This is a genomic window from Sphingobacterium sp. NPDC055431 (genome assembly GCF_053644255.1).
In genome coordinates this window covers 115,343-173,013 of the sequence record NZ_JBSHLH010000004.1, presented here as the reverse complement: position 1 = coordinate 173,013, position 57,671 = coordinate 115,343, and the positions used below count along the sequence as shown (strand labels likewise).

Annotated in this window: 55 protein-coding genes (2 of these 55 running past the window's edge); 29 read left to right on the top strand and 26 right to left on the bottom strand. The window is 37.9% G+C overall.

The features are described 5' to 3' along the window. Nucleotides 1–296, bottom strand: partial view of an ABC transporter ATP-binding protein gene (locus ACWIB3_RS06410; RefSeq protein WP_185212174.1) — the start only. Its footprint begins 610 nt before the window's first position; the window shows 296 of its 906 coding nt (coding positions 1–296); the start codon lies at nt 294–296; the stop codon falls past the left edge of the window. 104 nt (nt 297–400) lie between these two features. Between ACWIB3_RS06410 and yihA the strand changes: the two genes are divergently transcribed. The 5 genes from yihA to cmk all read left to right on the top strand — a co-directional run bounded on the left by yihA (nt 401) and on the right by cmk (nt 5,465). Further along, nucleotides 401–1,012, top strand: a complete 612-nt coding sequence (gene yihA / locus ACWIB3_RS06405) for a ribosome biogenesis GTP-binding protein YihA/YsxC (protein ID WP_454291205.1) — start codon at nt 401–403, stop codon at nt 1,010–1,012. Between the two features lie 3 nt (nt 1,013–1,015). Beyond that, nucleotides 1,016–1,867: a UbiA-like polyprenyltransferase gene (locus ACWIB3_RS06400; RefSeq protein ID WP_313259289.1), complete on the top strand. Its 852-nt coding sequence runs from the start codon at nt 1,016–1,018 to the stop codon at nt 1,865–1,867. 95 nt (nt 1,868–1,962) lie between these two features. Continuing rightward, complete coding sequence (gene topA, locus ACWIB3_RS06395; RefSeq protein WP_185212171.1) at nt 1,963–4,356, top strand: type I DNA topoisomerase; 2,394 nt, start codon at nt 1,963–1,965, stop codon at nt 4,354–4,356. A gap of 6 nt (nt 4,357–4,362) precedes the next feature. Next, the gene (locus ACWIB3_RS06390; RefSeq protein ID WP_185216352.1) at nt 4,363–4,776 is read left to right on the top strand and encodes a hypothetical protein; all 414 of its coding nucleotides are present in this window, start codon (nt 4,363–4,365) and stop codon (nt 4,774–4,776) included. Continuing rightward, on the top strand, nt 4,776–5,465 hold the full coding sequence (gene cmk / locus ACWIB3_RS06385) for a (d)CMP kinase (RefSeq protein WP_454291204.1): 690 nt from the start codon (nt 4,776–4,778) through the stop codon (nt 5,463–5,465). Before ACWIB3_RS06390 ends, cmk begins: the two co-directional genes overlap by 1 nt. Nucleotides 5,466–5,512: 47 nt before the next feature. On the opposite strand, the gene ACWIB3_RS06380 is transcribed toward cmk, so the two are convergent. The 4 genes from ACWIB3_RS06380 to ACWIB3_RS06365 form a co-directional block, all read right to left on the bottom strand. Next, the gene (locus ACWIB3_RS06380; protein ID WP_093096576.1) at nt 5,513–5,806 is read right to left on the bottom strand and encodes a hypothetical protein; all 294 of its coding nucleotides are present in this window, start codon (nt 5,804–5,806) and stop codon (nt 5,513–5,515) included. A gap of 189 nt (nt 5,807–5,995) precedes the next feature. After that, nucleotides 5,996–7,195 (bottom strand): pyridoxal phosphate-dependent aminotransferase, encoded by a 1,200-nt coding sequence (locus ACWIB3_RS06375; protein WP_454291203.1) that lies wholly within the window; start codon nt 7,193–7,195, stop codon nt 5,996–5,998. 145 nt (nt 7,196–7,340) lie between these two features. Then, nucleotides 7,341–7,715, bottom strand: coding sequence for a DUF1573 domain-containing protein (locus ACWIB3_RS06370; protein WP_093096571.1), 375 nt, complete (start codon nt 7,713–7,715; stop codon nt 7,341–7,343). A gap of 112 nt (nt 7,716–7,827) precedes the next feature. Further along, nucleotides 7,828–8,793 carry a KpsF/GutQ family sugar-phosphate isomerase gene (locus ACWIB3_RS06365; protein WP_454291202.1) on the bottom strand — a complete coding sequence of 322 codons (966 nt, stop codon included), beginning with the start codon at nt 8,791–8,793 and terminating at the stop codon, nt 7,828–7,830. A 109-nt stretch (nt 8,794–8,902) separates the two neighbouring features. On the opposite strand from ACWIB3_RS06365, the gene recQ reads away from it, so the two are divergent. Next, nucleotides 8,903–11,092: a DNA helicase RecQ gene (gene recQ / locus ACWIB3_RS06360; protein WP_185212166.1), complete on the top strand. Its 2,190-nt coding sequence runs from the start codon at nt 8,903–8,905 to the stop codon at nt 11,090–11,092. Nucleotides 11,093–11,098: 6 nt separating this feature from the next. Then, nucleotides 11,099–11,914, top strand: a complete 816-nt coding sequence (gene kdsA, locus ACWIB3_RS06355) for a 3-deoxy-8-phosphooctulonate synthase (RefSeq protein ID WP_454291201.1) — start codon at nt 11,099–11,101, stop codon at nt 11,912–11,914. Between the two features lie 128 nt (nt 11,915–12,042). Here the strand turns inward: kdsA and dnaJ are convergent, their stop codons facing one another. The 5 genes from dnaJ to ACWIB3_RS06330 all read right to left on the bottom strand — a co-directional run bounded on the left by dnaJ (nt 12,043) and on the right by ACWIB3_RS06330 (nt 15,830). After that, nucleotides 12,043–13,194: a molecular chaperone DnaJ gene (gene dnaJ / locus ACWIB3_RS06350; protein WP_093096560.1), complete on the bottom strand. Its 1,152-nt coding sequence runs from the start codon at nt 13,192–13,194 to the stop codon at nt 12,043–12,045. A gap of 9 nt (nt 13,195–13,203) precedes the next feature. After that, nucleotides 13,204–13,725, bottom strand: a complete 522-nt coding sequence (locus ACWIB3_RS06345; protein WP_185212164.1) for a nucleotide exchange factor GrpE — start codon at nt 13,723–13,725, stop codon at nt 13,204–13,206. A gap of 134 nt (nt 13,726–13,859) precedes the next feature. Next, nucleotides 13,860–14,543: a cell division ATP-binding protein FtsE gene (locus ACWIB3_RS06340; protein ID WP_185212163.1), complete on the bottom strand. Its 684-nt coding sequence runs from the start codon at nt 14,541–14,543 to the stop codon at nt 13,860–13,862. 6 nt (nt 14,544–14,549) lie between these two features. Continuing rightward, a complete protein-coding gene (locus tag ACWIB3_RS06335) occupies nt 14,550–14,753 on the bottom strand; it encodes a fructose-6-phosphate aldolase (RefSeq protein WP_185212162.1) in 204 nt (67 codons plus the stop codon). A 60-nt stretch (nt 14,754–14,813) separates the two neighbouring features. Continuing rightward, nucleotides 14,814–15,830 carry an acyl-CoA reductase gene (locus ACWIB3_RS06330; protein ID WP_454291200.1) on the bottom strand — a complete coding sequence of 339 codons (1,017 nt, stop codon included), beginning with the start codon at nt 15,828–15,830 and terminating at the stop codon, nt 14,814–14,816. Nucleotides 15,831–15,990: 160 nt separating this feature from the next. Between ACWIB3_RS06330 and ACWIB3_RS06325 the strand changes: the two genes are divergently transcribed. Continuing rightward, nucleotides 15,991–16,341: a 4Fe-4S dicluster domain-containing protein gene (locus ACWIB3_RS06325; RefSeq protein WP_093096554.1), complete on the top strand. Its 351-nt coding sequence runs from the start codon at nt 15,991–15,993 to the stop codon at nt 16,339–16,341. Nucleotides 16,342–16,649: 308 nt separating this feature from the next. Continuing rightward, nucleotides 16,650–18,146 carry a dicarboxylate/amino acid:cation symporter gene (locus tag ACWIB3_RS06320; protein ID WP_254527198.1) on the top strand — a complete coding sequence of 499 codons (1,497 nt, stop codon included), beginning with the start codon at nt 16,650–16,652 and terminating at the stop codon, nt 18,144–18,146. Between the two features lie 73 nt (nt 18,147–18,219). On the opposite strand, the gene ACWIB3_RS06315 is transcribed toward ACWIB3_RS06320, so the two are convergent. From ACWIB3_RS06315 to ACWIB3_RS06300, 4 genes are read right to left on the bottom strand one after another with little or no spacing between them, the layout of a single operon-like run. Beyond that, a complete protein-coding gene (locus ACWIB3_RS06315) occupies nt 18,220–19,029 on the bottom strand; it encodes a phosphate ABC transporter ATP-binding protein (protein ID WP_454291199.1) in 810 nt (269 codons plus the stop codon). Then, nucleotides 18,984–19,838: a PstA family ABC transporter permease gene (locus ACWIB3_RS06310; RefSeq protein ID WP_454291198.1), complete on the bottom strand. Its 855-nt coding sequence runs from the start codon at nt 19,836–19,838 to the stop codon at nt 18,984–18,986. The genes ACWIB3_RS06315 and ACWIB3_RS06310 overlap by 46 nt, the downstream gene beginning before the upstream one ends. Continuing rightward, complete coding sequence (gene pstC / locus ACWIB3_RS06305; protein ID WP_454291197.1) at nt 19,835–20,725, bottom strand: phosphate ABC transporter permease subunit PstC; 891 nt, start codon at nt 20,723–20,725, stop codon at nt 19,835–19,837. Before pstC ends, ACWIB3_RS06310 begins: the two co-directional genes overlap by 4 nt. Continuing rightward, a complete protein-coding gene (locus tag ACWIB3_RS06300; protein ID WP_454291196.1) occupies nt 20,700–21,713 on the bottom strand; it encodes a PstS family phosphate ABC transporter substrate-binding protein in 1,014 nt (337 codons plus the stop codon). The genes pstC and ACWIB3_RS06300 overlap by 26 nt, the downstream gene beginning before the upstream one ends. A 146-nt stretch (nt 21,714–21,859) precedes the next feature. Here ACWIB3_RS06300 and ACWIB3_RS06295 point away from each other — a divergent pair, with 146 nt between their 5' ends. From ACWIB3_RS06295 to ACWIB3_RS06260, 8 genes are all read left to right on the top strand, one after another. Next, the gene (locus ACWIB3_RS06295; RefSeq protein WP_185212155.1) at nt 21,860–23,965 is read left to right on the top strand and encodes a HEPN domain-containing protein; all 2,106 of its coding nucleotides are present in this window, start codon (nt 21,860–21,862) and stop codon (nt 23,963–23,965) included. 13 nt (nt 23,966–23,978) lie between these two features. Then, on the top strand, nt 23,979–24,746 hold the full coding sequence (cobA, locus tag ACWIB3_RS06290) for a uroporphyrinogen-III C-methyltransferase (RefSeq protein WP_254527188.1): 768 nt from the start codon (nt 23,979–23,981) through the stop codon (nt 24,744–24,746). Beyond that, nucleotides 24,746–25,339, top strand: coding sequence for a precorrin-2 dehydrogenase/sirohydrochlorin ferrochelatase family protein (locus ACWIB3_RS06285; RefSeq protein ID WP_454291195.1), 594 nt, complete (start codon nt 24,746–24,748; stop codon nt 25,337–25,339). Before cobA ends, ACWIB3_RS06285 begins: the two co-directional genes overlap by 1 nt. Beyond that, nucleotides 25,317–26,021: a phosphoadenylyl-sulfate reductase gene (locus ACWIB3_RS06280; protein ID WP_454291194.1), complete on the top strand. Its 705-nt coding sequence runs from the start codon at nt 25,317–25,319 to the stop codon at nt 26,019–26,021. Before ACWIB3_RS06285 ends, ACWIB3_RS06280 begins: the two co-directional genes overlap by 23 nt. Before the next feature lie 12 nt (nt 26,022–26,033). Beyond that, nucleotides 26,034–26,924 (top strand): sulfate adenylyltransferase subunit CysD, encoded by an 891-nt coding sequence (gene cysD / locus ACWIB3_RS06275; protein ID WP_185212151.1) that lies wholly within the window; start codon nt 26,034–26,036, stop codon nt 26,922–26,924. A gap of 19 nt (nt 26,925–26,943) precedes the next feature. Then, nucleotides 26,944–28,179, top strand: coding sequence for a sulfate adenylyltransferase subunit 1 (locus tag ACWIB3_RS06270; protein ID WP_454291193.1), 1,236 nt, complete (start codon nt 26,944–26,946; stop codon nt 28,177–28,179). A gap of 518 nt (nt 28,180–28,697) precedes the next feature. Continuing rightward, nucleotides 28,698–29,960 carry a hypothetical protein gene (locus ACWIB3_RS06265; RefSeq protein WP_454291192.1) on the top strand — a complete coding sequence of 421 codons (1,263 nt, stop codon included), beginning with the start codon at nt 28,698–28,700 and terminating at the stop codon, nt 29,958–29,960. Between the two features lie 18 nt (nt 29,961–29,978). After that, nucleotides 29,979–31,160, top strand: coding sequence for a hypothetical protein (locus tag ACWIB3_RS06260; RefSeq protein WP_454291191.1), 1,182 nt, complete (start codon nt 29,979–29,981; stop codon nt 31,158–31,160). A gap of 16 nt (nt 31,161–31,176) precedes the next feature. Here ACWIB3_RS06260 and ACWIB3_RS06255 read toward each other — a convergent pair whose 3' ends face one another. The 6 genes from ACWIB3_RS06255 to ACWIB3_RS06230 form a co-directional block, all read right to left on the bottom strand. Beyond that, nucleotides 31,177–31,578, bottom strand: coding sequence for a type II toxin-antitoxin system HicB family antitoxin (locus tag ACWIB3_RS06255; RefSeq protein WP_454291190.1), 402 nt, complete (start codon nt 31,576–31,578; stop codon nt 31,177–31,179). A gap of 45 nt (nt 31,579–31,623) precedes the next feature. Then, entirely contained in the window at nt 31,624–31,800 is a 177-nt protein-coding gene (locus ACWIB3_RS06250; protein WP_454291189.1) for a type II toxin-antitoxin system HicA family toxin, read from the bottom strand. Nucleotides 31,801–31,905: 105 nt separating this feature from the next. Further along, a complete protein-coding gene (locus ACWIB3_RS06245) occupies nt 31,906–32,589 on the bottom strand; it encodes a hypothetical protein (protein ID WP_454291188.1) in 684 nt (227 codons plus the stop codon). 16 nt (nt 32,590–32,605) lie between these two features. After that, nucleotides 32,606–34,144 (bottom strand): ATP-binding protein, encoded by a 1,539-nt coding sequence (locus tag ACWIB3_RS06240; protein ID WP_454291187.1) that lies wholly within the window; start codon nt 34,142–34,144, stop codon nt 32,606–32,608. A gap of 129 nt (nt 34,145–34,273) precedes the next feature. Next, complete coding sequence (locus tag ACWIB3_RS06235) at nt 34,274–35,041, bottom strand: methyltransferase domain-containing protein (protein ID WP_454291186.1); 768 nt, start codon at nt 35,039–35,041, stop codon at nt 34,274–34,276. A 9-nt stretch (nt 35,042–35,050) separates the two neighbouring features. Continuing rightward, nucleotides 35,051–35,686, bottom strand: a complete 636-nt coding sequence (locus ACWIB3_RS06230) for a LysE family translocator (protein WP_454291185.1) — start codon at nt 35,684–35,686, stop codon at nt 35,051–35,053. A gap of 135 nt (nt 35,687–35,821) precedes the next feature. Here ACWIB3_RS06230 and ACWIB3_RS06225 point away from each other — a divergent pair, with 135 nt between their 5' ends. Both ACWIB3_RS06225 and ACWIB3_RS06220 read left to right on the top strand, forming a co-directional pair. After that, complete coding sequence (locus ACWIB3_RS06225) at nt 35,822–36,535, top strand: DUF2711 family protein (protein WP_185216334.1); 714 nt, start codon at nt 35,822–35,824, stop codon at nt 36,533–36,535. A gap of 80 nt (nt 36,536–36,615) precedes the next feature. Continuing rightward, nucleotides 36,616–38,151, top strand: a complete 1,536-nt coding sequence (locus ACWIB3_RS06220) for a SulP family inorganic anion transporter (protein WP_454291184.1) — start codon at nt 36,616–36,618, stop codon at nt 38,149–38,151. Between the two features lie 68 nt (nt 38,152–38,219). On the opposite strand, the gene ACWIB3_RS06215 is transcribed toward ACWIB3_RS06220, so the two are convergent. Beyond that, nucleotides 38,220–39,824 (bottom strand): M60 family metallopeptidase, encoded by a 1,605-nt coding sequence (locus tag ACWIB3_RS06215; protein WP_454291183.1) that lies wholly within the window; start codon nt 39,822–39,824, stop codon nt 38,220–38,222. 200 nt (nt 39,825–40,024) lie between these two features. Here ACWIB3_RS06215 and bla point away from each other — a divergent pair, with 200 nt between their 5' ends. The 3 genes from bla (at nt 40,025) to ACWIB3_RS06200 (ending at nt 42,499) form a co-directional block, all read left to right on the top strand. Beyond that, the gene (bla, locus tag ACWIB3_RS06210) at nt 40,025–40,924 is read left to right on the top strand and encodes a class A beta-lactamase, subclass A2 (RefSeq protein WP_454291182.1); all 900 of its coding nucleotides are present in this window, start codon (nt 40,025–40,027) and stop codon (nt 40,922–40,924) included. A 237-nt stretch (nt 40,925–41,161) separates the two neighbouring features. After that, complete coding sequence (locus ACWIB3_RS06205) at nt 41,162–41,722, top strand: DUF4256 domain-containing protein (protein ID WP_454291181.1); 561 nt, start codon at nt 41,162–41,164, stop codon at nt 41,720–41,722. Nucleotides 41,723–42,004: 282 nt separating this feature from the next. Next, complete coding sequence (locus ACWIB3_RS06200; RefSeq protein ID WP_185212142.1) at nt 42,005–42,499, top strand: YfbM family protein; 495 nt, start codon at nt 42,005–42,007, stop codon at nt 42,497–42,499. Nucleotides 42,500–42,526: 27 nt separating this feature from the next. Here ACWIB3_RS06200 and ACWIB3_RS06195 read toward each other — a convergent pair whose 3' ends face one another. After that, nucleotides 42,527–43,429: a sugar phosphate isomerase/epimerase family protein gene (locus ACWIB3_RS06195; RefSeq protein WP_454291180.1), complete on the bottom strand. Its 903-nt coding sequence runs from the start codon at nt 43,427–43,429 to the stop codon at nt 42,527–42,529. Nucleotides 43,430–43,475: 46 nt separating this feature from the next. Next, nucleotides 43,476–44,495, bottom strand: coding sequence for a D-cysteine desulfhydrase family protein (locus tag ACWIB3_RS06190; protein WP_454291179.1), 1,020 nt, complete (start codon nt 44,493–44,495; stop codon nt 43,476–43,478). Between the two features lie 107 nt (nt 44,496–44,602). On the opposite strand from ACWIB3_RS06190, the gene gdhA reads away from it, so the two are divergent. Both gdhA and ACWIB3_RS06180 read left to right on the top strand, forming a co-directional pair. After that, nucleotides 44,603–45,937: an NADP-specific glutamate dehydrogenase gene (gene gdhA, locus ACWIB3_RS06185; protein ID WP_185212139.1), complete on the top strand. Its 1,335-nt coding sequence runs from the start codon at nt 44,603–44,605 to the stop codon at nt 45,935–45,937. Between the two features lie 78 nt (nt 45,938–46,015). Beyond that, nucleotides 46,016–46,261, top strand: a complete 246-nt coding sequence (locus ACWIB3_RS06180) for a hypothetical protein (protein WP_185212138.1) — start codon at nt 46,016–46,018, stop codon at nt 46,259–46,261. 186 nt (nt 46,262–46,447) lie between these two features. Here the strand turns inward: ACWIB3_RS06180 and ACWIB3_RS06175 are convergent, their stop codons facing one another. After that, entirely contained in the window at nt 46,448–47,131 is a 684-nt protein-coding gene (locus ACWIB3_RS06175; protein ID WP_185212137.1) for an SIR2 family NAD-dependent protein deacylase, read from the bottom strand. A gap of 67 nt (nt 47,132–47,198) precedes the next feature. Further along, nucleotides 47,199–47,492 (bottom strand): YgaP family membrane protein, encoded by a 294-nt coding sequence (locus tag ACWIB3_RS06170; protein ID WP_185212136.1) that lies wholly within the window; start codon nt 47,490–47,492, stop codon nt 47,199–47,201. Nucleotides 47,493–47,610: 118 nt separating this feature from the next. Here ACWIB3_RS06170 and ACWIB3_RS06165 point away from each other — a divergent pair, with 118 nt between their 5' ends. Both ACWIB3_RS06165 and ACWIB3_RS06160 read left to right on the top strand, forming a co-directional pair. After that, complete coding sequence (locus ACWIB3_RS06165) at nt 47,611–48,453, top strand: ATP cone domain-containing protein (RefSeq protein ID WP_454291178.1); 843 nt, start codon at nt 47,611–47,613, stop codon at nt 48,451–48,453. After that, a complete protein-coding gene (locus ACWIB3_RS06160; protein WP_254527152.1) occupies nt 48,446–49,180 on the top strand; it encodes an LOG family protein in 735 nt (244 codons plus the stop codon). Before ACWIB3_RS06165 ends, ACWIB3_RS06160 begins: the two co-directional genes overlap by 8 nt. A gap of 116 nt (nt 49,181–49,296) precedes the next feature. Here the strand turns inward: ACWIB3_RS06160 and ispE are convergent, their stop codons facing one another. Then, on the bottom strand, nt 49,297–50,103 hold the full coding sequence (ispE, locus tag ACWIB3_RS06155) for a 4-(cytidine 5'-diphospho)-2-C-methyl-D-erythritol kinase (protein WP_454291177.1): 807 nt from the start codon (nt 50,101–50,103) through the stop codon (nt 49,297–49,299). Between the two features lie 86 nt (nt 50,104–50,189). Here ispE and ACWIB3_RS06150 point away from each other — a divergent pair, with 86 nt between their 5' ends. The 3 genes from ACWIB3_RS06150 to ACWIB3_RS06140 form a co-directional block, all read left to right on the top strand. Continuing rightward, nucleotides 50,190–53,048 (top strand): triple tyrosine motif-containing protein, encoded by a 2,859-nt coding sequence (locus tag ACWIB3_RS06150; protein ID WP_454291176.1) that lies wholly within the window; start codon nt 50,190–50,192, stop codon nt 53,046–53,048. Between the two features lie 406 nt (nt 53,049–53,454). Continuing rightward, a complete protein-coding gene (locus tag ACWIB3_RS06145; protein ID WP_313259232.1) occupies nt 53,455–56,556 on the top strand; it encodes a SusC/RagA family TonB-linked outer membrane protein in 3,102 nt (1,033 codons plus the stop codon). A gap of 18 nt (nt 56,557–56,574) precedes the next feature. Beyond that, nucleotides 56,575–57,671, top strand: the 5' portion of a protein-coding gene (locus ACWIB3_RS06140; RefSeq protein ID WP_185212130.1) for a RagB/SusD family nutrient uptake outer membrane protein. 328 nt of this gene lie beyond the right edge of the window; 1,097 of the gene's 1,425 nt are visible here — the first part of the coding sequence; its start codon is at nt 56,575–56,577; its stop codon lies off the right edge, out of view.

Sequence of the window (57,671 nt, the reverse complement as noted above, 5' to 3'; positions counted from 1 at the left end):
TTCAGTTGGGCAAGGTAGATCATTTGGTCACCGATGAGCATTTTTTTATAGAGACCACGTTCTTCCGGTAGGTAGCCAATTCTACCGATATGGGAAGAGTTCAATGGCTGGCCATCGAAGAGGATCTGTCCTGCATCGGGTGCTGTAATTTGATTGATTATTCGGATCAGCGATGTTTTTCCTGCGCCATTGGGGCCTAATAGGCCAAATATTTTTCCGGAAGGTACATGTATGGAAACATCGTCTAATGCTTTATGATTGGCATATTGCTTAACAATATTTTTAATTTCGAGCATATATATGGATTTGTTGATGAAATTATGAATTTTTCTTGAATTGAATGCGGTCTAGGTATTATTCTGATAAGAAATAAAAGCGTTTTTAATCGTACCTTTGCCTTATGAATATCAATCGAGCAGAATTCTTAACCAGTAATACAGATGTCAATAAGCTTCCTGAGGCGAATAAAGCGGAGTACGCCTTTATTGGTCGGTCGAATGTAGGGAAGTCTTCTTTGATCAATGCAATCACCCGTAGGAAGGGCTTGGCTAAAACTTCACAGAAACCTGGTAAGACCCAATTGATCAATCATTTTATCATTAATGATGAGTGGTATTTGGTCGATCTACCGGGTTATGGATTTGCTCAGACTTCCAAAAAGAACCGTGCGACCTGGGAGAAATTCATCCGTGAATATTTGACGAAGCGTGAAAACTTGCAATGTGTATTTGTTTTGATTGACAGTAGACATGAGCCACAGAAGATAGATTTGGATTTTTGTTATTGGTTAGGGGAGCAGGGGATACCATTCTTTTTGTTGTTCACGAAAGCCGATAAGCATTCGGGGGTCAAAGCGGATCAAAATATCGCCAAGTTCAGAAAGGCATTGAAGGTTTGGTTTGAGGAAGTGCCGCCACATATCTTGACTTCTGCAGAGACAAAATTAGGTTGTGAGGATGTATTACAGACCATAAGTGAAATCAACAATAACTTTGTTTCTCCACTTAGCTAGTTTATGAAAAAATATATGTCCTTGGTGCTCTTTGCACATAGTATATTTGCTCTTCCTTTTGCTATCATCGGTTTTTTCTTGGCTATCCATACGACGGATTATCAATTTGAATGGAAATTGTTCCTTTTGATGTTGGTCTGTATGGTCACGGCAAGGAATGCGGCCATGGCATTTAATAGGTATTTGGATCGGGATATTGATGCTTTGAATCCACGAACGGCTGTTCGAGATATTCCCGCGGGGCGGATCAGTCCCAAGCAGGCCTTATTATTTACGGTAATAAACTGTATTGTTTTTATGGTTGCCTGTTATTTCATCAATTTCATGTGCTTAGTGCTGTCACCAATAGCTTTGTTCGTGATTTTGTTCTACTCCTATATGAAAAGAATATCTCCTTTATGTCATATTGTTCTAGGGGTAGGATTAGGTTTGGCGCCGGTTGGTGCATATTTAGCCGTTACAGGGGAGTTTAATATCGTACCGATTTTTTATGGATTGGCCGTATTGACATGGGTCAGTGGCTTTGACATAATTTATGCTTTGCAGGATGAAGAATTTGACAAGGCGAATGGGTTGAATTCGATTCCGGCAAATTTTGGAGGAAAGACGGCATTAAGGATCTCTGAAGTGCTTCATGTCCTGTCCTTTATATTTGTGCTTTTACCTGTTTTATATATGCCGGTCGGCACCTTATATTATATAGGTGTTGCCTTTTATGCGGCATTATTAATTTATCAGCATCGAATCGTAAGTCCGACAGATTTAAGTAAGGTAGACCGAGCATTTATGACCACCAATGGCATTGCTTCCGTGGTTTTTGCAGTGTTTTATTTACTGGATATTTGGATTAAATGATAAATGATTGTACTCACTTTTTTGCCATTGGGGATAAAAAAGAATTTGCATTCCATTTTGAAATCGTTTTCTTTGCATCAAATCAAAGAATTTAAATGGCAAAAAATTTATTGATAGTCGAGTCACCCGCAAAGGCTAAAACAATAGAAGGATATTTAGGCAAAGATTTTTTAGTAAAATCCAGTTATGGTCACATCCGTGATTTGGTGAAAACCGATGACGCGATTGACACGGAAGATAATTTCAAACAGAAATATGAGGTTCCGTCGGATAAAAAAGCTTTGGTCAGTGAGTTAAAGAAGTTAGCGAAATCTGCAGAGACAGTATGGTTAGCGTCCGATGAGGACCGTGAGGGGGAAGCTATTTCCTGGCACTTATTTGAGACCTTGGGATTAAAGGATGATAAAACCAAACGTATCGTTTTCCATGAGATTACCAAGCCAGCCATTTTAAAAGCGATAGAATCACCAAGAAAGATAGATTTTAACTTAGTCAATGCACAGCAAGCACGCCGTGTATTGGATAGGTTAGTTGGTTTTGAGCTATCTCCGGTTTTATGGAGAAAGGTTAAGCCTTCACTTTCTGCGGGAAGGGTTCAATCCGTAGCGGTTCGATTGATTGTTGAGCGCGAAAGGGATATCAATAAATTTAATGCAGAAGCTGCATTCAAGATCGTTGCCATATTTAATACTGGCAATGCCAAGGATCGTTTCAAAGCAGAATTGCCACAAAGGTTTGCCACAGTAGAGGAAGCTAATCAGTTTCTGAACGATTGTGCCAATGCTGTGTTCCAGATCAAGAGTTTAGAGACAAAACCATCAAAGCGTACTCCATCTGCACCTTTTACCACTTCGACCTTACAACAAGAGGCGAGCAGGAAATTAGGATTTTCAGTTGCTAGAACCATGCAGGTCGCTCAGCGTTTATATGAGGCTGGACGCATTACCTATATGCGTACTGACTCGGTAAACTTATCTGACACGGCATTACAGGGCGCACAAGCTGAGATTATCAATGCCTATGGGGAAAAGTACCATAAGTTACGTCAATACCGTACGAAGAGTGCAGGGGCCCAAGAGGCTCACGAAGCAATTCGTCCGACTTACTTCAACGATCATACGATTGATGGGGATAATTCGGAGAAGCGATTATATGAACTGATCTGGAAGCGTTCGATTGCTTCGCAGATGAGTGAAGCAGAGTTTGAAAAAACGACGGCTAAGATTTCTATTTCCAGCAGAACTGAAGATCTAGTAGCAACAGGAGAAGTCATGAAATTTGATGGTTTCCTGAAGGTTTACTTTGAATCTTCCGATGATGATAACGATGAAATTGATTTGGACAATTCAGATAATGCCATCCTTCCACCGTTAAGTAAGGGACAGGATCTGAAATTAGAGATCATGCATGCCACTGAAAGGTTCTCTAGACCTCCGGCAAGATTTACGGAAGCTTCATTGGTTAAGAAATTGGAAGAATTAGGTATTGGTCGTCCTTCGACTTATGCACCTACCATTTCGACGATTCAAAACCGAGGCTATGTGGTAAAGGAAGACCGTGATGGGAAGGAAAGAGCCTACAGGATCCTTACCTTAAATGGCGGCCAGGTAAGTTCACAGACCAAAACTGAAATTACCGGGGCTGAGCGTAATAAGATGTTCCCAACGGATATTGGTGTTTTGGTGAACGATTTCTTGGTTCAACATTTCAAAGGAATCGTTGATTACCATTTTACGGCGAAAGTAGAGAAGGAATTTGATGAGATTGCACAAGGATTCAAGGAGTGGACCGATATGCTGTCCAATTTCTATGGTCCATTCCATTCGGAAGTACAGAATACATTAGATAATGCCGATCGTGCTACCCATGAACGTGAACTTGGTGTTGATCCCGTATCGGGCAAACCGATTTCGGTTCGTGTAGGACGTTTTGGACCATTGGTTCAGATTGGAACGGCGGACGATGAAGAAAAACCAGTTTTTGCTTCATTACGTAAAGGTCAAATGATCGAAACCATTACTTTAGAAGAAGCCTTGGAATTGTTCAAGCTTCCTAAAAAAGTGGGGGAATTTGAAGGGAAAGAAATGACAGTTGCTATTGGTCGTTTTGGGCCATATATCCGTCACAACAGCAGTTTCTATTCCTTGCCAAAAGGGCTGGACCCATTGGATGTAGAGCAAGATCAGGCAATCCAGATCATCGAGGAAAAACGTCAGAAAGATAAGGATAAAGTCATCAAGATTTTTGATGAAAACCCAGAGGCTAAGATAGAAAATGGACGCTGGGGACCATTCGTTCGTTTTGGTAAGCAGAACCTAAAAATCCCTAAAGGTACAGAAGTTGAGAAGATCACTTATGCGGACGTACTGAAATGGGCTGAGGAAGACAGTAAATCGCCATCGGCGAGAAAAGCTGCCAAAGCAACGAAAGCGACTAAAACAACAGCAAAAAAGACAACGACTAAGAAAGCTACTGCTAAAAAGAAATAGGATAAAATGAAGAAGGATCTACCTTTAAATAAAGTTGAAGATATCTCGGTTGCCGTTGTTCTGGAAACTGAGTCTCCGACTACAAAGGTTTGGAATGTTTATTTGATCAATGAAAAAAAAGCTGCCATCCAGAATGTACTTGTTTCCTCAAAAGGGTATGGTATAAAGGATGGAAAGGAAGTGAAAACAACCATTTTGAGACATTTCATTGGTGATATGGAAGCCAAGACTTCTCAAAAAATTGAAGCGATCGATCCTCAGGTTTTCGGTTTGACCAATGAATATTGGTTGAGTTATTATATAAACGGTACTATTTATGACAAGAAATATGTTTTCTTACCAGAAAGTATCGTTGATGAGAATCTGATCAAGATTCCTTTGGTAAATAAACCCGGTGTAATGATTGGAGGAACCAACTAATGGTTATGAAGAATTTTGTAATTGCTATTGATGGTTTCTCATCATGCGGAAAGAGTACAGTTGCAAAAGCATTGGCGAAAGAATTGAACTTTGTTTTTATCGACAGTGGTGCAATGTACAGGGCAGTAACCCTATATATTCAACAGAACCAAATCGATATCAATGATGAGGAGGCTGTGTCTACAGCTTTGGAAAACATCCATATAGATTTTACTCCGAATCCTGAAAAGACCCAAATCTTACTGAACGGTAATGACGTTTCAGACGCAATCAGAACGATGGAAGTTTCTGAATATGTTTCTGAAGTGAGTGCATTGAAGGCTGTTCGTAAGGCTATGGTCAAACAACAGCAGGATTTGGGAAAGAAAAGGAATATCGTGATGGACGGTAGGGATATCGGGACAACGGTATTTCCGCAGGCAGACCTAAAGATCTTTATGACGGCAAGCCCACAGGTTCGCGCGGAAAGAAGATTTGCGGAACTGTCAGCAAAAGGGGAGGTTTTGACGATGGAGGAGGTGAAAGAAAACCTTTCACATCGCGATCATATTGACAGTACCAGGGAAGAAAGTCCGTTAAGACAGGCTGAAGATGCCATCGTACTGGATAATTCGGAACTGAACCAGGTTGAGCAGTTGAATTTTGTGATTCAATTGGTAAAGGATAAAATAGAATTGCCCCAATCCTAGGGAAAAGATATATAAAGAAAAAGGCCTCAAATTGAGGCCTTTTTCTATTATTTCATATTATCGATTTCCTGTTGTTGTTTCAACTGATCGATATTATTTTTACTTCCAAAGTCATCTGTTTTTTCCTGGAAGGAATTGAGGATCTCCAGAATAGCTTCAGAGTTGTCTGCAGTTCGCTGATAGATATCAGGGATTTTGCTTTCGATAGTTTTATCACCTAACTCTATATTGTCAATTTCAACTTTTGCGATTTTTTCTAAAACAGCCTGCTGGCTATTTCTAATGTCCTCTAATTCTCTGGATATTTTCTCCATTAATTCGAATTTCTTTAATTTATCCATATATATTATTCATTAGTTTCTACTATTATAAACGCCAAAGATTGCAAATTGTTGTATATTTTTTATAAATAGTTGAAATGCAGTGTTTTAATAAGTGTTGTTTATGTAATTATTAAGATAAGTATGTGCGGAAAAATAAAAAGGTCGCTAGTTTAACTAGCGACCTTCGAAATTGATTTAGGTATAAACTTAAATTGTTCTACCCGGATATTCTTCTAGACCTTTTTTTAAGCAAACCAATGCTTTTTTAAGATCATCTTGGTTTAAGACGTAAGCTAAACGCACTTCATTCGATCCTGCTCCAGGAGTGGAGTAGAAGCCAGTTGCAGGAGCCATCATCACTGTTTCATTGTTGTATGAAAATTTCTCCAACATCCATTGACAGAATTTATCTGCATTATCGATTGGCAGTTTTGCAATGACATAGAACGCACCGCCTGGGTTAGGGCAGAAGACACCATCAATTTTATTAAGACCATTGACCAATGTATCTCTTCTTGCAGTGTATTCCTTGGATACCGCTTCAAAATAACTATCAGGAGTATCTACTGCAGCCTCTCCAGCGATCTGACCTTCCAATGAAGGACTAAGTCTAGCTTGAGCAAATTTCAATGCCGTTAAGTAAAGTTCTCTGTTTTTGGTGATGATACATCCGATCCTTGCTCCACAAGCGGAATAGCGTTTAGAAACAGTATCAAATACCACTACATTTTGTTCAAGACCTTCTAATTGCATTGGGGAAATGAATTCGCGGCCATCATAACAAAATTCCCTATAAGCTTCATCAGAGAATAGGTAAAGATCATGTTTCAGACATAATTCTTTTAATGCCTCCAGCTCTTCGCGTGAATACAGGTATCCAGTAGGGTTATTTGGATTGCAGATTGCAATTGCTTTAGTTTTTTCTGTAATTACTTTTTCAAAATCTGCAATGGAAGGTAATGCGAAACCATTGTCTATGACAGACATGATTGGTTTTACGATAATGTCTGCTGAACATGCAAAGCCATTGTAGTTGGCATAGAAAGGTTCAGGGATAATAACTTCTTCACCTGGGTTCAGACAGGCTTGCATCGCAATGGTAATTGCTTCCGAGCCACCGTTGGTAACCAAAATGTCGTTAGGAGTGATGTTATAATGGATCTTATTATAATACTCAGCTAATTTAGTTCTGTATGAAAGAGTCCCTTCAGATGAAGTATAAGCCCAAACTTTAAAATCAATGTTTTTTAAAGCATTTAACATGACTTCAGGAGTTTCAATATCAGGTTGGCCTATGTTCAAATGGTAAATTTTCTTTCCATCTTTTTTTGCCTGATTGGCAAAAGGAGTTAGTTTTCTAATAGGCGATGCAGGCATATTGATGCCCTTATGTGAAATAGTTGGCATTATAATTTTATTATGTTTTCAATCATTACAAAAATACAAATAAAACTGAGCTTGTCCTAAAAAATGAAAGCCGACCTCAAGAGGTCGGCTTTCCATGATATTTTTATTTTTTCTCAGAATTGTTTCATTCTGAACGTAATTTTCCTTATTCTACGATACCTTTGATAGTAAGCGTTTTAACAGGTGTTTTAGTGTTTGATTTTACAATAAATGATTTTGTAAAAGGACCTTTAGCAGCTGCATTGAAAGTTACTTTAATGGTTCCCGCTTCTCCTGGTTTAACAGGAGTTTTGGTAAATTCTGCTACAGAACATCCACAAGTTGGTTGTACATCTGAAATAATGATTGGTTCATCTCCCGAGTTGCTGAATTTATATTCATGAGAAACCGGTTTATTCAGAGGAATCTTTCCGAAGTCATGGGTTTCTTTGTCAAATTTAAACTCTGCAGCAAACATTCCCATCGCAGTCAAACTAATAAATGCAATCAATACTGCACATATACTTGTAATCTTTTTCATCGTTTCAATTTTTTCGTTGCTTTATTCAATCAAATCTAAGACCATTTTTATAAGAATACGATTCTTTAGTGAGATTTTGAAATAAACACACAAGAATTTTACAATCTTGATATTAGATAATACCTTCTTTTAAAATGTCTTGCAGGTGAATAATGCCTGCATATTTTCCTTCGTCGGTAACCACCAATTGGGAGATACTATTCTGGCGCATGAGGTGAAGAGCATTTGCTGCCAGTTCAGTTTTGTCTATGGTGTTAGGATTTAAGGACATAATATCCTTTGCCTGAAGGCCAGAAACATCCTCATATTTGCCTAACATGCGACGGATATCGCCATCGGTAATGATTCCAAGGATATTTTCGTTTTCAATGACCACGGTTGCTCCAAGTCTATATTCGGTAATACTGATCAATACGGAACGGATATTCGCATCTGCAGCTACCATTGGGACACCGTTATGATCAGAAAGGTCACTAACTTTTAGATATAGTTGTTTTCCCAAAGCGCCACCTGGATGGTATTTAGCGAAATCTTGATCGGTGAACTGTCTTTTGGTCTGCAGACAGACAGCAATGGCATCACCCATAGCAAGTTGAACTGTAGTACTGGTGGTTGGGGCTAAATTATTAGGGCAAGCTTCTCTGGTAATGCTGGTGTCCAGAATATAATCCGCTTGTTCAGCAAGGAAGGATTCATGGTTTCCAACCATGGCTACTAAGATGTTCCCTGTTTGTTTAAGATATGGGACCAGAACTTTGATTTCCGGTGTATTGCCACTTTTTGAAATCGCGATGATAAGGTCATCTTTTTGGATGATTCCAAGGTCACCGTGAATGGCATCTGCGGCATGCATAAAAATGGCAGGAGTGCCGGTGGAATTTAGGGTTGCGACAATTTTTTGAGCGATGATTGCGCTTTTTCCGATTCCGGTTAATATTACCCTACCTTTCAGCGTCAAAATCTTCTCAATTACCTCTACAAAATCGCTGTCGATTTTTTCAGATAGAGCCAATACGTTAGCCGCTTCAAGTTCAAATGTGCTCTGTGCCAACGATTTGATATCTATATTGTTTTTCACGTAATATTTCCTTAATTTTATATATAAATATGATGTGTTCGCTACAAAAATACATTATTTAACACGTATTATTCATACCGTTATTACATCTATTTATTTTGCATAGTCAATGGAAATAGAAAAATCACTTTTCGACAATCTTCAAGATTTTTTTGGGTTCGACACTTTTAAAGGCGATCAGGAAGCAATTATTACGAACGTTCTGAACAGGAAGGATACATTCGTCATAATGCCTACAGGTGGCGGGAAATCAATCTGTTATCAGTTGCCGGCTCTGATGAGCGAAGGGACTGCAATTGTAATCTCACCGCTTATTGCTTTGATGAAGAATCAGGTCGACCAAGTTCGCGCTTTTGGAGGTAGAGATAGCATCGCGCACTTTTTGAATTCCTCCCTTACCAAAAATGAAATTCAACGCGTAAAACAGGACGTGCAAGAAGGGAAAACCAAGCTCTTGTATGTAGCACCTGAATCTTTGGCCAAAGAGGAAAATGTTAACTTTTTAAGGAGCATAACAGTTTCATTTGTGGCCGTTGATGAGGCGCACTGTATTTCAGAATGGGGACATGATTTCAGACCGGAATATCGTAAGATCCGTCAAGTCATCAATGAAATTGGTGAGGATATTCCAATTATCGCATTGACGGCCACCGCTACTCCAAAGGTTCAGTCTGATATCCGTAAGAACCTACAGATGAATGATGCAGCCTTGTTTAAGTCTTCCTTTAACCGTACGAACCTGTACTATGAAGTGAGGCCTAAAGAAGATGTTATTAAGCAGATCGTTCGTTTTATTAAAAACAATGCAGGAAAGGCCGGTATTGTGTACTGTCTGAGCCGTAAGAAGGTGGAGGAGATAGCTGAGGTATTGAACATCAACGGGATTAAAGCCCTTCCATACCATGCTGGCTTGGACGCAAAGACCCGTGCTGATACACAGGATAAGTTTTTGATGGAAGATATTGAAGTGATCGTAGCGACGATTGCTTTCGGAATGGGTATTGATAAACCTGATGTCCGATATGTTATCCATCATGATATCCCAAAATCAATGGAAGGATACTATCAGGAAACTGGTCGTGCTGGCCGTGATGGCGGGGAAGGTTACTGTCTGGCTTTCTACTCTGAAAAAGATGTAGAGAAGCTGACCAAGTTCATGAAAGATAAGCCCGTTTCGGAAAAGGAAATCGGCACTCAGATATTGAAGGAAGTGATTGATTATTCTGAATCGGCTGTTTGTCGAAGGAAGCAGATCCTCCATTATTTTGGGGAGAAGTTTGACGAAACTGGATGTAATTCCATGTGTGATAATTGTCGATCGGCAAAAACCTATTTCGATGCCGAGGAGCCTTTATTGACTGTACTGAATTTTATAAAAGAGCAGGGTGATAAATTTGATGATCAGCATATAATCAATGTGTTGATTGGACAGAACAATCAGCCTATTTCGAAATATAAACATGATACCCATGCCTTATTTGGTACTGGGAAGGAGCAAGGAGTGAATTTCTGGAATTCCTTGATCCGCCAGGCAGAATTAGCTGATTTTATCAAGAAGGATATTGATCACTATGGTCTATTGCAATTGACTTCAGGTGGTAATAAGTATATCAATAATCCGTATCCATTGAAGTTTATCTTAAATAAACCGATGGAAATGTCAAAATCAGACTCTTCAGAAGAAGGTTCTGCTCAGGCAGGTGCATTGGATGCCGAGTTGCTGAAAATGTTAAAGGATCTTAGAAAGAAGATCGCTAAACAGAAGTCGCTGCCACCATTTGTTATTTTCCAAGATCCTTCATTAGATGAAATGTGCACCCATTATCCGGTAAGCATTGATGAGTTGAAACAAATCCAAGGTGTTGGATCCGGGAAAGCCATGAAGTTTGGGGCTCCATTTGTAGAACTGATCAAAAAGTATGTGGAGGATAATGATATCGATAGGCCACAGGATTTAGTGATCAAGAGCACGGCCAATAAATCTGCCTTAAAAGTTTCTATTATCCAGAATATCGATAGAAAGATCTCTTTGGAAGATATTGCCTCATCAAAAGGAATCAGTTATGAAGATCTTTTGCGTGAGGTGGAGTCTATCGTAAATTCAGGAACCAAACTGAATATTGGTTATTTTGTAGATGAAATGATCGATCAGGACCGTCAAGATGAAGTCTATGATTATTTCAAAACTGCAGAGAATGATGCTATCGAAACTGCATTGGATGAATTGGGGGAGGAAGATTACTCCTTTGAGGATATCCAACTGATGCGCATCAAATTTATGTCGGAACTAGGTAATTAAAATTATATGATCAATACATATTTGCCAGAAATAAAAAATGGCAACTCTTCTTCTTTCTTTTTGATGGCAGGACCTTGTGCCATTGAAGGTGAAGAGATCGCTTTGCGTATAGCGGATAAAATCGTAAATATCACTGATAAACTGAACATCCCTTATATTTTTAAAGGATCTTATCGTAAAGCAAATCGTTCGAAAGGTAATTCCTTTACCGGAATTGGGGATGAAAAAGCATTGAAGGTGTTGGAGAAAGTAGGGAAGACCTTTGGCATACCTACCGTAACAGATATTCACGAAAGTCAGGAGGCTGCAATGGCCGCTGCGTATGTGGATGTGTTGCAGATTCCTGCATTTCTATGTAGACAGACTGACCTTTTGGTTGCTGCAGCAGAAACTGGAAAAGTCGTTAACATCAAGAAAGGACAGTTTTTATCAGCAGAATCGATGAAATTCGCTGTAGAAAAGGTTCAAGATTCTGGAAACCCTAAAGTTGTTCTTACTGACCGTGGGAATACTTTTGGTTATCAGGACTTGATCGTAGACTATAGAGGATTACCAGTTATGAAATCTTTTAATGTTCCTACGGTTATGGACTGTACGCATTCCTTGCAACAGCCAAATCAGAGTTCAGGAGTGACAGGTGGTAAACCGGAATTGATCGAGACAATTGCTAAAGCTGCCATTGCAGTCGGTGCTGATGGTCTGTTTATTGAAACTCACCCTGATCCTGCAAATGCCAAATCTGATGGTGCAAATATGCTCCACCTGGATCTGTTAGAAGATCTGTTGGTGAAACTGCAAAGGATAAGGGAAGCGATTCTTTAAGACATAAAAAAAGCTGGTTTATTAAAACCAGCTTTTTTTATGTCTTAGATTTTAGATTTGAGTTTAGAGATAGTAGAAATTCTATTCAAATTAATATCTCATTTCTCAGATCTCAAATCTCACATCTATTATTCAAAATACTCTTTAATTCTCTCAAAGAATGATTTTTCGCTCTTACCAGGTTGTGGTTTGAAGTTAGCAGAGTTCTTAAGTTTTTCTAGAAGTTCTTTTTCTTCTTTTGAAACTGTTTTTGGAGTCCACACATTCACATAAACCAATTGGTCACCTTTGTGGTAGGAATTTACTTCTGGAAGACCTTTGCCTTTTAGACGGAGGATCTTACCACCTTGAGTACCTGGTTCGATCTTGATCTTTGCCTTGCCATCAATGGTCGGGATTTCTACGCTCGTGCCTAAAGCAGCATCAGCAAAATTGATATAAAGATCATAGATGACATTGATGCCATCGCGTTTAAGCGTTTCGTGAGGGACTTCTTCAACCAGGATGATCAAATCACCAGGGATCCCACCACGTGGTGCAGCATTACCTTTTCCACTCATGGACAGTTGCATGCCTTCGCTAACTCCTGCAGGAATATTGATTGAAATGGTCTCTTCACCACGAACTAAACCTTCGCCTTTACAAGAAGTACATTTGGCAGTGATTTCGACACCTTCACCATTACAGGTAGGACAGGTGCTTGTGGTTTGCATCTGACCAAGGATAGTATTGGTTACACGTCTTACAGAACCAGAACCACCACAGGTATTACAGGTATGGTACGAGTTTTTGTCTTTGGCACCAGTACCATCACAGGTATTACATTTTACCTGTTTGTTTACTTTTACCTTTTTCTCAACTCCTTTTGCAATTTCTTCAAGGGTAAGTTTTACTTTGATCCGCAGGTTTGTTCCGCGTTGTACCCGGCGTCCGCCACGAGTACCTCCGCCGCCGCCTCCGAAAAAGCTTTCAAATGGGTTGCCACCACCAAAGATATCTCCAAATTGACTGAAGATATCATCCATGTTCATGCCGCCACCACCATATCCAGAAGCAGAGTTGCCTGCATGTCCGAATTGGTCATAACGTCTTCTTTTTTCAGGGTTGCTCAGGACTTCATATGCCTCAGCAGCCTCTTTGAACTTGTCTTCAGCCTCTTTGTCTCCAGGGTTCTTATCTGGATGGTATTTGATGGCTAGCTTACGATATGATGTTTTTATTTCTGTTACTTCTGCCGTTCTGGTTACACCAAGGACATCGTAATAATCTCTTTTTGACATCTTTTATATTTATTGGCCTACTACTACTTTCGCAAATCTGATTACGTTGTCATTCAAAGTATAACCTTTTTCAATAACATCGATAACCTTATCTTTTAAATCTGGGGTAGGTGCAGGGATGAGGGTTATGGCTTCTTGGAATTCAGGATCAAAAGGTTGACCAATAACATCGATTTCCTTTACACCTAATTGTTCCATGGTTTTCTTAAGCTTATGATAAACCAAGTCAATGCCTTGTTTCATTGGGTCATCAGCAGGCACGTCTTTCATAAAGCTTAGGGAGCGATCGAAATCATCAACTACTGGTAATAATTTTAAGATTACATCCTTACCAGCTGATTGCATTAAATCAATCTTTTCTTTTGCAGTTCTCTTTTTGTAATTGTCAAACTCAGCAAACAATCTTGCATATTTATCGTTGGATTCGTTTAACTTATTGGTAAGTTCTTCGGTAGCTGCAGAACCTTGCTCTACATTTTCCTCCGAATTGTTCATTTCTGGGTCTTGAATATTCTCGTTCTCGTTTATCATCTCCTAATATCTAGTTTAAGTAACCTTAACATGGCATCCATCAATTTTTTTGCCAACAAAAAAAATCCGACATGCTGTCAGTGTTTACTGGTTTCGTTAGCAAAATTGTCGGATTTAAATGGTATTGTCAGCTATTAGATGCTGACATTGTCATGCAACGCACCATCTGCTGTTTTCAGGATGCGTGCAGGCATATTTCTAATAATTTGGTAATCGTGCGTTGCCATCAGGACTGCGGTTCCAGAGGAAGCGATGTCACGTAATAACAATACAATTTCTTCGGATGTAGCGGGGTCTAAATTCCCTGTTGGCTCATCGGCAAGGATGATTTCAGGGTTGTTCAGTAATGCACGGGCAATTACGACACGTTGCTGCTCACCACCAGAAAGTTCATGAGGCATTTTCTTCAGTTTCGAACGAAGTCCAACTTTTTCCAACACATCGATGATTCTGTTCTCGATCTGAGCCTTTTCCTTCCAACCTGTAGCTTTAAGGGCAAACTCTAGGTTTTTTTCAACTGTACGGTCGTTCAATAAATGGAAATCTTGAAAAACGATTCCCAATTTACGTCTTAGGTATGGGACATCATTTTCATGAAGTTTTTTCAGGTCGAATCCAGCAATCATCCCTTCGCCATTCGCGATGTACAGGTCTCCATAGATTATTTTCAATAAACTACTTTTTCCTGAACCAGATTGTCCAATAAGGTATAAAAATTCTCCTTGGGCAATGTCTAAGTTAACATCTGAAAGTACAAGGTGTTTTTGTTGATAGATATCTACATGTTTAAGTTTGATAACCGTATTTGTCTCTCTCATGGTAATTTATAAGTCGATTTTCTTTATTTGGCCAAATGGTAATTCACGAACAACATCCATAATGTATTCGGATTTATCAGCAAGACCGATTTTTTCCAATGATTTGTCGGGTCTATCCACGCGGAAATAAGCCAAAAGCGTAAATGCATCGTCCCTTAATTGAACATAATCTGGAATTTTTGCTACACCTTTAACCTTAATAACATACATAGTCAAACAAAATTATAATTTTTTACGAATTCACACTCATATAACGACAATAAAAGCTAATTATTGGTTTGCCAATAAAAAGTCTAATGTATTTACATTGTCTGCAAAATCATCCAATGCTGGGTATTGGCTTGCACCAAATGGGAATACAGGAACATCAGCTACCTGGATATCCATATCGCTAGTTACACATTGAATGTCCTCTTTGTGGGCTAGGATGTATTTTTCTACATCTCCCTTAGCCTTATAGTATTCAAAATGTACGACAGCAAGGGGAGAGGCTAGGCTTTCATCTTCCTTTAACAGTAGAAAACCATTGTCAAAATGTTTGTTCTTGTTGATCAAATAGATTGATTTATTGAAATCGTAATTGTTGTTGTATTTTGAATGATCTTTTATGGAATGAAAAGATTCTAGGTTGTCCAAAAGCTTTGCAATGTCATAACCTTCTGGGATGAATATTTTTGAAACAGACCTACATCCCAAACCGAAATAATCAAAGATGTCATGTCCTAGGGCCTGTAGTTGTTCCTTAGTCTCATTTCCAGAAAGCACAGAAAGTGAGTTTCTATTTTTTCGGATAATATTCGGTTTTTTACCGAAATAATATTCAAAATAACGCGCTGAATTATTGCTTCCTGTAGCAATGACAAGATCAAAATTCTCTAGCTTATCCAGTAATTGGATCTTCTTGGCAAATTGAGGTTCAATTTCAATTAATTGATCCAGTATAAATTTTGTTAAGCCGGCATCATCTGATGAAACTTTGATTTTGGCCGTAAATCCAGCCAATAGCACACACATGATATCATGAAATCCGACTAAGGGAAGATTTCCGGCCAATACCAAGCCTACAGATTTATCAATATCCTGATTAGGAACATCCTTAAGCCATTTCTCCAATTGATCATGGGTCAGATTTTGCGCAATGGCATGGATCTGTTGCAAAATATTTGGTTTGGTATACCAAGCATTTTTATGAACTGCTGAATCAATGATGGGAGAGTTATTCAACTCATCAGATTGAAGGAATTGTCCGAGTTTTACGAAGGCGTTTATTCTTTGTTCTCTTGTCAAAATCTTACTATTTATAATTAATCTGTGTTTTTTTTGCCGTATATTTGCCATATCAAAGTAAATAACTACTAATTTTGTATACTTTTATTTTTGAGTATATAGCTTTAGTATTACCTTTGAAAGTGCAAAATTAGTTTATTATTTTATTGTAAGGACATAAATGGCAATTAAAATTACTGACGAATGTATAAATTGTGGGGCATGTGAACCAGAATGCCCAAATAATGCAATCTATGATGCTGGTGTAAGTTGGAAGTTTTCAGATGGTACAGCATTGGATGGTGTGATTGATTTTGGTGATGGAGTAACTCTTGACGCGAACGAATCACAGGATGCTATTTCCAATGAAGTTTATTACATCGTTTCAGATAAATGTACGGAGTGTGTGGGATTCCATGATGAACCTCAGTGTGCTGCTGTATGTCCAGTTGATTGTTGTGTTGAGGATGAAGACGTCCGTGAAACTGAAGAAGAACTATTAGCGAAGAAAGCTTGGCTTCACGCTGAATAATCTTAAAGATATTCTATAGATAAACCACCTTGAAAGAGGTGGTTTTTTTATTTTTCAAGATCCCTGAAATGGAAAATCAGTTGGTTTCTAAGTTCTATTAATCCTTTGTACCTCTTATTTTACAATCTTCCCCGATATTTTTAACCTTAACCCATCTCTCTGATTCAATATTTTACGATTGAAAAAGCCGAAACTCAGCACATTTTAGGAAATACTATAACGCAAAAGATTTGGTTTGCAGAGCTATTTTTTTATTTTTGTTCGTCTAAAAAGTAAAAAAAAGAAATAAATAACCTTATTAAATCTACATGTCAAAAAAAACTACAGGATATGTTCTACTTGCGACCATTGCGATAGCATCTATCCTGACCCTCCTTTATGAATTTAATCTTGCGCCAATTCCTGCATCCTTGATGATGGTTGTCCGTTGGGTTACTGCCATTGTTTTGGTATGGAACGCAATTGTACGGAAAGGATTGACAACATGGATCCTAACCTGTATGGTATTGGGTATTTTTGTTGGGCTTGATTTTCCAGATGTAGCTAAGGCATTGCAGCCCTTAAGCCAAGGGTTTATCAAGTTAGTGAAAACCATTGTGGGGCCAATTTTATTCTCCACCTTGGTATTTGGTATTGCTGGCCACTCAGATCTTAAGCAAGTTGGTCGTATGGCTTGGAAATCCATGTTGTATTTCTTCTGTGCTACTACCTGTGCTATATTTATCGGTCTAGGTGCTATTAACTTAACCCGTGCTGGAGTAGGAATCGATATCGAGCACATGCCGCACGAAGAATTACCGCAGACATCCGCAGTGTCAGATGCAGATAAGATCGCACTTGAACATATTGATGAAAGCGCACATTGGATCTATAAATTCACCTCATTCTTTAGGGATACATTTCCTGAAAATATTGTAAAATCAGTATACGAGAATAAAGTTTTGCAGATCGTTGTATTTGCCGTGATCTTTGGTATCGGTCTGGCCATGGTGGATGAGAAGAAGCGAAAGCCCTTTGTCGACTTCGCAGAATCACTCTCCGAAGCCATGTTCAAATTTACTAATCTGGTAATGCTCTTTGCGCCAATTGGTGTTGGGGCAGCAATGGCCTATACCGTTGGGCATTTGGGGATCGATATCCTCAAAAACCTGTTCATGTTATTGGCAACACTGTACCTAGCATTGATTTTCTTCCTTGCCGGGGTGTTATTGCCGGTAGCCCTTTATCTGAAAATTCCGGTAAAGCAATTTATCAATGCCATTAAAGAACCGGTTTCTATTGCATTTGCAACTACAAGTTCTGATGCAGCTCTTCCAAAAGCGATGAGTGCAATGGAGAAGTTTGGTGTGCCAAGGAAAATCGTTTCGTTTGTAATTCCTACTGGATATAGCTTTAACTTGGATGGTACTTCACTTTACCTTTCATTAGCTTCCATCTTCGTAGCTCAAGCTGCTGGTATCCACTTGTCCTTTGGTCAACAATTGATGATCGCCTTTACTTTGATGATCACTTCAAAAGGAGTGGCAGCAGTTCCTAGGGCATCCTTGATTATTTTGATCGCAACTGCTGATCAATTTGGACTACCTGTATTTGTTATTGCAGCGATTCTAGGTATTGATGAATTGATGGATATGGCTAGGACATCCGTGAATGTCATTGGAAACTGTTTAGCTACGGTTGTAGTCGCCAAGTGGGAGGGGGAATTTGATGAAACCGCCCCATTTAGGCAGGATTCTGATGAAGACGGCATTGAAGAGATCGCCGAAGTCATTGAAGAAGGTCCTGAAGGGGAAACCAGGTCTTAGACCATAAAGATATTTAAATAAATAAGGGAGCTTTTCATACGAATTGCTCCCTTTTTCTATCTATTAATTGTGATTATGAAATAAATCCTTTGACATACTGTTTCGTAATTTCATGCTTAGGTTCCAAGAGAATCTGCTCTGAGGGTCCAAATTCAATAACCTCACCATTGTATAAGAATAATATATAATCTGATACCCTTCTGGCTTGGCGTAGGATATGTGTGACCAAAACAATGGTATAATCTTGTTTTAATTGGACCAATAAGTTCTCAATGACCTGAGTTGAAATTGGATCCAAAGCAGAAGTAGACTCATCTCCCAATATGATTTCTGGCTCTACAGCAAGGCCCCTTGCTAAACAGAGCCGTTGTTGTTGTCCGATCGATAATTTACTTGCGGAACCATCTAACCGATCCTTAACCTCTTCCCATAAACCTACATTGCGCAATTGTCTTTCAACTATAGACTTTAAAGACTTTTTATCTTTATTTCCATGAATTTTAGGGCCATAGGCAATGTTGTCGAATATAGACATCGGAAGAGGAAATGGTTTTTGGGACAATAAGCCCATCTTTTTCCGGATATGGGTCACCTCAGCATTTGGACCATAAATATCTTCACCATTGACAAGTACCGATCCAGTGACCTTGACTTCAGCGGAATCATCCAATAGCCTATTAAGCGTCTTGAGCAAGGTGGTTTTGCCACATCCTGAAGGACCAATGATAGAGGTAATGCAGTTATTTGGGATCTCGAGATTAATGTCCTTTAAAATATGTTGGTCTTCAACAAAAACATTCAAGCCCTTAATCTCAATATGTGGATTTACCTGATGGATTATACCCGGTGTTTTTTCTGTCTCGATGCTAGGTATTGCGTACATATAACAATAAGTAAGATGATTATAGTTAAAATTAATGCGGAAGCATAGGCTCTCCCCTGAACTTCAGGAATAGGGCTGCTCAGCTGAAAGAATATCGCCAATGGAAGGGTTGCAGTAGGTTCATCCAGATAAATCGGAATATTGTCGCTGAACCCAGTTGTCAATAATACGCCTGCAACATCTCCAATTGCCCTTCCGAATGCAAGTAAAATCGCGGTGAACAGACCTGGTTTAATATAGGTTATCATGACTTTGGCTGATTCCCAGCGAGTTGCTCCTAAAGAAGTTGTAATATGGCCTAAATCCGTTGGAATGGTCTGAATTAACTCATCTAAGGTCCTGACAACGATTGGAATAGTTAAAAGGGTAATCGTGATCACACCACCGATCAGCGATGCTCGAACACCTAGCCACACCATGATGCTGAAAGCTATTGCTCCATATACTATAGATGGCACTCCAAATAAAACATCAAATACTAATTTGGAAAATCGACTGATCCTTGATCCTTTCTTAGAATAGATGTTTAAGTAAATACAGATAGGTATCCCAATGATAGTGGCCAAGAACGTAGATAAACCTGCAAGGTAAAGCGATCCAAGTATCGCATTGAGGATTCCACCGCCTTTACCTACATAAAATCCTCCTTCAGGAGTCTTGGTGATCATATCTATGCTCAAATATGGCAATCCTTTGTAAAGGATTGTCCCAATGATAAAGAATAAGGAGCCTGTGATGATGATCCCAGAGCCTTGCATAAGGAGTTTGGCAAACTTTTCTTTTCTCAGCCTTCTATTGATGTTGCTCATATATTTTTTGCCTCCATTTTCTTTAATATCCCTCTTGAAATCAGGTTAAACCCTAAAATGATAACAAACAATAGCAATGCTGCGAACATCAATGCGGAATCATATAGAGGAATGGACATCATTTCCCCAAAGTTATTGGCAATTAGAGCGGGTAATGGATATCCCGCATCAAATATGGATTGAGGGATCTTTGGAATATTTCCACAGACCATAAGCACGGCAATGGTTTCCCCAAATGCCCTGGAAACAGCTAGAACTATTGCAGCCATTATTCCGGGCCTTGCTTTCTTTAATACCACTTGCTGAATGGTTTCAAGTTTAGTAGCGCCTAAGGATAAGGAAACTGATCTCAGCTCCTTAGGAATGGTCTGCAAGACCTCGACCATAATGCTCACCATGATTGGAAAAATCATGACGGCCAATACAATACCTCCAGAAAAGACAGAGTAACCGGTACTGCTGATTCCGAAAATAGGAGCGATGTACCCTCCAATTAATGGAACTACGAATAGAACTCCCCATACACCATAAAGTACAGGTGGGATAGCTGCTAATATGTTTACTAATGGCAGTACAAAATTCCGCAATCTGTTTCCAGCATACTCGACCAAGTAAACGGATGCAGCCAAACATAAGGGTACAGCAATGATTAATGCGATTAATGTAACCCATACAGTCCCCATGATAAACGGTAAAAAACCGAAGTTTCCTTTCATAGGCGACCAAATGCTACTGCTCAGGATAGTCCACAAGGATTCTGTGGCAATTAATGGTTCTGCCTTAATACTTAACCCAATGAGGATTGCCAATATCACCAAGAGGCATATTCCCAATAAAATCCCAGAGAGGTTTTTGATTATTTTATCTTTTATCAGTCTGTAATTCACTTGCAAGCAATTTTTCGTTCTCTTTCTTATTCAATTCCTTATTGATCGGCACAAATCCATTGTCCAGTAAATATGCCTGTTGTTTGTCGGTCATTACAAAACGGACAAACTCTTCTAGTAACTTTGATTGATGTTCCTTATTGAGGACAAACATAAGTTCCCTTGAAGGTGGTGATGGGTATTTTCCGGTTGCCACTGCATTTGTGAGGCTATCCAGTTCTGTGTAGAAGTTTTCCTGAGCATCAATCCTATGGTTTGAATTAATATCAAGCGGCAGTGCTACAATATTTGCTGTAGTTCTTTTTGTTTCTAAATCAAAAACATAGTTGATGTTATTAAAACCAATAGCAAGCGGATTGTCTTTGATGGCTTGAGCCAATCCTGGATCACCAAATATTCCGATTCCTTTTAATTCCTCTTGAGTTGCTCCAAGATACTTCGCCCAGGTTTCTGCTGCTCCAGCAGCATCCGAACGTATATATACTTCAATATTCTTGTTTACAAAGCTTGGATCTAAATCACTCCACTTTTTGATTTTGCCTGTTACAAAGATTCCTTTTAGTTCATCTTGACTCAATCCTCTTGTTAGGAGAGCGGCGATATTAGGATGTTTGCTATTTAAGGTTCCTATTACGGCATCGTTTGCTACAATAACTGGTAAAGCACCTTTTTCTACTTCTATCGGGTGTAGGTCTCGGGATACCAATCCGATATCTACCATATTAGAAAGCACATCAGATATCCCTTTTCCAGCTCCTCCCGCTGAAATATTGAATCTTACATGAGGGTGTAATTTCTTGAAATCTTCACTCCATAAAACAGCAATTGGGTAGAGCGCAAAGGCCCCAGAAATTGATATTGTGCCTACAAATCCCTTGTCCTTATCATAACCTTGATCAACTTTCGGTGCACAAGAAAATGTTACAATCTGGATTAAGGAGCTAAATATCAGTAGTTTAATTGTTTTTATTTGCTGTTTTTTATACATCCTTTGAAATTAATTACACAAATATATAGTAATTTGGTAGACTTTGTATAGTTCTTTTATAATTATTTTATACATTTGTCGAATAAACGTTATCAATAACCTAACTAAAGAGGTGAAATATTACCTTTTTAATAATTGAAGATAGAATGCAGAGCTTTAGGACAGAATTAGAGAATCCTGTAGTAGCACAGGAAATCATAGAATTAGAGAAAAAGATTAGAGCTTATCGGAAAGGTGATCTACCAGAAGAAAAGTTCAGATCCTTGCGTTTAGCTAGGGGAGTGTATGGGCAGAGGCAGCCTGGCGTTCAAATGGTGAGGATAAAACTCCCATTTGGAAAAGTTACTTTTCAGCAGATATTAAAAATTGCGGATATCTCTGATGAGTACGCAAGTAAAAACCTTCACCTAACTACCAGACAAGATATTCAAATCCATTTCGTAAGCCTTGACAAGACCCCAGAACTTTGGGCTAAGCTTGCCGAGGACGATATGACCTTAAGGGAAGCCTGTGGGAACACCGTTAGAAATGTAACGGCTTCAGCAACTGCCGGTATTGATCCGGAGGAACCATTCGACGTATCTCCTTATGCTCATCAAACTTTTAAATATTTTGTCCGTAATCCTATCTGTGCTGAAATGGGAAGGAAATTCAAGATTTCATTTTCAGCCTCTGATAAGGATAGCGCATTTTCCTATATCCACGATTTCGGTTTTATTCCTAAAATCAGAATAGTTGATGGTAAAGAACAGAGAGGTTTTAAGGTCATGTTAGGTGGTGGATTAGGTGCCCAGCCAATTCTGGCGCATGAAGTCTATGATTTCCTTCCTGAGGATGAAATCCTTCCTTATGCGGAAGCTACAATTCGGGTTTTTGACCGTTATGGAGAGCGGAATAACCGAAATAAAGCAAGATTTAAGTTCTTGGTACAAAAACTTGGTCTTGAAACGGTCTTGGATCTGATAGAAGAAGAAAAGATTGCGGTAAAACATAAGCGTGTTCCCTTTGACATCGATGCAATCCCTCAACCTGAGCCGCCATCAAATAAAGTTGAAGAAGAAATAGCAGATGACCTGCTTGGTTTTGAGCTTTGGAAAGCAACAAATAGCTTTGAACAAAAGCAAAAAGGCTATTATGGCGTTTATGCAAATATCCAAACAGGAGATATTTCCACGGAAAAAGCACGGATACTGATCGCTGGAATCAGAGATCATGTCGCTGACGATATTCGTATCACCCAAGACCAGAATCTTTTGTTTAAATACGTGCGTCCTGAGTCATTGGCAAGTATTTATAATGTACTCTTAAAATTAGGTTTTGCAAAACCGGGTTATAATAGCACAGCTGATATTACCACTTGTCCAGGAACGGATACCTGTAATTTAGGGATTTCGAATTCAACAGAAATGGCAAGGGTGCTGGAGAATTATATCCATGAATTCCACCAGGATTTTATACAGGAAAAAGAATTAAAGATTAAGATCTCTGGTTGCATGAATTCTTGTGGCCAACATGGTCTTGCTCATATTGGCTTCCACGGTAGTTCGGTAAAAGTCAATGGCAATGTGGTCCCTGCTGCTCAAGTCATGCTTGGAGGCGGAACCCTTGGCGACGGAAAAGGTAGGGTGGCAGATCGAGTGATCAAAGTTCCTACTAAAAGAGTCCTTCAAGTGGTTGATGTTATATTAGCTGATTTTAAGTCGAATAAGGATAGCGAGCAAAACTTCATTTCTTATTACGAACAGCAAGGGAAAGATCATTTCTATAGATTATTGAAACCCTTGGCAGAGCTTGGAAACCTCAGTGCTGATGAGCATATCGATTGGGGCCATGAAGAAAGTTTTGAAACTGCCATTGGTGTCGGCGAATGTGCTGGAGTGGTAATTGATCTCGTGGCCACCTTATTATTAGAGGCCGAAGAAAAACTGGAGCTAGCAGAACTTGCCTTGGAACAAAAGCAATTTGCTGATGCAATCTATCATTCATACAGCTCATTCGTATGGACAGCTAAAGCCTTATTGTTAGATAAAGGCATAAATGCTTCGACACAAACCGCAGTTATTCAAGAGTTTGATGACAACTATGTAAATGAAGACTACTTCCAGTTTCCAGCTTCATTTTCAGATAGAGTTTTACAGATCAACAAATACGAGCCTTCTGAGGAATTTGCAAGAACCTATTTGCTGCAAGCCAAGGCCTTTTGCTTTGAGGCAAAAGAACGTAGAGAAGAATGGCGTGTAGTAAACCAATAAGAGAGGAGAGAACATGAAGGAAATTAAACCATTTGTAACATTAGTAGGCGCTGGTCCAGGTGACCCAGACCTAATTACCTTAAAAGGCATTAAAGCAATCCAACAAGCCGACGTAATTCTTTATGATGCCTTAGTAAATGAGGAATTACTAGAACTTGCAACAGCTGATTGTACAAAAATATACGTTGGGAAACGAGCTGAACAGCTATCTACCTCACAAGATCAGATCAATCAACTTTTGGTTGATTACGCTTTGACCCATGGTCATGTTGTTAGGCTCAAAGGAGGTGACCCATTTGTTTTCGGACGTGGTGGTGAAGAAATTGATTTTGTAAGAAAATTCAATATTCCAACCGCAGTAGTGCCTGGGCTTTCTTCTTCGATCAGTCTTACTGGATTGCAACAGATCCCATTGACATACCGAGGGATTTCTGAATCTTTTTGGGTCATTACTGGAGCAACGAAAGCGGGTTTCCTTTCTGAAGATTTATATACTGCAGTCAATACAAATGCTACAGTTGTAGTTTTGATGGGTTATGCTAAACTTCATCAAATCATTGAATTATATAAGGAAAATGGAAAGGCTGATCTACCAATCGCTTTGATCCAAAATGGATCTCTTCCTAATGAAAAGATTGTGTTGGGTAGGGTTGATAATATCCTTGACCAAGCTGAAGCATCAGCCATTGGAGTACCTGCCATCATAGTACTTGGAGAAGTCGTTGCTAAACATCTGGAATTTGAAAAGGTTAAAGAACAATTACAATTTATAGAAGGATAATGAACGAGCTTTTTCCAATATATGTCAAGTTAGATCAGGTAGAAACCTTGTTGGTTGGTGCTGGTCCCGTTGGATTGGAAAAGATACAGGCTATTATTTCCAATTCGCCAAATGCCAAGGTTACCGTGGTGGCAAAGGAAATTTGTCATGATTTCTATGAATTTGTATTGGGCAAAGAAAATATAGTGCTAAATAAGCGTTCGTTTTCAGCCGTCGATCTTTATTCCAAACAGGTGGTAGTTCTGGCGACCAATAATCCCAAATTAAACAGCTATGTAAGGGAGCTTTGCTCAGATCATCAAATCCTTTTGAATGTGGCAGACAAACCATCCCTATGTGATTTCTATCTGGGTTCGGTGGTTCAAAAAGGAAATTTGAAAATCGGGATTTCAACAAATGGGAAATCTCCAACGATTGCCAAAAGACTGAAAGAGTTCTTGAATGACCTTTTACCAGAAGAAATTGATGAAACACTCAATCTCATGGCAGATCTTAGAAACCAGCTTTCCGGTGACCTTAAGGAGAAAATAACAGTGCTGAATGCACATACGGAGCAATTAATTAAACAAAATGAATATGATCGAGCAAATTAAAGCAGACTTAATTGGAGCAGATGCACGGTCTATCATCCAATATATTGAGGAGAAATATGCCGAAAAAGCTGTCTTTTCTACCTCATTTGGAATAGAGGATCAAGTGTTGACCCACATTTTGGATCAAGAAAAATCAAGGACGTCTATTTTCACCTTAGATACTGGACGTCTTTTTCCGGAAACCTATTACGTGTGGAATCGGACATTAGACCTCTATAAGCTAAAAATCAAAGCTTATTATCCAGAAACAAAGGCCGTAGAAGAACTTTTGGAACAGAAGGGGCCATCTAGTTTTTATAATTCCGTGGAGGATCGAAAGGAATGTTGCTATATCAGAAAAATTGAGCCTCTAAAGCGAGCAATTGCTGGTTATAAGGTCTGGATTACTGGAATCAGAGCTGAACAATCTCAAAATAGAGACCAAATGGAATTTGTGGAATGGGATGATGTCAATCAGATCATTAAAATCCATCCCTTATACAACTGGACTTTGGCTGACGTAGAAAAATACTTAAAAGACAATTTCGTTCCTTATAACCCACTACATGATAAAGGATTTATCAGTATAGGTTGCCAACCTTGTACGAGAGCTGTACAAGAAGGAGAGGACTTCCGCGCCGGCAGATGGTGGTGGGAAGATAAATCAAAGAAGGAGTGTGGATTACATGTAACACATAAATAATTAGTTTACAAAATGGATTACTTAGATCATTTAGAGGCAGAAGCCATTTACATACTGAGAGAAGTAGCTGGACAGTTCGAAAATCCTGCACTTTTATTCTCCGGAGGAAAAGATTCGATTACATTAGTTCACCTAGCTAAGAAGGCGTTTCGACCAGGTAAATTTCCATTTCCATTAGTTCATATCGATACAGGCCACAATTTCCCCGAAACCATTGAGTTTCGTGATTGGCTAGTAGATCAAATTGGAGAAAAACTAATTGTGGGTTATGTGCAGGAAAGCATAGATGCTGGTAAGGTCGTTGAACAGAAAGGCAAAAATGCCAGTAGAAATGCCCTGCAAACGGTGACTTTACTCGATACGATCGAAAAAAATGGTTTTGATGCCTGTATTGGTGGAGCCCGCCGTGATGAAGAGAAAGCTAGGGCCAAAGAAAGGATATTTTCTGTAAGGGACGATTTTGGACAATGGGATCCTAAGAGACAGAGACCAGAGCTTTGGAATATTTTCAATGGCAAAATCCAAAAAGGCGAAAATGTCCGCGTTTTCCCTATCTCCAATTGGACTGAACTCGATGTTTGGAATTATATAAAAAGAGAAAAGATCGCCTTGCCATCCATATATTTCTCCCACAAAAGGGACGTGGTTTTTAGAAATGGTCAATGGATGGCAGCTGATCCTGTCCTTCAGATTGATGACAACGATCTTGTAGAACATAAATCAGTGCGTTTCAGAACAGTAGGAGATATGACATGTACTGCAGCTGTAGATTCGATTGCTACTGAATTAGATGATATCATCAACGAAATTAAAGCATCCACAGTCAGCGAACGTGGCGCCAGAATGGATGATAAGGTATCTGAAGCTGCAATGGAAGATCGTAAAAAACAAGGCTATTTTTAATTTAAGGGAGGAAAAGAACATGAACATTTTAAAATTTTTAACGGCCGGATCTGTAGATGACGGGAAGAGCACTTTAATTGGCCGATTATTATATGATACCAATTCTATTTTAGATGATCAATTGGAAGCCATCCAAAAAGCAAACCGCAAGAATGATGATGGAACCATTGATTTAGCAATCCTGACAGATGGTTTAAAAGCAGAAAGGGAGCAAGGTATCACTATAGATGTCGCCTATAAATACTTCCAAACGGAAAATAGAAAATTTATCATAGCTGATGCACCGGGACATATACAATATACCAGGAACATGGTTACCGGAGCTTCAAATTCTGATCTGATCATTATCCTCGTTGATGCCAGAAAAGGCGTAATTGAGCAGACTAAGCGTCATTCATTTATTGCTAAAATATTGGGAATCAAAAAGGTATTGGTTTGTGTCAATAAAATGGATATGGTAGATTATGAATTGGCAGTTTTTGAGAATATCAAAACAGAATATCTTAACCTAGCCAATAAATTGGGCTTAGAAGATGTTGATTTTATTCCTGTATCTGCTCTTAAAGGTGATAATATAGTACAAAAGTCCCAAAGAATGCCTTGGTATCATGGCGCACCATTACTCACATATTTGGAAGAAGTTGAATTTGAGGAACTTGCAAACCAAGGTTGGCGTTTTCCAGTTCAATGGGTAGTTCGCCCGCAAAGTGCTGATTTACACGATTATAGAGGTTATGCCGGTAGGGTGTTGGGAGAGGGCTTGAAAGTAGGGGAAGAGGTCCTGGTTTTACCAAGTGGCTCCAAATCTAAGGTAAAATCTATAGAATTTGATAGTCAGGAATTGCCTGAAGCACACAATGGATCATCTGTCATCATCCATTTAGAAGATGAAATTGATATTTCTAGAGGAGATTTCATTGTCAGTGCCAACCATCCAGCAAAAACTGACAAATCTTTTGAAGCTAATATCTCTTGGTTTGAAAACAAAGAACTTGACTTGGGGCAGATTTACTTGTTGCAGACTCATTCTAAAGTCAGCAAAATAAAAATTCCAGAAATCCTTTATAAATACGACGTCCATACTCAAGAACAATTATATGAGCAAGCGATTGGTCTTAATGATATTGGTCGAGTATTAATAAAATCTGCAGATGAAATTGTTTATGATCAACAAAAGGATTTCCCAGAAAACTCTAGAGCAATTATCATCGATCCCAGAACGAATATTACAGTAGCTGCTGCAATAATTCAATAAGAAAACTATACAGAATCCTATAGGAGCTAATAAATTTAGAAACTATAGGATTTTAGTATTTAACACAAATATACAAGAGAAGGGTATATTCAATATTTCTATTTAACATAATATAAATTATTTGACTTATTGCCATTGTCAAGAATACTGCAAATATCCCTTGATTGAATTGAATTCGATGAGGCAATTCATGGGTGAAAATTCAAAACAATTTTTAGAGACATTTAAATTTTATCATTATTGCGCTATTAGAGACTCTTTTTATAACAACCTAATCATTTTTCTTTTTCTTGTTCAGAAAAAGAAACTAATTAAGTTTTTTCTTTTGTTTAAAGCATTAGGGTACAACTACCTTTTTTAGTCTAATATATATATTCTTCCTATTTTAGTGATTTGAAAACTAGAAAATGTAATAATTCTACGGCTCAAACATTTTAACATTTCAAAAACCTAGTAGAATTATATTCATAGTAAAAATAAAATAATGTATAGAAGTAATTATAATCAAATAAAAATAAATGACAGTAAGATTTAATACAAGATGTGCCACATGTGATCGTAAGACCATAATTAAAGTTCAGGCTGGTTATATAGATAAAAGTCCAGTAGCTATATCATGCCCACATTGTAATTCGAACATTAGAGGTGAAATTGTTCAAAATCCTCCAAACTTAAGTTTGATTTTGAATAATTGTGAGATCTTGGATTCAGACCATGCAATGGGAAGTGGTATTCCAATAATACAACTATCACCTGAATTTCCAATACCAAAAGAATCCTATCAGTCCACGGGTAATTTTTATTTAACACTAAATCCTTATATGGCAATATCTACAATTTTTGAGATTGATACAATATCACGTTATATTTCTAACTATAAAACCTTTCTTGATTCATTTGAAGATCGATTAGATGATCTTGAAAATATAATTAGACTATTTTCCCATGAAAAACATGATTTATTGAATAATTTGTTTTTAAAAAATTTTCCTGATATTGCAACCTATTTAAAAAAAGAATTATCTCCATCATACAAAACATCTGTATACATTATAAGTAATATCATACAATTCCTTTCGAACTTTATTTTGCCTAAAGGATATGTCGATAATCTAAGAATAAACGTACTTTTCAAAGAAACAATATCATCAATTAAAAAAAAACCTAATAGTTATCAAAAGGCATTAGAACAAATATCAAATAATTTAGACATAAAAAGAGATTATCTTTTCTCCTGTAATTCAATTTTAAAATTTTATAAAGACATTAGAGAATTTGCGCCAGTAATCTTATTGTCAAATAAAAGTTTAATATCTGAATTCAAAAATGATTATAAAATAACTACATTTTCGTTTACTGAACAGTCTCGATATTATCAAGATAACTTCGAACTTATAGTTAGGTTCTTTCCTTTAACAATAGCATTAAACAACCTAAAGTATAGGAATGATATAAATCATTTTTTAGATCCTAGAAGAGATAAAGACTTTCATTCCTTTTCCCAAAAGCGGGATATCGAAAAGTTTCATACCATGTGTAATTATAGTGTTTTAAATAATTACTTCACTGCTCAATTAAATAATGAAATACGTAATTCAATTGCTCATCATAAAATAATCTATGACGGAGTCAATCAAGAAATTAAATATTATCCAAGTACCAAATCAAACAATGTAAAAAATATTTCACTTATAGATTTTGCTCACAATCTATTGATTACTTACTTTACTATTATTGATCTTAATATTATGTTGGGAAAACTGAAAACCATTAATTATTAACTAAAAAAGGGAAATCCGATGGAAAGCCTAATCACTAGAAAAAATTTAATTTCCTTTATCAAACTCTGTATAGAGAGTAACCATATGTTTAATACAAACAGTCCAAAATATAAAATTAAGGATCTTAAAGTAAAAAATGTGGATACCTTAGAATGTACCTTTTATTCAAAAAGTAGCGAAAGTTTGGAAATAAAAAAAGAAATTGCTGGAATAATGGGATATTTCAATGGTTTTTTTAGAAATAATGATTACATAAATATAGAGTTCAAATACTATTGTGTCTCTGCAATAGATGAAGATAATAACGAATTACTTTACGCAATATCATCAAAACAGACTGCTGAATTAATCGGCAAAAACGGAATTGAGTGGTTAAAGCTTACATATTTTCAAGAAAATACAAATGATTACAGGATAGCACAAGCAAAAGTTCTTATAGCAGAAGTCGAAAATACTTTGCGAGAAACCATATGTAAAGTTCTTGAGGCAAAAAATAAAGGTATTTGGTGGGAAATATTTATTGATAAAAGAATCAAAAAGGAAACAGAAAATCTTTATAAGCGTCAATATGGAGAACTAACAAATGATGGGGCTATCTTAATCAATTATACTTTTACTTTAGATCTAAAAAAAATAGTTATTTCGAATTGGGATGATTTTTCACATCTATTTGGAGACAAAAATAGTTTTGCAAAACATGTAGAAAACTTAAATACGATTCGGAGAGATGAAGCTCATAATAGACCTATTTCTCATCAACAACTCGAACTATTAAAACGAATTCACAAAGATATATTAAAAGAAATATTTCAATTTTATCCATCAACACGTTCTAACTACTTAGTCGAAAATTGGAAATTAAAAATTAAGAAAATTTTCACCTCCGAATTCCAATCTATTATTCCAGTAAGTAATCTAGGAGAATTTTCTATAGATAAAATAGTGCAAAGCTCTACAAAATTAATAAATTATTTGGAGATGATTGTTTTAGAATTAGAATCTATAATAGTTCCTGTTCAGAAACAACAAAAACACACCAAGCTAATCACATTATTAAATAACTCTATTAAAATAGAAAGAATGAGAATTGATTCTGCAACTTCTGGAACACCTAGGAGTAGTGAAATCATAGTAGCAGGGAATAATCACCAGATCAAGATGAATCAATTCATTGAAACATTTTTATTAGAAGAATCGTAACTGTTTTTTGGCTAGCTTATACTAGTTCTATTGATTGAAGTTCTTTTGCAAGATTATGTAAACCGTCTTCTATCTTCTTTAACTGAGGCAATCGAGGCTTTTTTAAACCTGAAGAATAATGCTGTAACTGACGCTGATTGATACCAGTAATCTTTTCTAATGCAGCATTCGTAAAGATACCTTTGTAATAGTTGAGAAAGCTCTCAGCATCGAAGTGATACACAATATTATAATCACCTTTTAACAAGCTGGGTATATTTTCTATTGTATTATATTCTTTTAAAAGTTCAATGCTATTAAGTATTGATAGCTTTATTTCTTCAACGGTATCTCCCCCACCATAAATACCTGGGATATTTTCTGCATAGGCATCAAACATATCGTCACTACGTTCAATAATTATTTTTAGAGTTTTCATATATCCTCTTCTTTTCCTTTAATATATCATCATTGGGATCGGGAGCTAATAAAGCCCCAGATCCTTAATGATTTTCGTTAAAAGGCCTTTTCCGACATTTTTACCACCGTGATAAGGTACTGGATATCTAACACCGTCCTTCTCATAAATTCGATGCTTCCCGTCTTTGACTCTATGCCAACCGCACCTTTTAATCCATCTGTGTAGTTCGTCATATTTCATTATGAATATATTTTAAATTAATGCAACATTATTATTGCCTATAATAGTTGCTACATTAATTGAACTGCACACTACAAAGGTAGTGATAATACTATCAATTGCAAATTATTTTTTATTTAATAACATTTCTAAATATTCAAGTAAATCCAAAAGTTTAAATACATCATTTGAAATGGCATTATTATGGTAAATCAATTTTCCTATTAATACATCATAATCTACCCTTTCCATTCCTGGCGATGGCAAAAACTCTTGCATAATAATAGAATAATTATGGGTTATTTCATTTCTATTAAAATATAAGAAATCATTCATTAAATTGCATAGCCATTTGAATTCTTTGAGTTCCTTTATTTCAGAGAATTGTTTCTTTATTAAATCAAGCAACTTCATCATATACACGTCTTTCTTGTCAAGTGGATATTCTAGATATAAATTTAAGAGCAATGCAATCCGATTCCAATATCCGTAAATACAGTGGATGGTCGACTCTATCATAAAAGTCAATCGATGATTGTAAACATTTGGATTAGTTTTATCAAATGATACAAGTGGCCGAAATAATAAGCAATTTAAAACACCAAAATGTATTTGATTACTTAAGGACTGAATTTCATATAATAAATGATAACCGTAACCATTAATATATTTATCAACTACTTCTAATCGAGCAAATCTATCCCAATATCCATCAGTAGAAAATTTATTATCTAAAAGTAGTAAATTACTTAGTTGGTTTTGTTCACTAAGTTGCTTTAAAACTTGGTTATATTCTATGATGAAATTCATTTTTTAATATCAAATTTTAAATAAGAGCAAGCATAAAAGCTCTCATATCTTGTATTGATGTAGTCAATTGTAAATTAGTATATTTTTGATTGTATAAATTTTCAGGATGATGAATCTGATGACGAATATACTCCGATAATGTTTTTTGTTCCTCTCTTGTACCACCTCCCTTCAATTCTTTAACATATGTTAAAGTTTCTCTGCCAGCAAAGTAATTTGCTAGCTCTCCGATTAGTTCTAAATGGCCATATAATTCATTATGATATTCTTCAGTTTCATCTCCGAATGCTAAATAATTGACTTCATTTAACGATGGGTAAGGCAAACTTCCTGCACTTACATTTGTGATTTCTTTATGACCGTCTTCAGTTAATGACACTAGTCTTAAATTCTCGAATGATAAACCCTTTACCACGTTCGAGCCATGCGTTGTGAGTAATACTTGTGTATTATTCACTGAAGCTAATTCACTGAAAGCTTTTATTAATAATTTTTGATGATGTGCATGTTGTGAAGTTTCAGGCTCTTCAATAGCGTAAATTATAGATTTAGAGTTTGACTCCCCTGTCTGCAACCTACGTTCTGCCTCAGCCCGAAAAAAGTTTAATAGCACTAATCTTTTTACCCCACTACCTCTTTTATTAATTGGAATATCATTATCTCCAAATATTGAAACGTTTTTAAAAACATCAAGCCACTTTAGAGAGTCTTTTGGTGGAATTACGGGTGTTAACGAATTTGCAATATCAGGATTCATCTCCTTCAATTTATTTAAGGTGCTATTTACTACTTGAGTCAAGTGCTGTTCAACTTTTAGTGCAACTTCATTAAGAGAGTTTAAGATACTAGTATCCCCTAAAATTTGTCTTACCGCTTCCTTTAATGGATCCTGTACCTCACTATCTCCATCACTGTTCTTTCTGTCAGATTGAAAAAGAGAATATTGAGGTAGAAAGGTTTGAAGTTGGTCCCATATAGTCTTGGTCTCACCTTTAGTAACATCAATTTCGATCAATTGCAAGTCAAGTGTTTCACCAAAGTGTTGCCATATAGACTGTCTCAAGACAGCATTAGCAGTTTGATTATCACACTCTATCTCATGTGCTTTGACAATTGCTTTCAATTCTGCATTTTTTTTCAATAGCAAATCAGAGCAATCATCCGTTTGGGGATGATTGGCTTTTATATAAACTTTTTCTTTTCCTGCATTAGGATATCGCTTTATAATCTCTAAATTATTATCAGAATTCAAAAGATATTCCTTAGATAATTGAGTTTTATTACTAACATCTAAAATAACTTCTGAAGGCAAGTCGCAAAATGTTGCAGATATCATAATCTCTGTATCTCCCTGAGATAAAGCTATTTTGTTTATATCGTCTTTATCTAATTTGATCGTTCCTTTTGATTCATTAAAAAAAATATCTAAAGCCTCCAAGATAGTGGACTTTCCGATATCATTCTTGCCAACTAAGACTGTAAGATCATCAATGAAAACCGTGGTTTCATAATAATATCCTCTAAAGTTTTTAATTGTTACAGATTTTAATTTCATAATTTTATCTTATTCATACTTGGAAATGTTAAGTTAAGCCAGTTTATTTAATTAAATTTTAATGAACCAATCCATCAACAAATTTAAATATGGGTATTAAACTAATTATTGAAGTAAAAATCTCAAGCCTTAGCCTTTTCTACCATAAATCAACAGCCGTTTAAATGCATAAATTGCTGGAAAACTTTTATAGGCATCCACTATCCTTTTTTTAAATTCCTGGATGAATCCTTCCTTATTCTCTTCATCCAAAATCTCTAAATAAGGCACCATTGCCGAACCTGAGATAAAATCATACAGATCATCCACATTTTCAGCAATCTGAGGATATACCTTTTGATAGATTTCAATATCCTTTATTCCATTGTCAAACAGCATCTGTGTATACTCATCCATGGATAGAACTGGGGAATTTCGCGTGAAATGACCTAATTGAGAGGCAAAGGGTTCCTCCTGTACCAATTTTAAAAGGATCTGATTTAATTTATTATCATTCTGAACGGGCATCTGAATGGCTAATTGACCTCCCGCCTTTAATTTGGAAATAACTTTAGGAAAAAGAACGGTATGCTTATCCAACCATTGTAAGGCTGCATTGCTAAAAATTAAATCCCAATGCTTGTTGTCAGCTATTGCATCCTCGATGTTTTCCAGTTTAAACTTAAGCTGATCATTTTCGTAAGGCTTCGACTTTTCAAGCATTTCTTCTGAATTGTCTACGCCCAAGATTTTAGCTTCCTTAAAGCGGTTTGCAAGCGTTGCAGTCTGTTCTCCAGTACCACAGCCTAAATCAATACATTCCATTGGCCCTAAATCTTCTACCAAATTTAGCAGGTCATAAAATGGCTTATAGCGAATATCTTTATATCGGTTGTATACTTCTGGATCCCAAGGCATAGTTGTAAATTATTTTAGTTTAGAAAATGCTACCTTAATTCCCATCAAAATAAATACCATACCTGAAAATTTATCCATAAATCCCTTGATTTTATTGTTGCCCTTGATCTTGCTTGAAAAAAGGTTCATGGAAAGCGCCAATATGCAATAATACAGCAATCCTAAGGCCGCATAGGTAAAACCTAATACGATAAAGGGAATTGAAGAACCTACAGCGTCTTTCTGGACAAACTGAGGGAAAAAGGAAAGAAAAAACAAAGCCACTTTAGGATTCAATACATTGGTGATCAATCCAGATTTAAAGTTTTTCCAACCACTTTCTGACTCAGTCGTGATCTCTTTCAGGTTAAAGCCCTTTTCCTTAGAAAGAATGGATTTGATCCCTAAATAGATTAAATAGGCTGCTCCTAAATATTTTATGATGGAAAAAGCTATTGCTGACTGGGCAATCAACACCGAAAGACCCAAAGCTGCAAACATGGTATGCACTAATATGCCTGCATTGACCCCGATCGCAGAATATATACCTGCAGACCTCCCCTGGCTAATGGATTTATTCAGCACAAAAATGGTATCCATTCCCGGTGTAATTATAAAAACTAAGGTCGCAAGCAAAAAGAGCTCAAAATTGAAGATGCCAAACATGTTTCGGAATTTGTTTTCCCAAATCTAAAAATTTAAGTGAGGAAATCAATTGAAAAATTAACCTGACTTCCAAAATGTTTTTGATAAATTAGAAAGGAAGAAATGCCTGGTTTTAACCCGCTTAAATAAAGACCATTGAGAGAGTTACCAAAAATGGATAGGAATACCATTGGCCCTTTTGCTGATGTCTCACTGTTAGATTTCTATAGCGGTGTCTTCAACTGTGTGTTTGTTTCCTTAAATCCTTTCCTACAACTGCTGGACTCTTCCACTTTGAAACTTTCTAATTTCTGGGAAATAGACGATAGAACTTCTATTGATATTAAACAAAGGATCCTTCTCCATACTAAACCCATTCGATGGGAAGAGATATTAATGATTTCAGGATTTCAGGGGATTAACCAAATAGATATCGCATTGAGGACTTCTATCGGTGGATTGGTCAAGCTGAAACAAGATTGGGTCCTTGAGGAAATATTAGATAATGCAATGGAGAATAACCAAATCCTAGCACCAACTGAAGGCCGCATTCCTGAAAACCAAATCAACTCTATTCTAAAAGCGATTAAAAAACAGGGATATGAATGGATATGTTTAGGCGCTGAATTTGGTGATGCCATGGAATTGGTCTGGATTGATGACCTGATCCAGGATCAAATAGATTATGCTACACACCAAAATCTATATACTTATGATCGCAAGATATTGATCAGCTGCCATTGGGATAGCTTCCAAATCTATATCTGTTCTAATCCAGCGACCGTTAAAAGTATCGTGAAGGATGCTTTATTGGAAGGTTTTTACGCCAATGAGAAAACAGAAGTTTATTGGAGTGTAAAAGCTGATTGATCTTAACTTGTTCAAAATATAAATATTGGCAGCATTTTTTCAACAATATTCCTCAAATTTGCCATTCTATTGAATGATACATGAAGCTTCAAGCCATCAATCTTATTTCCAAGGAAAAGATCAATTTAAAGAATGAAATTCTCGCTGGATTAACGGTTTCTATGACCATGATCCCAGAGTCGCTTTCATTCGCCATACTGGCGGGACTTAGCCCACTCACTGGTCTATATGCCGCTTTCTTGATGGGTATTGTAACTGCTTTTTTAGGAGGTAGACCTGGAATGGTATCCGGTGGCGCCGGTGCTACAATTGTTGTCCTGATTGCATTGGCTTCCTCACATGGGGTCGAATACCTATTTGCTGCTGTGGCCCTTGCCGGCCTTATGCAGATCCTAGTTGGCGCTTTTAAATTAGGGAAATTTGTTCGTCTGATTCCACAGCCTGTTATGTACGGATTCTTAAATGGTCTGGCCATTATTATCTTTATGGCCCAATTAAAACAGTTTAAAACGTTCAACAATGGCATAGAAACCTGGATGACAGGCTCTCCCCTCTTAATAATGGCTGGTTTGACATTGCTGACCGTATTGATCGTGATGATCTTTCCAAAAATTACCAAAGCTGTTCCGGCATCATTGGTTGCTATCATCGTCACCTTTGCCTTGGTTTACTTCTTTGATATCCATACGAAGAAAGTTATTGATATAGCATCGGTGAGTGGTGCTTTTCCCTCTTTCCGCATACCCAATGTCCCTTTTTCCATCGAAACCTTGAAAATCATCTTTCCTTATGCTTCGGTTATGGCTGCAGTTGGATTGATTGAATCCTTGTTGACCTTAAATATGGTTGATGAAATCACAAATACTAAGGGGAGTTCAAATCAGGAAGCCGTAGCGCAAGGTACTGCGAATATGGTCAATGGTTTTTTTGCAGGTATGGGAGGTTGTGCCATGGTGGCTCAGACCTTGGTGAATATCAATGCTGGTGCGCGGACCAAGATTTCAGCCATTGTTGGTGCATTGGGAATCTTGTTTGTGATCTTGGTTGGTGGAAAGGTAATTGAACAGATTCCTATGGCTGCTTTGGTTGGAGTAATGATGATGGTGGCAATTTCTACTTTTCAATGGGGCTTTTTACGTCTCTTAACAAAAATGCCAAAATCTGATGTGCTGGTTGGTATCCTGGTAGCAGCCATTACTGTCATCTTGCACAACCTGGCGTTAGCGGTATTTGTAGGGGTAATCATATCAGCATTGGTGTTTTCTTGGGATAATGCCAAAAGGATTCGCGCCAGGAAATCCATAGCAGAAAATGGCGAAAAGGTATATGAAATATACGGACCTCTGTTCTTTGGTTCCACAAGTAATTTCATGGATAAATTTGATATGAATGAGGATCCCGAACATATCATCATAGATTTTCAAGAATCGAGGGTAGTCGATATGTCCGCCATAGAAACCTTGAAAAAACTGATCCAAAAATATCAGGATTTAAATAAGAAAGTTACCTTAAGACATCTCAGTCCAGATTGTGTCCGATTATTGGATAATGCCAAAGGATTTATAGAAGTCGATATCGAAGAAGATCCAACTTATAAGGTTATGCCTAAAGGTTAATCAGTAACCATAAAAAAACTAATTGGGTTTAACTGAATAAACCCAATTCGTCTATTTATAGTCAGTGATTAAATCTTATCTTTCAGACTGCTGATATCTATCGTTGGTTTTCCCAGGTTCATGGCTTTGATCGCATTCTTGCATTCATCTACCATTTGCTGGGTCATTTTGTATTCATAATTTCCATAATCATCATATTTCATTTCCCCTACATAAAAGAAACCATATTGATCAAAGAAATCAGTTAAATCTGTCCTTGATACCTCGCAGGCAGTCTTGATGAAATTCAATTGATGAACTGCTGGGTTTCGTTCCACAACAACAGGCTCCCTGCCCCATCGTTCCCGGATTTTTTGCCTAGAAGGACTATTGTTCTTATTTTGTTTTCTCACAGTCTCAAATAAGTCTGGATAGAAATCTGGGTTCTTCCCCTCCCCTTCAAAGTATAATTGTAATTGCCAAAATGGAACTAACCTGTTGAACACATCAGGGTCTTGCAGATAGGAAATCTTTTTATCTATGATCGATTCTTTAGCTAACTGGAAATTGTTTTGGGCCAAGATTCTTGATTTGTTTCCAAATGACCTCATGACATAAAGCGAATAAATATTATTACTCACCTCTCCTAACCCTCCCCAGCTCAGCATTGGCGAGGTTTGGTGTACATGTCCAACTTCATGGCTAAATCCCCAACAAGGGTCGCCATTGATGACTGAACTTGGATCTAAGACCATCTTCATGGCATAACCCTGCTTGTCTCCCATATAGGCTACTCCATCTCCATCACGGAACATATAGTAGTTATAGTTTACTCTTGCTAATATCTTATTGTCGGGAACCCTATCGTATTTGATCAAGCCCATTAATCGATGCTGCCTATAGACGAGGGAATCGTAATTGCTGATCAACTCCTTTCCTTTTCCGTATGCATATTTCTTTAGATCCTCTACGGGATATGCCGTTTGTATATGCTTGCCCTTGGCATCCATGATTGGATAGACAGCATGGTCCAAAAATGCATTCCAATCTTGGTCAGAATGCTTCTGTATATCAAAATAACCATTTACCTGTCCAGATAGAAAATGTATTTTGATCGGTTTTTCGTCCTTGGGCTGATCAGAGAAGTAATTGACATAAGCCAAACTGCCAAAATCCTTTAATTCAATGATATTGACCCCATTCTTTAATTTGAATTCCTTCTTCTCGATTCCCCAACCCTTCGGGTCTTTGGTCGGCTCTTCTGGGTTAGGCGCTTTACGCATCCAATTTGGAATAACGAGCTTGATATCTTGATCATCTTCAATGCCATCAGCAATAAGGATGTGTTTGCCAATAGGTAGATAAACGCCGGTTACATTTTCATATTTGCTATATCCATCGCCAATACTCAGTTCTTGACCCAATGTTTTCGGTGATAATAGTGCAGGATAGCTGGCATATTTATAAGGGTCAACATTTTTGCCAGTCAATAATCCTTGTGCTAAGGCACGGATATCTTCATTTGCAATAGTCGCTATCTGTTTCTTGTTTACTCCCTTTTTAAGTTGGGTTGCTAGCCCGTCTTGGAAGACCGTTAAATCAGCATATACTTGATGCAGATCTTGGGCACTCTGGGCACAACTAAGGTTACTGATTAATAAGGCTGCTGAAAGTGTAATTAGTGTTTTTTTCATAATAAAGAATTGATCCAGTACTGACTAAAATACATTTAATTTTTTATCTCAATAACGTGAGAATTTGCCAAAACAGGCTAATTACGCTTTATTTGCAGTTTCAATCGGTTGACTAAAATTTTATTTATTTCTGGTCTCTTGATTAACAATAAATAATTCTAAGCTCCGTTTAAAATTTGAACCCTAAAATTTATTTTTCAATGCACTTTAAAACTTACTCTTTAACGCTAGTTTCCAGCCTCATTTCCTGTTCTGTTTTCTCTCAAAATCTGCAAGGCTTAAAACCGCAGATTGACAAAATATTAGCTAATTACCAAGCTAAAGTTGGGATTGCCATTCACAATAATGATTTTACCGATAGCTTGATAATGAATGGAGATCATCAATATCCCTTACAGAGCACGTATAAGTTCCATCTTGCCATTGCCATCCTTGATCAGGTGAATAAAGGGAAGTTAAGTTTGGACCAACCTGTGGAAATCAGTAAGGCGACAGTTACCACTGATCTATACAGTCCAATCAAGGATAAATACCCCAATGGTACAACGCTGCCATTAAGTGAGATATTAAGGTATACCGTAGCGGAAAGCGACAATGTAGGTTGTGATATTATGTTTGGATTGCTTGGAGGGACTGAGCCTGTACAAAAATATTTTGAAGATAGAGGCTATACGGAGCAATCGATCAAAACTACCGAGGAAGAACAACAGAGTAACTGGGATATTCAATTCCAGAATTGGACGAAGGTGGCACAAGCCAATAGAATCCTCTTTGATTATTACACAAACACGAAAAAATTGCTGTCAGACAGTTCCCATAAATTTCTTTGGGATACCATGCGCTCCACCAGTACTGGTAAAAATAGGTTAAAGGGTCTATTGCCACAGGGCACCGTTGTGGCTCACAAGACCGGTTATTCAGGAGTCCATAAAACCACAGGCATCATAGCTGCAGTCAATGATATTGGCGTAGTCACGTTGCCAGATGGCCAGGTTTTCTATATTTCAGTCTATGTTACCGACTCCAAAGAAACCGAACCGAACAGCGCCAAAATTATTGCAGAAGTTTCAAAAGCGGCTTATGATTATTTGAGGAAGTAAGGTTGTGTATCAAAAACTTATATAACATTGATTATCAGCATGGTAGGAAGTTTATATGATCTTGGTACATCCTCGAATCCCTTTCATCCTGGTTCAAAATTCAGTTCTTGGTCCATCCTCTCATCCTTGTTGGGTGAGCGGAGACGAACCCCATCCTGGTTCAAAACAATATTTTTAAAACAATCCCCCAAAATATTCTGTTTGAACAATTACATTTGTTTAATACGAACTAGAACAATGAAACCAAAAAAATTAGAACCACAGCGTGCCGAGGAACTATTGGATATCCTTAAAAAGCGATTTGAAAAAAATATGCACAGGCACCCTAATATCACCTGGGAAGATGTTAAAGGAAAATTAGAGGCTTCCGCTGATAAACTTTGCAGCATTAATGAGATGGAAGAATCAGATGGTGAACCTGATGTGGTATCGATATATGACAATGAGGAAATCATCTATATCGACTGTGCTGCAGAAAGCCCAAAAGGCAGACGTAGCTTATGTTATGATGAGGAGGCATTGGAATCCCGAAAAGAACATAAGCCCAAAGATTCGGCGGTCAACTTGGCCAATCATATGGGGGTAAAAATATTGAATGAGGCAGAATATGCCGCTTTACAGGCTTTGGGCAACTTTGATGCGAAGACCTCTAGTTGGCTGGAGACCCCAACTGAGATTAGGGAAAAAGGCGGTGCTATCTTCGGAGACTATCGCTTTGGCCGGGTTTTTACCTACCATAACGGAGCAGAATCCTATTATGCAGCCCGTGGATTCCGTGGTTTGATCTCGCTTTCCTAAAAATATCAATAATCCTTTCAAGGATTATACCTAACCTAGCCGATCAAAATTCAGCTAGGTTTTTTATTTTTATATGCTGTTCTATTGGGTTTCCATTAGACCTCATTCGAGACACATTCCGAAATTTCGAATCGGATGAAATTATTCTCGAATGATTTTCGAATGATTCCCGAATATGCCTCGAATGAAACTGTCATACTCGGCTAATTTTTGAACCTGAAGAAAAGTGTTGTTTGCTAAAGAATCTCTAATTTTCCTTATATTTAATTATAAATTTAAGTTATGGGAATGTATTGCACCCTTAGAAGGGTAACTTTGGATAAATTGGAGTCTTACCTCGAAGACAGTCATAAGTTGGAGCAAGATTTCTTTTCCAATGAAGTTACACAAGCTCCTTCCTTAGATATTGATAAATCATGGGATGGCATAATTTTTTTGTTGACAGGATCCTCCTTTGAGAACGCTGTGGAGAACAAAATGAGCCATGTCATTTTAGGGTCTGCATCGGTAGATGAAAATCAAGATCTGGGTTATGGTCCAGCAAGATACTTGCTTCCAGAAGAAGTGAAGAGCTTGAATGAAAAAATCAAAGCGATTGGAATTGAAGACCTGAAACTTAGGTTCAATCCTCAAGAGATGAAGGAACAGTCCGTATATCCTGATATTTGGGACGAACAAAATAGCTTTGACTATTTAGAGGAATATTTTGTGAAACTCCAAAGCTTTTTCCAACATGCAAGTTGGGCAAATGAAGCCATTGTAATCATCATTAATTAGTATTACCTGCACTGATGTACCGGTCAGTTAGGATTTAATGATCGTATCTAACTGTTCCGATAATTTCTTCAGAACGGTCCTGTCACCCCCGTTTACTTCCAAGGTCATATATTGACCTTTATAGTTGATGTCTTTGATGGTTTTCATGACCTGGGACCAATTTACATCCCCCTGGGTAAGTTCTACGTTAAAGCCCTTCCCTAGCCCTTCCTCATTCATGATCTTCTTGCTGTATTCCTTGACATGGAGCTTGAAAACTTTGTCTCCAAGGACTTCCAACCAATGGTCTGGCCATCCATATCGTAGGATATTGCCTAAGTCAAAATACCAACCGACTAATGGATGATCTATTTTATCTAGAAAATCCTTGGCCTCTATTGGACTGAGGATAAAATTGTTCCATACGTTTTCCAATGCAATTTTTACCCCTGTTTTTTCAGCATGTGGAATCATTTTTCGAATAGAATCCATAGCATTTCCATAAGCAGTTTTATAGGATACTGTATCACTGACCACTCCGGGTACTAGCAATACAGTATCTCCACCTAATTCTTTGGTCTGTTCCAAGGATTTCGCCATGGAGTCGATGGTAAACTGTCTCACAGCAGGATCAGGATCTGAAATTGGTTTGCCCCAATGATCCTTATTGACCGTACTTGGGACCTCAATACCTGTTTTATCATGCGCTTCCAATAAATCTTTCAAAGGGATGTCCAATGGACTGTTGAACTCAATGCCATCAAAACCTAGGTCCTTGACCAACTTAAACTTGTCCAGTAGAGAAAGGTCTTCCTTGATCATCCAATAGCCTAGCCCCTTTTTTATTTGGAGTGAATTAGCATTGACTTTCAGGGTATTGCCAATTACATCCGTTGATAAACTTGTAGCTGCTAGGATTCCAAGAGATTTGATGAAGTCTTTTCTTTGCATTGGATTTTATTAAAGTTAAGAAGGTTGATTTCCTAAAGATAGAAATTTAAAACCAATTGCTATATGCAAATAAGCCTGCCGTGCCTCCGGTATGGATAAATAATATAGGTTCTCCTTTGGGATATTTCCCCAATTTAATGTCGTTGACCAAACCTGTAAAGGCTTTGCCAGTGTAAACAGGATCTAGGAAAACGCCTTCTGTCTTAGCGAGATGCTTGATGGTTGCCAAGGTTTGTTCATTGGGTATGCCATATGCCTCTCCTACATAATCATTGGATAATCGGTATTCGATTTTGGATTTTGAATCGCCCAGTTCGAAAATGTCGAGAATACCTTCAGTAATATGCTTGGTTTCTGTCAAGATAGGTTCTCGGTCTGGTTGTACATTGTAGGCCTGGATAAAGACTTTCTTTCCTTGGATTTCATAGCCAGCGATTACGCCTCCATGAGTTCCTCCCGATCCACTTGCCAAAGCTATATGTTGAAAATTGATACCTAGAGCAGCAGCTTGGGTTTCGATCTCAAAGGTGGCTCTAGCATAACCTAATCCACCAACCACATTAGAGCCGCCTACGGGTATGAAATATACTTTCTCCCCTTCGGTTTCATAATGTTTGCTGAGGTTGCTGATAAAGGTATTGGCTGTTCCGTCGTTGGGTATTTCGTGGATGTTGGCGTCAACAATATTATCCAAAACAAGGTTCCCGTTGAGTTGATAACTCTCTGTATCAAGCGGGACCGAATTTTTGAGGACCAAATCGACCTCAAAGCCCTGCATTTTTGCTGAAATTGCCGTAAGCCTTGCATGGTTAGATTGTCTCGCACCGATGGTAATGACCCGGTTTGCTTGCTGGTTCTTCGCTTCTGCCAAGAGATATTCTAACTTTCTAAGTTTATTTCCACCTGTTCCGAGCTCGGTTAGATCATCCCTCTTGATAAAAATTGGGGTGTCAAGTTCTTTGCTCAGAGATTTTAGTTGTAGTAATGGACTGGCTTGGTTTAATAGGTTAATTCGGTGGAATCCGTTTGAAACCAAGTGATGGTCAAATCCGCTTAATTCTTTCATGAAATAAAATTAAGGAATTATATGCATTGATTAAAAACATAAAATATTGGCATTTTTCTGGAATTTTTGGTAATATTGCGTTGAATCAAATAATTATTTAATAATAAATGTCCCTTAATTTTAAGAATTTCATTAAACAAGTAGATCAGCGTAATCCAAATGAACCTGAATTTCTACAAGCAGTTACCGAAGTAGTTGAGGATTTAATTCCCTATATCACTGAAAACAGACAAGATTTTATTGATCTCAAGATCCTGGAGCGTATGGTCGAGCCAGAACGTGTTGTTTCCTTTCGCGTGGCATGGTTGGATGACAAGAACCAGATTCAAGTTAACCGTGGCTATCGTGTTCAGATGAATTCAGCAATCGGGCCGTATAAAGGCGGGTTGAGATTTGCACCGGATGTAAACTTGAGCATCTTGAAGTTCTTGGCTTTCGAACAGGTTTTCAAGAACAGCTTGACGGGTTTGCCAATTGGCGGTGGTAAAGGAGGGTCTGATTTTGATCCTAAAGGTAAATCGGACAATGAAATCATGCGTTTTTGCCAAAGCTTCATGACGGAATTGCAAAGACATATCGGTTCGGAAACGGATGTCCCTGCAGGCGATATCGGTGTAGGAACAAGAGAAGTTGGGTATTTATTTGGTCAATACAAAAGATTACAGAATAATTTCTCAGGCGTGTTGACCGGAAAGGGAACACAATGGGGAGGTTCATATATACGACCAGAAGCTACGGGTTATGGTCTACTCTACTTCGTGCAATGTGTATTGGACTACAATAACGAAAGCATTGAAGGAAAGACAATCAGTATTTCTGGAGCTGGAAATGTAGCCTACTATGCTGCGGAAAAAGCCATTCAATTAGGTGCAAAAGTGATTACTTTATCAAATAGCCAGGGGACAATATATGATAAAGATGGATTCACGATAGAGAAACTGGTTTATTTGGGGACTTTAGGCCGTGATCTAGGCAAATTCAGCAAAAAATATCCTTCAGCAACCTATCATGCTAAGGAAAACCCATGGCAGTTTAAATGTGATATTGCGTTACCATGTGCTACGCAAAATGAAATAAATGAATCCGATGCCAAGAAATTAGTTAAGAATGGTTGTACCATCGTTGCTGAGGGTGCCAATATGCCTTCAACTGCCGAAGCAATCCGTGTTTACCATCAGGCAAAGATCCATTTTGGTCCTGGTAAAGCCGCTAATGCGGGTGGTGTTGCAGTTTCTGGTTTAGAAATGTCGCAAAATGCAATTGGCCAACAGTGGTCTCCTGAAAAAGTAGACCATCGATTGAAATTGATCATGGAGAACATCCATAAGACCTGTGTCCGTTTTGGTAAGGAACAGACAGGTTATGTCAATTACTTAAGAGGTGCCAATATTGGAGGCTTTATAAAAGTTGCGGAAGCAATGAAAGCCCAAGGAGTCGTTTAGAATAGTAATAATTTATAATTTTGAAGTTCTGGTCTATATAAACCAGAACTTTTTTATTTAATATACATAAGAAAAGATATGCGAGTACTAGCTGAGTTGCCACATCCTGACTGTAAGATCAGCATCTTCGGGATGAACCAAAAGTTTATCATCAAGTTTGAACAAGGGACATTGGAGCAATCCTATAAAATAGCCGAAGTAGATGTTGTTGGCGGAGTCAATGGCGTGTTTGAAATGCTTGATGAAGAGTTTATGAAGAAGGTTCTTGACCTCTTTGTTCAGATGAGAGCTGCAATTATAGAAACCTACAACAAATATCAATAATAAGTTGATATAATATACTTAAGTATCAGATTACTTAGTTGTTAAAAAACTAAAAACCTGTATACCAAATATTATTTGGTATACAGGTTTTTTTTATGTTCTAGTTTTTATTTAAGTAAAACCTATAATTTAAATAAATACTATAAAATACTGATAAATAGCGTAGTTATATGTGGTTACAAAATATTATTTGGGTAGATATTTTGCCAAATAATCTACTCCTACACTCGCTTTTTCAGCTATTTTCAGCACTACTGGTGGTACGCGATATTGCTCAGCATTTGGGTCGATAAGGATAAGTTTGCAGTCCGGTTTAGTTTCGTAGATCAGGTTTGCTGCAGGATAGACTTGCAGGGATGTTCCAATGGTTATGAAGACATCTGCCTGCCTTGCTATTTTATAAGCTTCATTCATATTTGGAACTGCTTCTCCGAACCAGACCACATGTGGGCGCAATTGAGAACCGAGCTCACATAGGTCCCCGTCCTTTATATCCGTCCCGTTGATGTCATAGATAAGATTTGGATTTATGGATGACTGTCCTTTCCTGATCTGTCCATGTAGATGCAACACTTTGCTGCTACCCGCACGCTCATGCAAATCATCAATATTCTGGGTGATAATGGTAATATCATAATCTTTCTCCAGTTCGGCCAGCTTCCTATGGGCATGGTTAGGTTCTGCTGCCAAACAATCTGACCTTCTTTTATTATAGAAATTTTGAACTAATTCAGGGTCTTTTTCCCAGGCTTCAGGAGTAGCGACATCCTCTACGCGATGGCCTTCCCAGAGTCCATCTGAACCCCTAAATGTTGGCAGGCCACTCTCTACGGATATTCCAGCACCTGTAAATACAACTATTTTTTTCATGGAAAATGGATTAAAAAAAATCGGTTTCATTATAAAATGAAACCGATTATAAAATGAATTGTGAATATTATTTCACAAAATATCTATGCTCAATAACTGTAGCTTCGGGTTTCTTTTCTTCAATAGCTTCCTTGATTGGGCAACTACCCGTGACACCTCTCAGTACAAGTGCGCCCCCTAGTGTAATTCCAGAGAAAGCTGTAATCGGGTTTTTGAGAAGCTTTCTAGCTCCCATACCGATAATGAAACCGCCAGCAATTACTGATAATATACGTTCTGATGTTCCCACATTACCATATTCGCAGGATTCTTCTAGTTTAGTTTTTACTTTGTCAATTGCAAAATTTAAAATACCGCTCATAATTTTCGAAATTTATTCCTCTACAATATAACGATTGAAAAATTAAAATGTTTCCAGTTAGGTATAAATTTTGTGTTTAGGACATTAATATTTGTAAATTCAGGCAGAAAAGAAAAACATGCGCGTAAAAAAATATTCAGGTGAGCTGGTACCTTTCGATGAAACAGCATTACGTCGCTCCTTAACCCGATCTGGAGCCAATGAACAAGAAGTCAATATGGTTTATGAATCTATCAAAGGTTCGGTATATGATGGGATTCCTACCAAAGAATTATACGAAATGGCATTTAATGCCCTTAGAGGCAAGAAGAATTCCTATGCCGCACGATATAGTCTGAAACGGGCTATTCGTGAATTGGGGCCAGAAGGCTTCTATTTTGAGAAATGGATCGCGAGGTTATTCCAAGAAGATGGCTACGAGGCTGTAACCGGTCAGACCGTTCAAGGTCATGCCGTAAGCCACGAAATTGATGTAGTTGCCTTAAAAGGCGATGAAATGTTGGCCATAGAGTGTAAGTTCAGGAATGACGCCGACGCCAAGATCTCCGTGACTACCCCCATGTACTTTAAATCCAGAAAAGAGGATATTACGGGAATATCTTATCGTTTCTTCAACCAAGACCATGAGTTTACGGATGGTTGGTTGGTGACAAACGCATACCTTACCAGCGATTCCATTGATTTCGGAAAATATTACAATGTAAACTTACTTTCATGGGATTATCCTAAAGGAAGCTGTTTGAAGACCCGTGTTGATAGCAATGCGGAATATCCGGTGACCTGCTTGACCAATGTATCGGAACAAGACAAGGCGATGCTGTTGAAATTTCAATGTATTTTAGTTAAGGACCTGGTTAAGGCTCCCCAAATCTTGGATAAAATCCAAGTGGCAAAGGATAAACAAAAACTTATCCTGAAAGAGGCAAATGAGTTAATTAATAGCCCATTAGAACATGAGTAATAAATTTGTACGTGAGGAAATCAATTTCCTCAAAGGTGCTCGAGGTAGATGGAATGAATTGAAATATGCCATCGGTGTTGTATTTCAATTTATGAAAGGATTCCGGACCTTACATTTCGTTGGTCCATGTGTTACCGTATTTGGATCTGCGCGTTTTGGAGAAGATCATCCTTATTATGTTCAGGCTCGGGAGCTTTCTGCAAAATTAGCTGACCAAGGTTTTACCATCATGACTGGCGGCGGCCCTGGGATAATGGAAGCGGCCAATCGGGGTGCAAAGGACGTGGATGGAAATTCAGTGGGCTGCAATATTGTATTGCCCCATGAACAGAAGCACAATCCTTACATGGATAAGTTTGTAAATATTGATTATTTCTTCGTCCGAAAAGAATTGCTCCGTAAATATTCCTTTGCTTTTGTCATTATGCCAGGTGGTTTTGGAACTTTGGACGAATTTTTTGAAACCCTGACCCTAATACAGACCAAAAAGATCTCTCAATTTCCAATCGTAATAATGGGGATGGATTATCATAAAAACATCAAGGAACATGTCGATATGATGATCGAGGCAAAAACGATCAGTCCAGAGGATCAAGACTTATTATTGTTTACGGATGATATCACTGAAGCTGCCCTGCATATCATGAAGTATGCAGACACGAATAAGATCATCAAGCTTAAGGAACCAAAACCAAATTGGATATTGGGCGAGAAAAAGGCTATTTAATTGTAGTACTTAGTAGCTGGTACTTAGTATTTAGACTTTGGGGCATCTCTAAATGTTTACTTACAAACTGATTTGGAGATTGTAAAGAACTGTGTTTATGCCAGTGGATTATGATGTTATAATTCAACTGGCATAAAAACTTTTCCGTATTTATTTAATTCATTTAAGTCTACATTTTCTTCAAATATCCCGAATACTGATGAACCTGACCCACTCATTGAAGCGTAGATAGCTCCTTTTTCATAAAGTTTTGCTTTAATATCTCCTATTAATGGGTAGCGATCAAAAAGGGAAATTTCAAAATCATTGATGATATGATATTTCCAGTCTTGAATAGGAAGTTTTATGGCTTCTCGTAAGTCTACACTTGGAACCATAGGACTGACCCTGCTGTATGCCTCAGCCGTAGAGATGTGAATTTCCGGTTTGATTATTATGATCTTGTAAGGGCTTAGGTCGAGTTGGATCTCGCTGAGTTCGGTTCCAATCCCTTCCGCATACATGGCCTTGTTATCAATAAAAAATGGACAGTCTGCTCCCAACTTTGCTGCATATTGCTTCAGGATTTCCTTACTTAAGTTTAACTTGAAGTAATCGTTTAAAAGTTCTAAGGTTGAGCTGGCATCTGAAGATCCACCGCCCAGACCTGCACCAATCGGGATGTTCTTCAATAGATGAATTTTTACAGGATCTATATGGTGGTCCTGTTGCAGGAAACGGAAAGCTTTAAAGCAAAGGTTTTGATCATCCGCAAGGAGATCAGAATTCCAGATCTGGAGTTCCAGTTTTTCTGCCGGCAGTATTTCAAGGACATCATAGATCTGTACTGGATAGAATATGGTTTCCAGCTCATGGTATCCATCTTGCCTTTTGCTACGGATGTGTAAACCAAGGTTAATTTTAGCGTTTGCGAACTTCAGCATATACAAATTAAATGATTTTCCCTTAAGTAGCCAATGAGAATTTTAATGTTCATGAGTAGCTTTTGTTATATTTGGTCCTTAAGAATATGAAGTTGCTGAAGTATTTCCTAGTTATCTTATTTATTGTTGGTCATTTTGTCGAATCAAATGGTCAGAATATTCCGCGTGTCGGTTCTCCTTATGTGCAGCAGTACAGTAAGACTGTCTACCACGCCGGAAACCAAAACTGGGGCATAGCCGTGAGTCCGGAAGGAATGATCTATTCAGCGAATACAGAAGGTCTTCTTCAATACGATGGCCAGGAATGGGAACTTTATCGGATGAAAAACCATGCTGGTCTACGCAGCGTAAATATTGATCCCGCAGGAAGGATATTTGTAGGTGGAGCTGGGGAATTTGGCTATTGGAGCCGGTCCGACTATGGGAAAATGGAATACAGCAGTTTATCCGGATTGGTCAGCGATCAACAGGCATTAAAAAATGATGAAATATGGCGGATCATCATTGATGGTGATAAGATTTATTTCCATACCTTTTCCAAAAGTTACCTCTATCAAAACAACCAGATCAAAACCATCACCGCTGATGGCGAGCCATTTTTATTTGGCTTCCAGGTAAACGGGAAGATGTATTTTGAGCAACTCCCTTCTGGTTTGCATGAACTCAATGATAGCAAGTTAATTGCGATAAAAGATAAACATAAGCTATTAGGATATAATATTTTAGCTATGCTTCCCTATAGTTCCAATGAAGTATTGATCGGGACTGATCGCAATGGCGTTTACAAGATGAATGCCGATGGTAGCATGGAGCCTTGGAAAACCGAAGCCCAGGACTTGCTGAAAAAATATCAGATCAATAATGCAGTCAAGCTTTTTGGAAACCAATATGCATTTGGTACCATTCAAAATGGAGTCATCATTGTCAATCAAGCCGGCGAAATTGTTCAGCATATCAATAAAAACAATGGTCTGCAGAACAATACGGTCCTCAGCTTAGCCGTAGATAAGCAATCCAATCTTTGGGTCGGACTAGACAATGGCATTGATCGGATTGACATCAATAGCCCATTATATTACTACTCAGACCTGACGGGTAATATCGGTACGGTCTATAGCTCGATAATCTTTGACAACAAGATTTATCTTGGCACCAATCAAGGCCTCTTTGTAAGTGATTGGCAAGGGGTCAACGATTATAAGTCTTTAAATTTTAGGATCGTGCCCAATTCCCAAGGTCAGGTATGGAAATTGGCCAATATCAAAGGTCAACTGATCTGTGGCCACAATAATGGAACATTTGTGGTTGAGGGAAATAGCATGCGTCAGGTTTCTTCGGTTACCGGTGCTTGGGATTTTGTCTCCATGCGAGATTCTAAATATTGGCTCCAGGCTAATTATACGGGTGTGAGTTTGATGCAGAGTGATCCTTATGCAAGCTTTGTAAAACAGTTTTCCTATAAAAAGGACCCAATTAGGAATATAATGCAGATTGGACCTGAAAGCTTTTGGTTGAGTAACTCACAGAATGTTTTCAGTTTTAAATTAAGTCCAAACTATCAAGATGCATTGGAATTTAAATTAGAGAATAATGGCTTGCCAAAAGGCAGCAAATTGCATGGGATCTATAATTTGGCCAATAATATTGTTTTTGCAAGTGATTCCGGTTTTTACTTATTTGACAATATCCTAAGGGCTTTCAAACCCTATGAAGAACTGAACAGCCAATTGGCTAGTTTTGCTTCCGCAAATAAAATAATCCCTATCCATAATAATGCATATTGGTTTATCAAGAAGTCGCATTTGGCCAAAATACAGTTTCTAAGCGATGGCAAGTTAAAGATTGATTCCAGTTCATGGAATTCCCTGAAAGGCCGTATGATGAACGATTATGAACAGGTATTAAATGTGGATGAAAACCTCTCTCTAATTGGTTTGGATAACGGCTTTGCCTTGTATTTCAATCAATATCCCGTTCAGCAAAACATCCCTAAACCTATCATTACAAGTATTTGGAACACCACATCTGATCCTTATTCAATTTATGATGAACTTGAGATCCCGAATAAGGAAAATAATATCAGGTTTTCTTTTGCGTCAGCTTGGTATTCCTCTTCAGCATTGAAGTACCAATATTATCTGGAAGGATATACCGAATCTTGGTCTACATGGGAGGAAATTGCATTTAAGGATTTCACCAATCTACCCTTTGGAAGTTATACCTTTCAGGTCAGGGCTATTACTCCTAATGGTATAAAATCTGAGATAACCTCTGTCTCATTTAAAGTATTACCGCCATGGTACCTGAGTTGGCCTGCTATTCTAGCTTATTTCATTGCATTAGCTGCTGTGCTATACTTCGGTAAGAAATGGTATGAAAACAGGTTGTTGGAGCATCAGCGAAAGGTCAAGAAGAAATTATTGGAGGAACAAGAAGAACGTATGGCTCGTGAGGCTGCTGCCAATGAGAAAAAATTGATTTCCTTGAAGAACTTGCAATTGGAACAGGAATTGGAAAGTAAGAACAGGGAACTGGCCAATGCGGCCATGAACATTGTCTATAAGAATGAGATGCTCAATAATCTGCATCATGAACTGACCAATCTAAATGACTCCAGTGGGAACAAATTGAGCAACGATCAATTGCGAAAGGTAAATAAACTGATCGATGAAGCACATAGTGATGACCGGGACTGGGATCTGTTTGAGAAGAGCTTCAATGAAGCGCATGAGAACTTCTTTAAGAAGCTTAAATCTGAATACCCTAGCTTGGTTCCCAATGACCTGAAGTTATGCGCTTATTTAAGGTTAAATATGTCCAGCAAGGAAATAGCTTCTCTCTTGAACATCAGTACCCGTGGCGTCGAAATCCGCAGGTATAGACTGCGAAAGAAGTTGAATTTACCTACCAATAAGAACCTTACTGAATTCCTTTTGGAACTGTAAGGCATCCCTCCTTTTATTTCATTTTCATTAGCTAAATTTCTTAATGAGTAACCACTCATTTGCTAAAATGCTGCTCTTTTTTAGCATATGAACTGCTAAAAACACTTGAAATATTTGTTAAATATTTACTTTCCAGTACTACATCACTACATCATTACGCTAATATCAATTATGTGTTATTTATACACTAACTTAATTAACTTGTGATGAATATGATTGTTTTAAACATTTAGTTATCAAACATATAACTTTTATATAACATTTAAATGAGCAAGTAAAAATTGAATGTAGTAGTAATGTATATATGGATTATTTTAATTACAAACTTATACATCACATATTTGTTAAGTGAACAAACACTTTTTTACTTACTAAACATTATTCACTCAATTAAACCATTTGTTATATGAGGAAGTTATTTACACTGACCTTTGTTTTCCTTATCAGCTTTACATGGCTATACGGTCAAAGCAAAACCGTTACAGGTACGGTAAAGGACAGCCAAAGCATGATTGCTTTGCCTGGAGTTTCCGTTTCTATAAGTGGTAAATCAGGAGGAGCTCAGACGGATGAGGCAGGCCGTTTTAGCTTAGAGGCTAGCCCTACTGATTCATTGGTATTCTCTTTTATAGGATACGTGTCGCAAAGCATCGCAGTTGGCGACAAAGATCAAATCAATGTTTTCTTAGACGACGAGAACATGGCTTTAGAAGAGGTTGTGGTTGTCGGTTATGGTACACAGAAGAAAGTAGACTTAACGGGTTCCATTGGAAGCGTTAAGGCTGAAGAAATCGTGAAACAACCAGCCATGTCAGCTATGCAGTCTATTCAAGGTAAAGTAGCTGGTTTGAACGTAACAGCTTCAGAAGCTCCAGGTTCTACCCCACAAGTTACTATCCGCGGTCTAGGAACAGCATTAGGGGGAAGAAATCCATTGTATATCGTGGATGGTTTCCCAACTGATAACCTTAATTCAATCAACCCTGCAGACATCGAATCTATTAACGTATTGAAAGATGCTTCTTCGGCTTCCATTTATGGTGTTCGTGCTGCGAACGGTGTAATCATGGTTACTACCAAAAAAGGTAGAGTTGGTTCTGTTAAGATTGGCTACGAGGGCTATGCAGGTATGAAAAACATGTTGAACCGTGTTAAGATGGCTGATGCTTCCCAATATATCCAATATTATAACGAAAATATTCAGGGAATCGGAAGAGGTACTTTATTGGCGGCAAACCAAGCAAATAATACGGATTGGTTTGATGAAATCTTGCAAAATGGTACCGTATTCAATAACTCCATCAATATTTCTGGTGGATCTGAAATTGTAGACTATTTCTTCAGTGCAAATAATTTCACTGAACAAGGTATTATCGACGGTTCTAAATTCACTAGAAATACCATTAGAAACAACAATACCTACAAGTTTTTGGACAACAAACTTAAGTTTATCCAAACCTTAAACCTATCATTCAATAAATCTACACCAAAACCTTTCAGTGCATTTAATGATGCCTACCGTCAGACTCCATTGGCTCCAGTTATGTTTGATAACGGTCGTTATGGTACTTCAATTTACAATTCTTCAACTGGTGTTGCTGGATACCAAACTCAACCTGGTGAAACGACTGGTAACTTGAACTCGATCGGTAACCCTGTTTATGCAATCCAAAGAGCTAATCAATTGTTGAACAATACCCGTCTTCAAGGTGGTATCGAAGCTGAATATCAAATCTTTGATTTCTTAAAGATCAATTCACGTATCGGTGGAACTAAGATCTTCAGCAATGAAAGATCTTTTACTGACATCAAAGATGCATGGTTAAATGGTAATCCACTTCGTACAGAGGCTGATTTCAATAAATTGAAAAATGACAATCCAAATGTCACTCAATATGCAAACAACAGCTTGATGTACAAAAAGAACGAAGATTTCAGATGGCAATGGGAAACCTTCTTGACATTTGACAAAAACTTCAATGGTCATCAAGTAAACGCAGTTGCCGGTTTCTCTAGGGAGAAATCTAATATTTCAAATATGCTTTCAGGAACTGGATATGACCTACCTGTTTTGGAGCAATATTGGAACATAGACATGGCTTCAGCAGATTATACCAAGGTGTTGAACCAAACTTATTATACACCAAGAGCATTAGCTTCTTATTTCGGTCGTGTTCAATATAACTACAACAGTAAATATTATGCAACAGCGACCATCAGACGTGATGGATCAAGTGTATTCAGAAACACAGGTAACTACTATGCGACCTTCCCTTCATTTGGTTTAGGTTGGACCATCTCCAATGAAGATTTCATGAAAGACAATACCGTATTGAATTTCTTGAAATTAAGAGCAAACTGGGGTGTATTAGGAAACCAAGATATTCCATTGAACGTTTCTCAATTATTGACTGCTGAAGGAAGTTCAAACTACAACTACGTATTTGGCCCTGGTCAAGACCTAGTATTGGGAGCAGCTTTTGGTAGCCCTGCATTACCATTGACTTGGGAGAAAACTCAAGAAACTGGTGTAGGTTTGGATTTTGAAATGTTCAATAGAAAACTTTCGGGTTCCGTAGATTTCTACAACAAGTTGAATACAAACGTATTGATGAATGTTCAGCCAATCTTGAACTCTCCTTTCGCCAATAACTTCTACGATCACGGTGGTAAGGTAAGAAACAAAGGTATTGAAGTGATCTTAAACTGGGCAAATTCAGTTTCTGAGGACTTTAATTACAATATCGGAGTTAACTACTCTTACAACCACAATGAGTTGACTGATGTAAAAGCAGCTTATGACGGAGCTATCGGTGGTAGTCTTGCGAATGGTCAGATCACTAAGCAGATCAAATCTGGGCAGCCAATCTACGGTTGGTGGATGTGGGAAACCGATGGTGTTTGGCAAAATACCGATGAAATTGCGAACAATGCAAAATATGGTACCCCTCGTCCTGGTCACTTACGCTATAAAGATCAAAATGATGATGGTGTAATCGACAACAGGGATAAAGTATTCTTCGGATCGTATATGCCAACTTCTACTTACGGTGTGAACCTAGGTATCAACTACAAAGCGATTGATTTCTCTCTTTCAGGATATGGTGTTGCAGGTAACAAGATCTACAATGCATTGAAAGGAACTAGGATCAATGGTGGTGAAAACATTACTGAGGATACTTTCAACAACCGTTGGACAGCAGATAACAAATCTAACACCGATCCAGGAGCTGATAGAGATTCATATGCTTCTAGTTATTACTTAGAGTCTGGTAATTATTTCAGGATCAATAACATTACCCTAGGCTATACCTTCAAAAAGTTATATAACTCTACTTCAAACATGAGATTATATTTCACAGCGCAGAATCCATTTATGTTTACCAAGTACAGTGGTTTCTCACCAGAGATTGCTAGCGATGGTAACCCTCAATTGACTTCAGGTATTGAGTTATCGGCATACCCTACTACAAGAAACTTCTTGTTTGGTATCAATGTTCAGTTCTAATTAATTAATGACGACAACATGAAATTTAGAAATTTAAATATAGCATTATTGGCAGCTGCAGGTCTTTTGATGACTGGCTGTTCCAAGGATTTTTTAGACGTGCCATCCCAGGAAGTAATTGAAGCTGAAGACAGTAATGAAAATTACTCTCCCGAAGTATTAGTGAATGGTATCTATGGGATGTTCACGGACTGGAATTATGGATTCTCCTTCTTGGGGATTACAGAAATCATTTCGGATAATTCAGATAAAGGTTCTTCACCTACAGATACTGGTGGTGACAAAGATATCTTAGATAACCTAACCTACACCTCTACTGCTGGTTCATTTGCAGCTTTATGGGAACAATGGTACAAGTCTATCGGTAGAGCGACCAATTCCATTCAATACACAGAAGAATATGGTTTGACGGATGAAACCTTGAAAAACAGGTATATCGGTGAAGCAAGGTTCTTGAGAGCATTGAATTATTTTTGGTTAGTTCGTGGCTGGGGCGATGTTCCTATCCAGGAGAAAGACCTGATCATTAGGGCTCCTCAAGCTGAAGTATATGCATACATTGAAGCTGACCTTCAGTTTGCAATCAATAACCTTCCTGATAAGTCCAAATATGCCGCTAAAGATTTGGGTAGAGCTACTAAAGGTGCTGCTCAAGGATTATTATCCAAGGTATATCTATACCAAGGGAAATGGCAGCAAGCATTTGATTTGGCACAAGCAGTAATCAGTTCTGGAGAATATTCTTTAGAGCCTGATTACGCCAAGATCTGGAGACTTGCAGGTGAAAACGGGTCCGAATCTCTATTCGAAGTTCAGGCAAGAGGGTCTTCAATTGCCCACGGTATACAACAATACTCGCAAACTCAGGGTCCACGTGGTGGAGCTGCTGGAATTGGTTGGGGATTCAATACGCCGTCTCAAAACTTATTGGATGCTTTCAATGCGGAGAAAGATGATATCCGCCGCGATGCTACCATTATTTTCAGAAATGAAACCATGTTTGATGGTTTACTAATCGGAAATACCGAGAATGAAATGTACAACGAAAAGGCCTATTCATCCGCAAATGGTGGAGCGGGCGATACAGATAAAAACCTTAGGTACTTACGTTTAGG

What these genes read in the sequence shown, in the direction of transcription:
- yihA (WP_454291205.1), top strand. Translation starts at nt 401, where the DNA reads ATGAATATCAATCGAGCAGAATTCTTAACCAGTAATACAGATGTCAAT.
- ACWIB3_RS06400 (WP_313259289.1), top strand. Translation starts at nt 1,016, where the DNA reads ATGAAAAAATATATGTCCTTGGTGCTCTTTGCACATAGTATATTTGCT.
- topA (WP_185212171.1), top strand. Translation starts at nt 1,963, where the DNA reads ATGGCAAAAAATTTATTGATAGTCGAGTCACCCGCAAAGGCTAAAACA.
- ACWIB3_RS06390 (WP_185216352.1), top strand. Translation starts at nt 4,363, where the DNA reads ATGAAGAAGGATCTACCTTTAAATAAAGTTGAAGATATCTCGGTTGCC.
- cmk (WP_454291204.1), top strand. Translation starts at nt 4,776, where the DNA reads ATGGTTATGAAGAATTTTGTAATTGCTATTGATGGTTTCTCATCATGC.
- ACWIB3_RS06380 (WP_093096576.1), bottom strand. Translation starts at nt 5,806, where the DNA reads ATGGATAAATTAAAGAAATTCGAATTAATGGAGAAAATATCCAGAGAA.
- ACWIB3_RS06375 (WP_454291203.1), bottom strand. Translation starts at nt 7,195, where the DNA reads ATGCCAACTATTTCACATAAGGGCATCAATATGCCTGCATCGCCTATT.
- ACWIB3_RS06370 (WP_093096571.1), bottom strand. Translation starts at nt 7,715, where the DNA reads ATGAAAAAGATTACAAGTATATGTGCAGTATTGATTGCATTTATTAGT.
- recQ (WP_185212166.1), top strand. Translation starts at nt 8,903, where the DNA reads ATGGAAATAGAAAAATCACTTTTCGACAATCTTCAAGATTTTTTTGGG.
- kdsA (WP_454291201.1), top strand. Translation starts at nt 11,099, where the DNA reads ATGATCAATACATATTTGCCAGAAATAAAAAATGGCAACTCTTCTTCT.
- dnaJ (WP_093096560.1), bottom strand. Translation starts at nt 13,194, where the DNA reads ATGTCAAAAAGAGATTATTACGATGTCCTTGGTGTAACCAGAACGGCA.
- ACWIB3_RS06345 (WP_185212164.1), bottom strand. Translation starts at nt 13,725, where the DNA reads ATGATAAACGAGAACGAGAATATTCAAGACCCAGAAATGAACAATTCG.
- ACWIB3_RS06340 (WP_185212163.1), bottom strand. Translation starts at nt 14,543, where the DNA reads ATGAGAGAGACAAATACGGTTATCAAACTTAAACATGTAGATATCTAT.
- ACWIB3_RS06335 (WP_185212162.1), bottom strand. Translation starts at nt 14,753, where the DNA reads ATGTATGTTATTAAGGTTAAAGGTGTAGCAAAAATTCCAGATTATGTT.
- ACWIB3_RS06325 (WP_093096554.1), top strand. Translation starts at nt 15,991, where the DNA reads ATGGCAATTAAAATTACTGACGAATGTATAAATTGTGGGGCATGTGAA.
- ACWIB3_RS06320 (WP_254527198.1), top strand. Translation starts at nt 16,650, where the DNA reads ATGTCAAAAAAAACTACAGGATATGTTCTACTTGCGACCATTGCGATA.
- ACWIB3_RS06315 (WP_454291199.1), bottom strand. Translation starts at nt 19,029, where the DNA reads ATGTACGCAATACCTAGCATCGAGACAGAAAAAACACCGGGTATAATC.
- ACWIB3_RS06310 (WP_454291198.1), bottom strand. Translation starts at nt 19,838, where the DNA reads ATGAGCAACATCAATAGAAGGCTGAGAAAAGAAAAGTTTGCCAAACTC.
- ACWIB3_RS06300 (WP_454291196.1), bottom strand. Translation starts at nt 21,713, where the DNA reads ATGTATAAAAAACAGCAAATAAAAACAATTAAACTACTGATATTTAGC.
- ACWIB3_RS06295 (WP_185212155.1), top strand. Translation starts at nt 21,860, where the DNA reads ATGCAGAGCTTTAGGACAGAATTAGAGAATCCTGTAGTAGCACAGGAA.
- cobA (WP_254527188.1), top strand. Translation starts at nt 23,979, where the DNA reads ATGAAGGAAATTAAACCATTTGTAACATTAGTAGGCGCTGGTCCAGGT.
- ACWIB3_RS06285 (WP_454291195.1), top strand. Translation starts at nt 24,746, where the DNA reads ATGAACGAGCTTTTTCCAATATATGTCAAGTTAGATCAGGTAGAAACC.
- ACWIB3_RS06280 (WP_454291194.1), top strand. Translation starts at nt 25,317, where the DNA reads ATGAATATGATCGAGCAAATTAAAGCAGACTTAATTGGAGCAGATGCA.
- cysD (WP_185212151.1), top strand. Translation starts at nt 26,034, where the DNA reads ATGGATTACTTAGATCATTTAGAGGCAGAAGCCATTTACATACTGAGA.
- ACWIB3_RS06270 (WP_454291193.1), top strand. Translation starts at nt 26,944, where the DNA reads ATGAACATTTTAAAATTTTTAACGGCCGGATCTGTAGATGACGGGAAG.
- ACWIB3_RS06265 (WP_454291192.1), top strand. Translation starts at nt 28,698, where the DNA reads ATGACAGTAAGATTTAATACAAGATGTGCCACATGTGATCGTAAGACC.
- ACWIB3_RS06260 (WP_454291191.1), top strand. Translation starts at nt 29,979, where the DNA reads ATGGAAAGCCTAATCACTAGAAAAAATTTAATTTCCTTTATCAAACTC.
- ACWIB3_RS06255 (WP_454291190.1), bottom strand. Translation starts at nt 31,578, where the DNA reads ATGAAAACTCTAAAAATAATTATTGAACGTAGTGACGATATGTTTGAT.
- ACWIB3_RS06250 (WP_454291189.1), bottom strand. Translation starts at nt 31,800, where the DNA reads ATGAAATATGACGAACTACACAGATGGATTAAAAGGTGCGGTTGGCAT.
- ACWIB3_RS06245 (WP_454291188.1), bottom strand. Translation starts at nt 32,589, where the DNA reads ATGAATTTCATCATAGAATATAACCAAGTTTTAAAGCAACTTAGTGAA.
- ACWIB3_RS06240 (WP_454291187.1), bottom strand. Translation starts at nt 34,144, where the DNA reads ATGAAATTAAAATCTGTAACAATTAAAAACTTTAGAGGATATTATTAT.
- ACWIB3_RS06235 (WP_454291186.1), bottom strand. Translation starts at nt 35,041, where the DNA reads ATGCCTTGGGATCCAGAAGTATACAACCGATATAAAGATATTCGCTAT.
- ACWIB3_RS06230 (WP_454291185.1), bottom strand. Translation starts at nt 35,686, where the DNA reads ATGTTTGGCATCTTCAATTTTGAGCTCTTTTTGCTTGCGACCTTAGTT.
- ACWIB3_RS06220 (WP_454291184.1), top strand. Translation starts at nt 36,616, where the DNA reads ATGAAGCTTCAAGCCATCAATCTTATTTCCAAGGAAAAGATCAATTTA.
- ACWIB3_RS06215 (WP_454291183.1), bottom strand. Translation starts at nt 39,824, where the DNA reads ATGAAAAAAACACTAATTACACTTTCAGCAGCCTTATTAATCAGTAAC.
- bla (WP_454291182.1), top strand. Translation starts at nt 40,025, where the DNA reads ATGCACTTTAAAACTTACTCTTTAACGCTAGTTTCCAGCCTCATTTCC.
- ACWIB3_RS06205 (WP_454291181.1), top strand. Translation starts at nt 41,162, where the DNA reads ATGAAACCAAAAAAATTAGAACCACAGCGTGCCGAGGAACTATTGGAT.
- ACWIB3_RS06200 (WP_185212142.1), top strand. Translation starts at nt 42,005, where the DNA reads ATGGGAATGTATTGCACCCTTAGAAGGGTAACTTTGGATAAATTGGAG.
- ACWIB3_RS06195 (WP_454291180.1), bottom strand. Translation starts at nt 43,429, where the DNA reads ATGCAAAGAAAAGACTTCATCAAATCTCTTGGAATCCTAGCAGCTACA.
- ACWIB3_RS06190 (WP_454291179.1), bottom strand. Translation starts at nt 44,495, where the DNA reads ATGAAAGAATTAAGCGGATTTGACCATCACTTGGTTTCAAACGGATTC.
- gdhA (WP_185212139.1), top strand. Translation starts at nt 44,603, where the DNA reads ATGTCCCTTAATTTTAAGAATTTCATTAAACAAGTAGATCAGCGTAAT.
- ACWIB3_RS06180 (WP_185212138.1), top strand. Translation starts at nt 46,016, where the DNA reads ATGCGAGTACTAGCTGAGTTGCCACATCCTGACTGTAAGATCAGCATC.
- ACWIB3_RS06175 (WP_185212137.1), bottom strand. Translation starts at nt 47,131, where the DNA reads ATGAAAAAAATAGTTGTATTTACAGGTGCTGGAATATCCGTAGAGAGT.
- ACWIB3_RS06170 (WP_185212136.1), bottom strand. Translation starts at nt 47,492, where the DNA reads ATGAGCGGTATTTTAAATTTTGCAATTGACAAAGTAAAAACTAAACTA.
- ACWIB3_RS06165 (WP_454291178.1), top strand. Translation starts at nt 47,611, where the DNA reads ATGCGCGTAAAAAAATATTCAGGTGAGCTGGTACCTTTCGATGAAACA.
- ACWIB3_RS06160 (WP_254527152.1), top strand. Translation starts at nt 48,446, where the DNA reads ATGAGTAATAAATTTGTACGTGAGGAAATCAATTTCCTCAAAGGTGCT.
- ispE (WP_454291177.1), bottom strand. Translation starts at nt 50,103, where the DNA reads ATGCTGAAGTTCGCAAACGCTAAAATTAACCTTGGTTTACACATCCGT.
- ACWIB3_RS06150 (WP_454291176.1), top strand. Translation starts at nt 50,190, where the DNA reads ATGAAGTTGCTGAAGTATTTCCTAGTTATCTTATTTATTGTTGGTCAT.
- ACWIB3_RS06145 (WP_313259232.1), top strand. Translation starts at nt 53,455, where the DNA reads ATGAGGAAGTTATTTACACTGACCTTTGTTTTCCTTATCAGCTTTACA.